This is a genomic window from Phocaeicola coprophilus DSM 18228 = JCM 13818, from assembly GCF_000157915.1.
Classification (GTDB): Bacteria; Bacteroidota; Bacteroidia; order Bacteroidales; family Bacteroidaceae; genus Phocaeicola; species Phocaeicola coprophilus.
In genome coordinates, this window is record NZ_EQ973648.1 from 1 (window position 1) to 49,365 (window position 49,365).

Sequence of the window (49,365 nt, forward strand, 5' to 3'; positions counted from 1 at the left end):
GTAATTGCAAGAATTTCAAAAAGTTATGAAAATAAAAAAAGAGGATTTTCCCGAAGGAAAATCCTCAAAAGTAAAATTGTGCGCCTGATAGGACTCGAACCTACACGTCAGAGACACCAGATCCTAAGTCTGGCGCGGCTACCAATTACGCCACAGGCGCTTTAAAGTATAATTAAGCTTTGAAAGCGATGCAAATGTAGTATATATTTTTGATATACTCAAATTTTATAGTGAATTTTTTAACAAATAGCAAGCTGTTTCAATAATGGTATCTTTTCCTCGTTGAATATCTTCACTACTCATATCTACTTTAAGATCCGGATCAATGCCGAATTCAAGTTGGTTCATTTGAGGGTCAAACATCGGGCTGGCAGAAAAGCGAATAGACCATCCATTCGGGATTTCAGAACTGAATGGAAGCCCGGATCCTCCTCCTGTCTTGTCTCCGATGATAGTAACTAAAGGAAGTTGCTTCATACAATTTACAAAATCATTGGTAGCACTGAAAGAACGCCGATTAGTTAGTACTATGACATTTTTTTGCCAGCGTATGCCATTGGATGGTTCTAAGTATATAGCTTCTGGAGTTGAAAAATCGTTGTGCCCAGGATCCGTTTTGTGTGACATATAGCCTACAAGTACTTTTTCATTAGTAAATCGTGCTGCAAGTTTCTGTGCAGTAGTTAAATTTCCCCCTCCATTATTGCGGACGTCAATGATCAGTCCGTCACATACAGCCAGTTGATTGAGGGTTTGATCCAGATTTCCGTCTCCGATACCATTAGAGAAGCTGGAGCAATAGATGTAGCCTATGTTGTTTTCCAGAATCTGATATGTTAATCCGGAAGAGTTAGTATAATCTTTTCCCAAATAGTTACTTTGTATACTGTCACTAAAGTTTCTAGGGTATGCGTCAAACCATTCTCTGTATTGAGAAGTTGCGAGCGAACTGCTTAAATTAACATGGCCATCCCGAAGTTCATTAACCATTTCTGAAAGTACTTCAAATAGTGCTTCTGATCCCATCTCTGGAGTAATTCGTTGAGCATATCGGTTGTGAATCTCGTTCCAGTCCAGTCCATATTCCTCTTGTTTATATGTAAGGAAACAATATTGTTCATCTATTATTTTCCATAAGGATTCGAAATTGTCTTTAGGACTATTTCCGGATACTTCTTCGCGTATACAGGAAGTACAGGTCCACACTAGAAGTAGGGTTGAGAGACAGGTGAATAAATGCGGAAGTTTCATATTTAATAGGGGGTGAAAGCGTTAGGCATACTGATTTTGTTTTTTCCTTTTAAGAGATAGAGGTTTTTTACAAATCCAATCATAAAGTCATGAGAGTAGATATGACTTTTGAGATTGTTGACATGAGCCTGCTGGATCTCACAGAGATAGCCAACCCGTAGTATGGTATTTCTGATGGGAAAATCCAATGTAATCATTTGTTTCAATGATGGATTGTTATGCAAGGAAGTAAACAAAATATTTTTTCCTCCGTGTTTCAGAGAGAAAATTTCATAATATGATTGTCCATATTCTGGTGAGAACATTATTCCCATTAAAGGCAGTGCAACTTGATAGCGTGCTGTTAGAGGATAATTCCCAATGTGGAATTTCCCAATAGCCATGCCTGAGGCACCGATATTTCCATAGGCTTTGGCCTGAGCAGGATTGTTGGAATTGCGTGGATTGTAGACAAAGCCTGCATTTAAGTCAAGTACCGGTCCGAACAGTATCTTCAGTCGTTCATTGATTTGGAATTGGTAATGCAGAGCATAACTCCAATTCAGCATTCCCGTATAAAAATAGGATGTACCGGAGGTATTCTTCGTATATGAGGTATATGCTTGTAGAATGTTCTGAGAAGAGACATTTCCGTCCATCAAGCGAGTCATGCGCATGCTTTCCCTAAGAATTCTGATTTCACAGCCTTTATATTCCAGGGGTGACAGGTATGTATCCAGTACATTGGTATATCCGGCACCGAACAGTATGGAACGCATAACATATCGGTTAGCCCGTAAACTGTCCTTTTGTGCCTGAACGAGCATGGCAGAGAACAGTACGAGCAAAAAGACTATCGTTTTTTTCATGTTCTTAGAAAAGTTTCATTTGTCCGTTCTCTTCTTCTTCCGGAACATTGGTATCGACAGAATCATTATCTTCTTCCAGTATTTCTGGTTCGGGCATGCGGGTTGGTTCGAGTTCCTTAATACGGTCGACTGAATAGGTCGTCAGGCGTTTTCCTTTTGCCTTAAAACTCTTGACTCCAACAAAGTCACTGGCCTCGATAATCTGTGCTTCTCGGAAACTGTCATGTCCGCCAAATATGACTTGTATGCGAGGATAAACCTGCTGAGAGAGAAGAATCTGTTGATTGTGTTTATTCTCTCCTAAATAATTCTGACGTTTGGATGAAGCTTCAAAGGTAAACCGTTTCAGATAGGGATAGTTCTGTTGATCCGCATCATAAAGTACAGCTGTCCATACTTTTTCTGCTTCGAATTTCTCAATGTATTGTATATCCGGATCGTAATGGTTGTTCAGATCGAAATCTGTTGTATAGAAGTCTCCGTTTTTATGAATTACCAGGATACAGTCACTGCTTTGGAATTCACCTAAATATTGTCCGCGTCCATCATAATTCAGACGTAACACATCGTGATCGAACCAAACCTTTCTTCCTCCCAGAGTTGATCCTCCACGTTGTTTCAGAGTAATCTTGTGTACTTCAAATTTAGTCAGCAGATTACCCATTGACTGGCGTCCTTTGATATTGATCTCACTGAAGTCTCTTTCAAAGATCAGTTTTTTTATTCTGGGATTAGGACGGAGCGTTACTTTGATGATTTCGGCTTCTCCGTTCGGATTTGCACTGAAATAGACGATCTTTGAACCCGGATTACCTTGAGTAACGTCATATTCACGGTCACGGATCATTGATGTAACGTTGAAACGCTTGATGTAGTGGTAGCCTTCTTTGCCGTCACGATAGATGACATTGTAGATAGTTCTCTTATCATTTTTCTTGAAGATGTTGACATACAAAATGTTCTTTCCGACAAACAACTTGTCTGAAATGCGTACGATTTTATACTTTCCGTCTTTATAGAAAATAATGACATCGTCAATGTCTGAGCAGTTACAGATGAACTCATCTTTTTTCAGGCCGGTACCGATAAAACCTTCTTCCCGGTTGATATATAGTTTTTCGTTGGCTTCTACTACTTTGGTTGCTACAATCGTATCGAAGTTTCTGATTTCAGTACGGCGTGGGAAATCTTTTCCGTATTTGTCTTTCAGATGACGGTACCATTCGATGGTATATTCTGTCAGATGGGCAAGATGGTTGTCTATTTCCTCAATTTCTGCTTTCAGACGGGCGATCAGTTCATCTGCTTTATCCTTATTGAATTTCAGGATACGTGCCATTTTGATTTCCATCAGGCGAAGAATATCTTCCTTAGTCACTTCACGTACGAATTGCGGGTAGAAAGGAGTCAGGCGTTCGTCAATGTGTTCGCAGGCGATGTCCATGTTTTCAGCTTGCTCAAACTGTTTGTCCTTATAGATACGCTCTTCGATGAATATCTTTTCCAGCGAAGCGAAATGCAGGGTTTCCAGTGTTTCGTTTTTCTGGATTTCCAGTTCTTTCCGGAGCAAGTCACGTGTATTATTGACGGATTTCCTCAGTACGTCACTGACTGTCAGGAAGTGAGGTTTCTTGTTGTCGATCACACAACAGTTGGGCGAAATATTCACTTCGCAGTCTGTAAAGGCATACAATGCGTCCAGGGTCTTGTCAGACGATACTCCCGGAGCAAGATGAATCAGAATTTCTACCTTGCGGGCCGTATTGTCGTCTACTTTGCGGATTTTGATTTTGCCTTTTTCAATGGCTTTCAGTATAGAGTCAATCAGTGAAGAGGTTGTTTTTCCATAAGGAATTTCACTGATGCATAAAGTCTTGTTGTCTAACTTGGAAATTTTAGCCCGGACACGTACTACACCACCTCTCTCCCCGTCATTGTAGCGGGAAACATCAATAGAGCCACCTGTCTGAAAGTCGGGATAAAGCTTAAATTCCTCTCCATGTAAGTATGCAATGGCTGCATCACACAATTCATTAAAATTATGTGGCAGGATTTTGGAGGAGAGACCTACGGCGATACCTTCTACTCCCTGAGCCAGGAGTAATGGGAATTTAACCGGAAGCGTTACCGGTTCTCGGTTTCTTCCGTCGTATGAGGCTTGCCATTCTGTTGTTTTAGGATTGAAGACAACATCAAGTGCGAATTTCGACAAGCGTGCTTCGATGTAACGTGGAGCAGCTGCGCTGTCACCTGTTAAGATATTTCCCCAGTTCCCCTGACAGTCTATGAGCAGTTCTTTCTGACCCAACTGAACGAGTGCGTCACCGATGGAAGCGTCGCCATGAGGATGGAATTGCATGGTATGCCCAACAATATTGGCTACTTTATTATATCTTCCGTCGTCCAAACGCTTCATGGAGTGAAGAATGCGTCGTTGTACAGGCTTCAGACCGTCATTGATGTGAGGGACGGCACGTTCCAGTATAACATAGGAAGCATAATCCAGAAACCAGTTCTGATACATGCCGCTAAGCTGGTGTTTGACTGCTTCGTCAGTTTGATCAACAGGCTTGTAGTCTGAGTGTCCCTCTTTTTCCGGGAGTTTGTCAGTATCTTTGTCAAATGTATCTTCGCTCATAAATCAAAATTAAACTATGGAGACAAAAATACAATTTTTTTCGGACATGCAGGGCGAAAAATCTTTTCATTTCCTTTATCTGGCAGATGAAACGTCCTGCCGGAACGATTTTAGTACAGGCACAGTCAACGGAATAGCCAGCAGGAAAGAACATAAGTCGGATACAGCCTGACACATTTCAACTCCTTGTAACCCCAGGAAATAGGGAAGGAGGAGGATAAATGGAATAAAGAATAATCCCTGACGGGCAGAAGACAACAAGACGGCGCGTACCGGCTTGCGGATCGTTTGCAGCAGCATGTTACAAAGAATAACCCAGGCTCCAAGCGGAAGAGTTATTAATTGCCAGCGTAAGGCACGTGCTCCGATTTCGATGACCAGTGGATCTTCTTTTCGGAACCACGCTACGATTTCGGGAGCATAGATGTAGCCTGCAATGGCACAAAAAGTCAGAAAAATGACTCCTGTCTTGACGGCAAACCAGAATCCTTCCCGAACCCGTCTGTATAGTCCTGCACCATAATTGAAACCGCATACTGGTTGAAAACCTTGTCCAAATCCGATGACAAAAGAATTGATGAACATGCAGATTCTTGTAACAATGGACATTCCGGCAATGGCTGCATCGCCATAGACCCCGGCTGCAACATTCAGCAGAATCGTGGAAATACTGGCCAGGCCCTGACGGCAAAGTGACGGACTTCCGCCGTAAATAATTTCTTTGAAAAAGGTAAGGCGTGGAGTGAAATTGCGGAAATGAATGCGGATATTTTCTCCTTTGCTGTCCATATAGAGCAGGATGAGAAAACTGGAGATTTGGCTGGTGAATGTGGCCCATGCTGCTCCGGCAATTCCCATATCGAAAACAAAAATCAGTAATGGGTCGAGTCCGATATTCAGGACGGCTCCGACAATGATTCCCACCATGGCGTATACAGCATTTCCCTGAAATCGCATTTGATTGTTAAGTACCAGCGAAGAAGCCATGAAAGGAGCTCCCAGCAGGATTATGCCCAGATATTGTTCAGCATAGGGGAGAATAGTGGGAGTTGAACCCAATGCCAGACAAATCGGACGTAGAAAAATCAGTCCCAATACCATGATTAATATACCGGCAAAAAAAGCATAGAAAAAACCGGTTGATGCCATTTTCTCAGCGCTCTTGTAGTCTTGTGCTCCCAGTTTACGGGAAATATAATTTCCTGAACCGTGTCCGAAGAAAAAACCGAAAGCCTGGATAATGGCCATGATGGAAAATGAAATACCTACGGCAGCAGTAGATTGAGTATTGATTTTTCCAACAAAATAGGTATCTGCCATGACATAAAAAGAAGTGATCAGCATACTGACTATGGTCGGGATGGCCAGCTTTCCGATCAGGCTGGGGATGGGGGCCGTAGTCATTTGGGTATATTTGTTCTGTGTGGCTTGTTTCATAAATTTTACTTTTAGGGGAATTCCTTCTGAAAGGCCAAAGTGTCACAATGAACATTTTTCTTGCCGTAAAGGCTTTCCTGATAGGGCCTATCCTGAAATGAACGGACAAAATTACAAAAAAATCTACTCTTCATGGTAAGAACGACCGCTAATCATCCTTAAATTCATAAGATAAATTAATATACCTATCGTGCTTTTTACTTATAAAATCCGTATCTTTGCGCCGTCTGAGTGAAGAAAATATATAAGAAAAATCAAATAAATTAGAGAAATGGCACAAGAAGACGTTTTTAAGAAACTGGTTTCACATTGTAAAGAGTATGGTTTTGTTTTCCCGTCAAGTGAAATTTATGACGGACTGGGAGCCGTATATGATTATGGACAAATGGGTGTGGAACTGAAAAACAATATCAAACAATATTGGTGGCAGAGCATGGTGCTGTTGCACGAAAATATCGTGGGCATTGATTCTGCTATATTTATGCACCCTACAATCTGGAAAGCTTCCGGACACGTGGATGCGTTTAATGATCCTTTGATTGACAACCGCGATTCTAAAAAACGTTATCGTGCTGATGTCTTGATTGAAGACCAGATTGCAAAATATGATGAAAAAATCAATAAGGAAGTAGCCAAGGCTGCTAAAAAGTATGGTGAAGCATTCAATGAAGCTGAATTCCGTAGCACCAATGCCCGTGTATTGGAACATCAGGCTAAACGTGATGCTTTGCATGAACGCTATGCACAGGCTATGAATGCCGGACCGGATTTGAATGAACTCCGTCAGATCATTCTGGATGAAGAAATTGTTTGCCCGATCTCCGGTACAAAGAACTGGACTGAAGTTCGTCAGTTCAACCTGATGTTTACTACAGAAATGGGATCTACTGCTGATGGCGCAATGAAAGTTTATCTTCGTCCGGAAACAGCCCAGGGTATTTTTGTAAACTATCTGAATGTACAGAAGACCGGCCGTATGAAGATTCCGTTCGGTATTGCACAGATCGGTAAGGCTTTCCGTAATGAAATTGTAGCCCGTCAGTTTATTTTCCGTATGCGTGAGTTTGAACAGATGGAAATGCAGTTCTTCGTAAAACCGGGTACTGAACTGGAGTGGTTCAAGAAATGGAAAGAAACTCGTCTGAAATGGCATAAGGCACTGGGCTTCGGTGATGATCACTATCGTTATCATGATCATGAAAAACTGGCTCACTATGCGAACGCTGCTACCGATATCGAATTCCTGATGCCGTTTGGATTCAAGGAAGTTGAAGGTATTCACAGCCGTACCAATTTTGACTTGAGCCAGCATGAAAAGTTCTCAGGCAAGAGCATTAAATATTTTGATCCGGAAATCAACGAATCATACACTCCGTATGTAATTGAAACTTCAATCGGTGTTGACCGTATGTTCCTTAGCATCATGAGCGCAGCTTATTGCGAAGAAACTCTGGAAAACGGTGAAACTCGTGTTGTCTTGAAATTGCCTGCAGCTTTGGCTCCGGTGAAACTGGCCGTTATGCCGCTGGTAAAGAAAGATGGTCTGCCTGAAAAGGCTCGTGAGATTATGAATGATCTGAAGTTCCACTTCCATTGCCAGTATGATGAAAAGGATTCAATCGGTAAGCGTTATCGTCGTCAGGATGCTATCGGTACTCCTTACTGTATTACGATTGACCATCAGACACTGGAAGATAATTGTGTTACTCTGCGTAACCGTGACACAATGAAACAGGAACGTGTGGCAATTTCTGAATTGAATAATATTATTGCAGACAAGGTAAGCATTACCAGCTTGCTGAAAACTTTGCAATAATAATCCAAGTTTGTGATTATGAATAAATTTGTAACTTGGTTAAATGCCTTGCTGCTCTTCTTTTCTTTGGGATTTGTATCTTGTGCCAAAGACACGGTTGTTGCAGATCCTTATGCGGATTGGCAGGTTCGTAACGAGCATTATATAGATTCAATTGCGGATGTGGCTCATGCCAATGTTACCGGTGATTGGGAAATCTATAAGAATTATAAACTGGATTTTGTAGAACCGGGAGTCGGTATTGTTAGTCCGGAACTGGGTGTCGCTGATTATGTCTATGTACAGTACATAGAGAAAGGATCAGGAACTGTTCCTCTTTACACTGATTCTGTTTCGGTTAATTATGAAGGAATGTTGATCGACGGTACAGTATTTGATACTTGTCTGGATGATAAGATTTATGATCCTATAACGTTTGCCTTGAATGATACTGGCTTGCGTGAAGGCTGGAAAGTTGCTTTCCAGCATATTCCTGCCGGTTCTCATTTCAAACTTTATATTCATCCGGATCTGGGATATGGAAATGCTGATTATGGAGACATTCCGGCATCATCCGTTTTGATCTTTGAAATAAAATTTCAGGAAGTAATTCATCCTGTGGGACCGGATGGGCGTGCTCTTCCGCTCCTGGAGGATGAAGAATCCTGATATATGTAGGCAGATGGTCTTTATCTGACCGTTTGTCGTCTGGCGGATCGCATGGTTGAACAGTTTTCTCCATGCGGTCCGCTTTTTGTGTAAAGAGGTAGTTTTTTACTTCATCCTCTCTTTTTTTTCGTTCACCTCCCGATTTGTCTGCTTCGCCGGATTCTTCTTTAGCTTCAGCAGGGTCCGGATTAATTTTGTAAGGTGTATAATTGATTTTATTAACTAACAGACAAATAAAATGTTTAGGGAGATTGTAAGCTTTTCTATCAGGAAGAAGATGTTTGTGGTGTTGACAACACTTCTTTTATTGGCGGGAGGTATTTATTCCATGTTGACCTTACCGATTGATGCTGTGCCGGACATTACGAATAATCAGGTACAGATTGTTACCGTATCGCCGACATTGGCTCCTCAGGAAGTGGAGCGGTTAATCACGTTCCCCATTGAGATTGCCATGAGCAATATTATGAATGTGGAGGAAATCCGTTCGGTTTCCCGTTTCGGACTTTCACTGGTAACCGTTGTTTTCAAGGAAGATGTCTCGGTGTTGGATGCCAGGCAGTTGATTAATGAGCAGATACAAACCGTATCAGGAGAGATTCCTGCAGAACTGGGGACTCCGGAGCTGATGCCTATTACGACCGGCTTGGGTGAGATTTATCAGTATGTGCTGAAAGTAGCCCCGGGCTATGAAAAGAAATACGATGCGATGGAACTGCGTACAATTCAGGACTGGATTGTGAAACGACAGCTTTCCGGTATACCCGGTATTGTTGAGATCAACAGTTTCGGAGGTTATCTGAAGCAGTATGAAGTAGCAGTTGATCCTGACGCTTTGTACTCCTTGAATATTACCATCGGAGATGTATTCTCAGCCTTGAGCCGGAACAATCAGAATACGGGAGGAAGTTATATTGAAAAGACTTCCAAGGCTTATTATATCCGTTCAGAAGGTATGATCGGTGATCAGAAAGACATTGAACGGATTGTGGTGACTAACCGGGGAGGAATTCCTGTGCATATCAGTGATATCGGTACGGTTCGTCTGGGAGCCCCGAAACGTTTCGGAGCGATGACCAAAGACGGCGAAGGAGAATGTGTCGGCGGCATTGCCATGATGTTGAAAGGAGCCAATGCCAATGTGGTTACTCAGGAATTGGAAAAACGGGTGGCTCAGGTTCAGAAGATGTTGCCGGAAGGTATCAGTGTTGAACCTTATTTGAATCGTTCAGAATTGGTTAACCGGAATATCTCGACAGTTATCCGGAACCTGATAGAGGGAGCAGTTATTGTCTTTCTGGTTTTGATTGTCTTCCTGGGAGATGTCCGTGCGGGAATGATTGTAGCTTCTGTCATTCCGCTGGCCATGCTGTTTGCCTTCATTATGATGCGGATCTTTGGAGTTTCAGCCAACTTGATGAGTTTGGGTGCCATAGATTTCGGTATTGTGGTCGATGGCTCCATCGTCATTCTGGAAGGAATTCTGGCCCATATTTATGGACGACAGATGGCAGACAGAAAGTTGACCCGGAAGGAAATGGATCAGGAAGTGGCGAAAGGAGCCGGAAATGTAGTCCGTAGTGCAACCTTTGCAGTATTGATTATCCTGATTGTCTTTTTCCCGATTCTGACTTTGAGCGGTATTGAAGGCAAGTATTTTACCCCGATGGCCAAGACGCTGGTATTTTGTATCATCGGTGCACTTTTGCTTTCGCTTACTTATGTACCCATGATGGCTTCTGTATTTCTGAAGCGGACTGTTTCCGTAAAGAGAACACTGGCCGACCGTTTCTTCGACTGGTTGAACAGAGGATACCGGCGGACTTTGGATTTCTGTCTGAAACATATTTGGGGAACAATTGTTTCTGCATTTGCCTTGTTGATCTTTTCTTTGTTCCTGTTTACCCGGTTGGGAGCGGAGTTTATTCCGACATTGGATGAAGGTGATTTTGCCATGCAGATGACTCTTCCGGCCGGAAGTTCCTTGAGCAAGAGTATTGAAATATCCTTGCAGGCTGAGAAACGCCTGAAAGAAGATTTCCCGGAAATCAAGCATGTTGTAGCCAAGATCGGTACGGCTGAGGTTCCGACTGACCCGATGGCCGTTGAAGATGCCGATGTAATGATTGTCATGAAACCGTTCAGTGAGTGGACTTCAGCTTCAAGCCGTGCTGAGATGGTCGAAAAGATGAAGAATTCACTTGAGTCCGTCAAAGGAGCAGAGTTTAATTTCAGTCAGCCTATCCAGCTGCGTTTCAATGAACTGATGACCGGAGCCAAGGCCGATATTGCCATTAAGCTTTACGGAGAAGATATGGACGAATTGTATAGTAAGGCCAAAGAGGCTGCTGAATATGTAGAACAGATTCCCGGTGCATCCGATGTATTGGTTGAACAGGCTATGGGATTACCTCAGTTGCTGATTCATTATGACCGGAGCAAAATTGCGCGGTATGGAATTGATATTGAGGAACTGAATACCATTATCCGTACAGCCTATGCAGGAGAGACTGCCGGAGTTGTTTTTGAAAATGAGCGGCGTTTTGATCTGGTAGTTCGCCTGGATCAGGAAAAAGTGCGTGATCTGAATCTGGATAAACTGTTTGTCCGTACCGTAGAAGGTATTCAGATTCCGGTGAGTGAGGTGGCAAGTATAGATCTGGTGAATGGCCCGTTGCAGATTAATCGTGATGCCACGAAGCGCCGTATTGTAATTGGAGTGAACGTGCGTGATGCCGATATCCAGCAAGTGGTTTCTGCCATTCGTGAGTCTTTGGACAAGAATGTCAAGCTGAAGCCGGGATACTATTTTGAGTATGGTGGCCAGTTTGAGAATCTCCAGAATGCCATTCGTACACTGACACTGGTCATCCCGATTGCTTTGGTATTGATTTTGTTGCTTCTTTTCTTTGCATTCAGAAGCGTAATCTATTCCCTTGTGGTCTTCTCTACGGTTCCGCTGTCTCTGATCGGAGGTATTCTGGCCTTGTGGGTACGCGGGTTGCCGTTCAGCATCTCGGCAGGTGTCGGATTCATCGCCTTGTTTGGTGTTGCGGTTCTGAATGGTATATTGATGATTAACCATTTTAATGATTTGCGGAAGGAGAAAGAATACACTATGTGTACAAATCGGATTATTCGGAAAGGGTGTCATCACCTGTTGCGTCCGGTCTTTTTGACAGGACTGGTTGCTTCTTTAGGTTTTGTTCCGATGGCTGTTGCCACATCAGCCGGAGCAGAAGTACAGCGGCCGCTGGCTACGGTGGTTATTGGAGGTCTGATTGTCTCTACCATCCTGACATTGATTGTGATTCCCGTATTCTATCGGCTGGTCAATGAAATTTCCCGTTTGTGGATGCGGAAACGTCGTCTTCCGGTTCGTAAAAGCGGACTGATGCTGGTTCTGTTGCTGGGTTGTTCCTTATCATCCTTTGCGGCAGACGGAGGCAAACCTGTTTCACTGGATGAGGCCATTCACATTGCGCTGGAGAACCATCCGCGTTTGAAGATGGCCACGGCAGAAATCAGTCGGGCACGGGCAACACGAGGAGAAATCTGGGACGGAGGAAGTACTTCGTTCAGTTATTCCTGGGGACAGTTGAACGGAGAATTCCGTAACGACCACGAGTTGTCTGTGGAACAGTCTTTGGGATCATTGCTGACTCCTTTTTATAAGAATGCACTGGTCAATACGCAGGTGGAAAAAGGAGAAGCCTACCGGAACATGGTCAAGAAAGAAATCGTGGCCGAAGTAAAGCGTGCCTGGGCTTATTATCAGTATGCCTACAATTTGTATCAGCTGTACAATGAACAGGAGAGTCTGGCAGGAACTTTGCGTTCCAGTGGAGAATTGCGTTACCAGCAGGGTGACATCGATTTGTCTGAACGGAATATGATAACGACAATGGCTTCCGACCTGCATACCCGGTGGTTGCAGGCAAAGGATGAAGTCCGGCTGGCCGCCCGCCGGTTTGCCTGGGCCTGTTATGCCGATTCAGCCATTGTACCTCAGGATACTTCATTGTCCGTTCTTCCTTTCGATGAACGTTCTGCCCGGGAACTTTCACAAGATCATTTGAGTTACTTTTCCATGCAGGTCAAGGAAAAGAAGGATCTGTTGCGCATCGAGCGCAGTAAGTTCTTTCCGGAGTTCTCGGTAGGATATGCACAGCAAAAGATATTTCCGCTTCGGAAACTGGATTCCTGGATGGTCGGTATTTCTTTCCCGCTGCTGTTTTTCCCTCAGCAGAGCCGGAGCAAGCAGGCAAAAATAGACTGGCAGATTGCCAGCTATGAGGCCGATCAGAACCGGACTCAGTTGCAGAATAAGGTCGCAGACCTGCAGGGACGTATCAGCCAGCAGCGCAAGAGTCTGGATTATTATTCGGAAGCCGCCCTTCGCGAGGCAGATGCCTTGCAGGAAAGTTCGATGCTGAAGTTCCGTGAAAGTGAGATCGGTATTTCGGAACTGGTGCAGAGCCTGAATACAGTGAGAGAGATTCGTAAAGGATATATCGAGAATGTTTATAACTACAATGTCTCGTTGTTGGAAATGGAATTATATACAGAATAAACGAAAAGATATGAAACAGATTTGGATCGCATTAGCATTGTTGTTTGTAGCCGTGTCGTGTGGAAAAAGTTCAGATACGGCAGATGTAAAAGAAGAAACAACGCAGGAACGTACAGATACATTGGACATGGAATCAGATTCCGTAGATGCCGTGACGTCGGCTACTGCCGTGGCCAATGCCCCGTCTTTCAACGGAGTGATTATGCTTCCGCCGGAAAAGCATGCAACGGTTACACTGATGATGGACGGAACGATTCAGGATATTCATTTGTTTCCCGGAGAGTATGTGAAGAAGGGAGAGGTTATCGCCACATTGAAAAATCCCGATTTTATCCGTCTTCAGCAGGAGTATCTGGATGCTTCGGCTCAGGTGGAATACCTTGAAAAGGAGTATGCCCGTCAGCAGAATCTGACTTCCCATGAAGCTGCCTCACAGAAGAAACTTCAGCAGAGCAAGGCTGAATATCTTTCCATGAAAGCACGTCTGGATGCCAGTGTCTCCCAGTTGGAAATTTTAGGGATATCTCCTTCCGGCTTGCAGAAAGAGGGTATGCATACCTATCTGGAGATTAAGGCTCCGGTCAGTGGTTATGTTACCAACATGCAGGTGAATGTCGGCAAATACTTCAATGTCGGTGAGCCGATCTGTGACGTGATAGACAAAAGTGCTCTGATGCTTCAGCTGACTGCCTATGAGAAAGATCTGGACAAACTGAAAGTGGGAGATACATTTGATTTTCATGTAAATGGAATGGGAGGAACTACTTTCAAGGCCACTTTGCTTTCCATCGACCAGATGGTGGACAATACGAACCGTTCTATCAAGATTTATGCGACGATCAATCATCCGGACGGTAATTTCCGCCCGGGAATGTATGTGTCGGCCCGAAAATCCGAAAAAAGTGAGTAATTTTGTTTCATGAAACTTTTCATGCCTAATAAATCTATATTGATCGTGAATGCCATCTCTGTCATGGTGGCATTCCTGATTCATTTGCCGGAAATGATTGCTTTGTCGGATATGATGCCCGATGAGGTGATCTTTCCGGGCATGCATTGGACGGATGTTTTCAATGAAGTGTTTTTCACCTATCTTTCCCTGCTGTTGCTGTTTTTCCTGAATGAACGTTTGTTCCGCTTCGGTGACACTCAGGTGAATATGGGATGGAAAAAACTGTTGTTGTCCTTTCTGGTCACCTGGATTGCCAGCAACCTGCTGGGAAAAGGCTTCGTGGCTCTTCATCAGCATTTTGATATTCCGGCCATTGATGCCCTGTTGCATCATTATCTGCATCCGTTGAGAGACTTTCTCATTTCTGTTGTGGTGACCGGAAGCTGCTATTTAATGTATCAGAACCGGAAAAGCAACATGGTACTGCTGGAGAATCAGCAATTACGGACCGAGAACATTGCCAATCAGTATGAGACTTTGAAGAACCAGCTGAATCCGCACATGCTGTTCAATTCGCTGAATACGCTGTCCACGCTGATCCGGGAATCTTCAGACAAGGCGCAGGATTATTTGCAGGAACTCTCCCGGGTTCTGCGCTATACCTTGCAGGATAATGATTCCCATTCCGTTACTCTGGCTGAGGAAATGGACTTTGTACATGCTTATTTGTATCTGCTGAAGATGCGTTATGAAGAGAATTTGAATTTTGACATTCGTATTTCCTCTGATGCATTGCAGAAGAAACTTCCTCCCATGGCCGTACAGATGCTTGTGGAGAATGCCGTCAAGCACAATGAAATCAGCCGGCGTCATCCGCTGACGGTTGCCATTTCAACTTCCGGAGACTGGATTACGGTAGAGAACCGGATTCAGTCCAAACTGACGGGAAATACGGGAACCCGGATCGGGCTGGACAATCTGGCCAAGCGTTACCGGCTGCTGTTTAAACAGGAAATTGTGGTGAAAGAGGAAAACAGTTGTTTCATTGTTAGACTACCGCTGATATGAAAACATTGATTATAGAAGACGAAAAGGCTGCCTTGCGTAATCTGAAGGCCGTTATTAACGAAGTTTCTGCCGGGCTGGAAATTATCGGGGAGACAGACAGCATTGTGGATACCATCGAATGGTTTCAGACCCATCCGATGCCGGAACTTGTGTTTATGGATATTCATCTGGCAGACGGTTCGGCTTTTGAAGTGTTTGAGCATGTGGAGGTGAAATGTCCGATCATCTTTACTACTGCCTACGATGAATATGCTTTGCGGGCTTTTCATGTCAACAGCATTGCGTATCTGTTGAAACCGATCAACCGGAATGATTTGCAGAATGCACTGGACAAACTGGAGACCTTGTGCGGTACTGCGGGCGGACAGACCCCGCCTTTCGATTTTATGAAAGTCATGCATGAATTGAAGAAAGAGGAGAGTTACAAGACCCATTTCCTGGTACCGGCCAAAGGAGACAAACTGATTCCCATATCTGTAAACGACATTCTGTTTTTCTATATCAGTGACGGAATTGTCAAGGCGGTTGACCGGCATGCAGATGCATATATCTTTTCGCAGTCGCTGGACGAGCTGGTGGAACTGCTTAATCCGCGTGATTTCTTCAGAGTAAACCGTCAGTATCTGATCGCAAAGAAAGCCATTACGGATGTCAGCCTGTGGTTCAACGGGCGGCTGGTCATCAATCTGAAAGTCCCGGTTCCGGAGAAGATCATTGTCAGCAAAGCGAAGGTTTCGGAGTTTAAGGACTGGTTTTAAGTCTTCTTATTTTCGGATTTACCTCATTTCCGGTCAGTTTTCTCATATTTTTATCTTATCTTTGCCCCGCTATCACAAAGATAAGAAGATAAATGGAACGGAAACTGAAATCATATTTTTTGCTTGTCGTCAGCATACTTATGCTGGTGGCCTCAGTTTTTCCGCACCATCATCACGATTTATACTTCTGTGTAGCCCATGATCTGGAGACTTGTCCGGCTTCAGTGGAATGTCCGGATCACCTGCATCATACGGGTGATGAAGACAATCATGCATGCACTTCTTCATGCGTGACTCACTTTGCTTTTTCCGCTCCTGACAGTCACGGAACGGATCTTTCGCCAGCTTACAGTTACAGTCTGCTGATCTATCCTTTTGTGCTTACCCTCGAACGTTTGTCTTCGTTCGAAAATGACTTGCCTTGTCCCTTTTCTGCTTATATAGAGCGTCTGCACGCCCGGCATTTCGTGGCGTCTTCGGGACTGCGTGCACCTCCCTGTTTTCTGTCCTGACATCTTTCCCGGCAAAGAATGTCCGGGAACTCTTTGCAACCTGCTTGCAAGGACAATCCTTTATTTTTGCAGTATAAATCTTCCGGAGGGCGGTCGTTCGGGGCTGTCGGTTCCGGAACAATGAAAAATTAATCTATGAAAAAATCTATCATTACAGGAGTATTAGCTGTTTTTTTATTGGGTTCCTGTGGAACTCATGAACACAACCATGCGGAAGAAGGCCATGACCACGAGGCTGAGGCAGCTCACGGTCATGACGAGCATGATCACGAGGCGGAAGAAGCTCACAAGGGAGCTTCCAATGAAATTGTACTGACACCGGAAAAGGCTGAAGCTGCCGGTGTGAAAGTTGAAACGGTGGAGCCCGGTACTTTCCGTCAGGTGATTCCGGTGAGCGGACAGGTGATGGCTGCCCAGGGAGAAGAAGCCGTGGTTGTAGCCAATATGTCCGGTGTCGTTTCTTTTTCCGGACCGGTCACCGAAGGTATGCAGGTTGCTCAGGGAAGCAGTCTGCTGACCTTGTCTTCCGAAACTCTTCAGGACGGAGACCCTCTGAAGCGGGCACGTATTGCGTATGAGGCTGCCCGGAAAGAATATGAGCGGGCCGGAAAACTGGTGGAAAGCCAGATTGTTTCTCAAAAAGACTTCAATGTCATCCGTGAGAATTATGAGAATGCACGGTTGGCCTATGAAGCTCTCTCTCCCAGCAGCAATGGAAAAGGTGTGGCTGTCAAGTCACCGATGAGCGGATATGTGAAGTCCTGTCTGGTGAAAGCCGGCGATTATGTAACGGTCGGTCAGCCGTTGATGACTGTAACCAAGACCAGACGGCTGCAGCTGAAGGCTGAAGTTTCCGAACGTTATTATCCGGCACTGCAGCAAGTGTCGTCTGCCAATTTCAAGACTCCTTATTCGGATCATGTTTACCGGCTTGATGACTTGCAGGGACGCCTGCTGGCTTACGGAAAGGCTTCTGCTGAGGCTTCTTTCTATGTGCCGGTAACGTTTGAGTTCGATAATCGCGGCGATGTTGTTCCCGGCTCGTTTGTAGAAGTGTGGTTGCTGGGACGCGAACGTCAGGGAGTGATCAGTCTTCCTGTTTCTGCACTTACAGAAGAACAGGGACTGACTTTCGTCTATCTTCAGCTGGATGCTGAATGCTATCAGAAACAGGAAGTCAGGACCGGTGCTACGGATGGTGACCGTGTAGAAATCCTTTCCGGACTGAAAGGCGGAGAGAAAGTCGTTACTCAGGGAGCCATTCATGTGAAACTGGCTTCGGCCTCCAATGCGATTCCGGGTCATACCCATAACCATTAATTCCTGAAACGATGCTGAACAAGATTATACATTTTTCGCTTCAGAACCGCCTGCTGGTTCTGGTGGCATCCATCTTGCTGCTGGTCGGCGGAACGTATATGGCGTTCCATACCGAAGTTGATGTCTTTCCGGATCTGAATGCTCCGACGGTAGTGGTCATGACCGAGGCCAATGGTATGGCAGCTGAGGAAGTAGAACAACTGGTTACTTTCCCGATTGAAACGGCTGTAAACGGTGCAACTGGTGTTCGCCGGGTGCGTTCGTCTTCGACTACCGGCTTCTCTGTCGTATGGGTTGAGTTCGACTGGGATACGGATATTTACCTGGCCCGCCAGATTGTTTCCGAGAAACTGGCGGCTGTAGACGACGCTCTGCCTGACAATGTAGGCAAGCCGACACTGGGTCCCCAGTCTTCCATTTTGGGAGAATTGCTGATTGTCGGACTGACGGCAGACAGCACGTCCATGCTCGATCTCCGTACGATGGCCGACTGGACGATCCGCCCGCGTCTGCTTTCCACCGGAGGTGTGGCACAGGTTGCCGTGCTGGGAGGAGATATCAAGGAATATCAGATCCTGATTCATCCCGAACGCATGAAGCATTATGGCGTGACGCTGGCTGAAGTGATGGACGTGACACGGAGCATGAACCAGAACACCAGCGGTGGAGTGATTTATGAATATGGCAATGAATACATTGTGCGCGGCGTACTGGCGACAACCGACATCGAGCGGATGGGGCGCGCCGTTATCAAGAATATCGGCGGAGCACCGGTCACGCTGAGTGATGTAGCCGACGTACGCATCGGTGCCCAGCAGCCGAAACTGGGTCTGGCTTCCGAAAAAGGAAAGCCCGCCGTTCTGATTACGGTGACTAAACAGCCCAATACCGGTACCATTGAACTGACTGAAAAGCTGGAAGCAGCCCTGAAGGACCTGCAGAAGAACCTGCCTGCCGATGTCCATATTTCGACCGACATTTTCCGTCAGTCACGTTTTATCGAAAGTTCAATCAGCAACGTACAGGAATCCTTGTATGAAGGTGCGATCTTTGTGGTAATCGTACTCTTCCTTTTCCTGGCAAATACCCGTACCACACTTATTTCACTGGTAACTCTGCCGTTGTCTCTGGTGGTAGCCATCCTGGTATTACACTACATGGGACTCAGCATCAATACCATGAGTCTGGGAGGTATGGCCATCGCTATCGGTTCGCTGGTGGACGATGCCATTGTTGACGTGGAAAACGTCTGGAAACATTTGCGTGAGAACCGCCTGTTGCCCGAAGGAGAACGGAGACCGGTTCGCGAAGTCGTATTCAATGCTTCGCGCGAAGTCCGTATGCCGATTCTGAACTCCACCCTTATCATTGTGGTCAGCTTCGTTCCCCTTTTCTTCCTGAGCGGTATGGAAGGCCGTATGCTGATCCCTCTGGGTATTGCCTTTATCGTTTCCCTCTTTGCTTCTACCATTGTAGCCTTGACGCTGACTCCGGTGTTGTGCAGCTATCTGCTGGGAACGGATCCGCGCAAGAAGGGCTTGCCCAAGGAGGCTTTTCTGGCCGTATGGCTGAAAAAATATTACGAACGCGGCCTGCTCTGGGCTTTGTCTCATAAGAAAGCTGTGCTGGGGGTGACTGTCGGACTGTTTGCTGTCGCTGTGGGATGTTTCTGTACGCTGGGAAGCAGTTTCCTTCCTCCGTTCAATGAAGGATCGTTCACCATCAATGTCAGCTCCATGCCGGGTATTTCTCTGGAAGAGTCAGACAAGATCGGACGTCAGGCCGAGGAACTGTTGCTGTCGATTCCGGAGATTCAGACCGTAGCGCGTAAGACCGGTCGTGCGGAACTGGACGAACATGCCCTGGGAGTCAACGTTTCCGAGATCGAAGCGCCCTTTGAACTGAAAGACCGTTCGCATGCCGAGGTGCTGGCCGATGTACGTCAGAAGCTGTCTGTGATTACGGGTGCCAACATTGAGATCGGACAACCGATCAGTCACCGTATTGATGCGATGTTGAGCGGTACGCAGGCCAGCATTGCGATCAAGCTGTTCGGTGACGATCTGAACCGCATGTTTACGATCGGTAATCAGATCAAGGATGCAGTTTCGGATGTGGAAGGTGTGGCCGACCTGAATGTGGAGCAGCAGATCGAACGCCCGGAACTGAAAATCATTCCCCGTCGGGAGATGCTGGCCAAGTATGGCATTTCTCTGCCCCGTTTCAATGAATTTGTAACGGTAAACATGGCGGGAGAAGTCGTATCGCAGGTCTATGAACAGGGCAAGGCCTTCAACCTGGTGGTACGTGCAGATGAAGATAACCGCGGTTCGATGGAGCGTATCAAGGACCTGATGATCGATGACGGACAGGGCCGCAAGATTCCGCTCTCGTACGTGGCAGATGTCGTTTCGGCCATGGGACCCAATACGATCAACCGTGAGAATGTGAAGCGTAAGATCGTGATCTCTGCCAACACCAGCGGACGTGACCTGCGCAGCGTGGTGAACGATATTCAGGAACGTGTCAACGAAAAAATCCAGTTGCCCGAAGGATATCACATTGAATATGGCGGACAGTTTGAAAGCGAACAGGCAGCCAGCCGTACCTTGCTGCTGACTTCTCTGATGAGTATTGTCGTGATCTTCCTGCTGCTTTACATGCAGTTCCACAATGCAGCCCAGAGCGGAGTGATTCTGCTGAATCTTCCGCTGGCCCTGATCGGAGGTGTGTTTGCCCTGATGCTGACGACCGGAGAAATGAGTATTCCGGCCATCATCGGCTTTATTTCACTCTTCGGTATTGCTACCCGTAACGGAATGTTGCTGATCAGTCACTATAATACCTTGCGCGAAGAACAGGGAATGGGACTGCGTGAAAGCATTGTCCATGGCTCTTTGGATCGTCTGAATCCGATTCTGATGACCGCCTTGTCGTCGGCACTTGCCCTGATCCCTCTGGCCTTGCGCGGAGGACTGCCCGGTAACGAAATCCAAAGCCCGATGGCCAAGGTTATTCTGGGAGGTCTGCTGACATCTACGTTCCTGAACGCCTTCATCATTCCTATTGTCTATGAATTGATGAACCGCCGGAAGGCCGGTAACTGACCGGATATCAGTCAATCTTGTTTAAATTGCTAAATTATGAACATCAAGAAAATATATTGGATACTGGCATTGGGAGGCGTTCTGACGGGAGCGCCCCTGCATGCCCAGACGATCGAAGCGGTGCTTCGTTCCGTGGAACAGAACAACAAGGAACTGCAGGCCGGACAATATGCGGCCGAGGCCGGTAAAATGGAAGTGCAGACGCAGAACAACCTGGAAGATCCGAGTGTGGAATACAGCCCGTTCTATGCCGACGGTGTGACCGGAATGGCCAGTTCCGAACTGGTGGTCAAGCAGGGATTTGAGTTCCCGACCCGTTATGTGGCACGCCGCAGTTCGGGCAAGTTGCAGCAGGAAGTCATTGACCGCCAGCACCGGCTTTTGCGGCAGGATGTCCTGCTGCGGGCCAAGAATCTCTGTCTGGATCTGATCGGACTGAATCAGGAACGCCTTTTGCTGGAGGAACGCCGGAAGAATGCTGACGAGCTGCTGGTACTTTTTGAGAAGCGGCTGAGTGAGGGCGATGCCAGTGCGCTTGAAGTCAACAAGATCAAGATGGAGCGCATGAATGTGCAGACCGAAGCCGCACAGAACGCGGCTGCCCACCGGACTGCTTTGCAGCAGTTGCTGGCCATGAACGGGAACCAGCCTCTGGAGTTTGACGAAACTTCCTATCCGAATGTGCCTCCTGTTGCAGACTATAATACGCTGTATGACGAGGTGATCGCCTCGGATGTTGCTTTGCAGACAGCCGATGCCCAGGTGCGTGCGGCCGAAAAAGAAGTGAGTGTCAACAAACAGAACTGGCTTCCCAGCATCGAAGTCGGTTACCGTCGCAATACGTCTATGGGCGAGAAAAGCAACGGTTTCCTGATCGGAGGAAGCCTTCCTCTGTTCTCGAACCGCAAGAAACTGAAAATTGCGCGCGCCCAGGCCAGCAGTGCCCGGATGCAGCTGGATAATACCCGCCTGCAGGTGGAAGCCCAGGTACAGGGAAAATTCAACGAGATGACCCAACTGCATGAGGCTATGCAGGCCTATGACATCCGTCTGATGCATCAGACTCTCCGCATGCTTCGGGATGCAGTGGAAGCCGGACAGCTTTCCATTATCGAATTTTATGTGGAAGCCGAGAATGTATATCAGAACCTTCAGGCTTATAACAAACTGGAAAACCAGTATCAGAAACTGATGGCGGAAATCTACAAGAACCGCCTGTAAACAACAACCGGCAGCGGTCTGTCAGGAACTTCCGGATCATCCGGTTTTCCTGCGGTTCCGCTGCCGGTTGTCCTATATGAAAGGTTGACCGTACAATCCGGCCGCAACGACCGGTCAATGCAAAAAATCGACCGCACGATGAGCCCGCAACGACCGCACGATGAGGCTCAATCGACCGCACGATTCAGCCCCAACGACCGCATAATTCCAGCTCTTTCTTCAGAAGGCTTTTTCTGCTTCTTTATTCCTTCCTTTAGCCTCTTCCATACGTCGCAGTTTCCTTTGAAAAAAGCCGGAGACGTTTTTTAAAAAGCCCGAAGTCTTTTCCTTTAAACGCCGAAATGTTTTCTTTCATTCGCCGAAACGTTTTTTCAAAAGCCCGGCACAGCTTCCTGAAAGCCGGAAGAACATGGGGAAGCAGACGTCGCAGCCGGTTCATAAAATGACTTTTTCCGCAAATTAATCTTCTTTCCGCACCTTTTTCCTCCTGTATTTTTCGTATTTTTGCCTGCTGATTAAAAGATTAATACATTTAGAGACATGCCGTTAAATTTACCAGACAGGCTTCCTGCCATTGATTTGCTGAAGGAAGAAAATATATTTGTGATTGATAATTCACGGGCCAGCACTCAGGATATCCGTCCGCTGAAGATTGTCGTGCTGAATCTGATGCCCATTAAAATAACCACGGAGACCGACCTGATCCGTCTGCTCTCCAATTCTCCCTTGCAGATTGAGGTCAGTTTCATGAAACTGAAGAGTCATACTTCCAAGAATACTCCCATTGAGCACATGAAAGCATTTTACCGTGATTTCGAACTGATGCGCGATGAAAAGTTTGACGGTATGATTATTACCGGTGCTCCCGTGGAACATCTGGAGTTTGAGGAGGTCAACTACTGGGAAGAGATCTCGGAAATATTCCGCTGGACCCGTTCGCATGTCACTTCTACATTCTATATCTGTTGGGCAGCACAGGCCGGACTGTACTACCATTACGGAGTGCCCAAGCATCCGCTGGACCGGAAGATGTTCGGTATCTTTGAACATCACATTTGCGACGGTTTCCAGAAACTGCCGATCTTCCGCGGATTTGATGATGTTTTCCATGTTCCTCACAGCCGTCACACCGAGGTGCGCCGCGAGGACATAGAGCGCTGTCCTGCCCTTCAGATCATTTCCGAGTCGGCTGATTCGGGGGTACACATGGTGATGGCCCGCGGAGGACGTGAATTCTTCGTGACCGGACATTCCGAATATTCTCCTTATACGCTGGACGGAGAATACCGGCGTGACCTGGCGAAAGGCCTGCCCATTGACATGCCGAAAAACTATTACCGGAATGATGATCCCGAACAGGGACCGCTGGTACGCTGGAGAAGCACGGCCAACCTGCTGTTCTCCAACTGGCTGAATTATTATGTATATCAGGAAACTCCTTACGATATTAACGAAATCAACGAATGATCAGACAACGTCCTATCGAACTGCTGGCTCCAGCCAGGAACCTGGAGTGTGGCATGGAAGCCATTAATCATGGAGCGGATGCCGTTTACATCGGTGCTCCCCGTTTCGGTGCCCGCGCGGCAGCTGGAAATTCTCTGGAAGATATTGCTGCCCTGGTGCGCTATGCACATCTTTACAATGCGCGTATTTATGTTACCGTCAATACGATTCTGAAAGACGACGAACTTCAGGACACGGAAGCCATGATCTGGGATCTGTACCGTGCCGGTGTGGATGCACTGATCGTGCAGGATATGGGGATTACCCGCCTGAAGTTTCCTCCCATTCCGCTGCATGCCAGTACGCAGATGGATAACCGTACGTCGCAGAAAGTGAAGTTTCTGGCTGAGGCCGGTTTCCGTCAGGTGGTGCTTGCACGCGAACTGACGCTGGAAGAGATTGCGGCGATTCACCGGGATTGTCCCGACACGCCTCTCGAAGTATTTGTTCATGGAGCCTTGTGTGTGAGCTACAGCGGTCAGTGTTACGCCAGTCAGGCCTGTTACGGCCGCAGTGCAAACCGTGGAGAGTGTGCCCAGTTCTGCCGGTTGGGATTCGATCTGGTGGATGCCGACGGGAAAGTGATTGTCCGCAACAAGCATCTGCTTTCGCTGAAAGATATGAATCAGAGCGAGAATCTGGAAGCCCTGCTGGATGCAGGAGCTTCGTCGCTGAAGATCGAAGGCCGCCTGAAGGATGTATCGTATGTCAAGAATGTGACGGCTTATTACCGTCAGCGTCTGGACGCGATTCTGAAGCGTCGCAAGGAATATTGCCGGGCTTCTTCCGGAAGTGTCCGGCTGGATTTCCGTCCGCAGCTGGACAAAAGTTTCAGCCGCGGCTTTACGGATTATTTTGTACGCGGACGCAATGCCGGCATTTTCTCGTTTGATACCCCCAAGTCTTTGGGTGAGGAGATGGGAACCGTCAAGGAAATCCGCGGTAATTACCTGACAGTGGCAGGTGTGAAACCCTTTAGCAACGGCGACGGCATATGCTTTCTGGATGAGCAGGGCCGTCTGCAGGGATTCCGTGTAAACCGGGTGGAAAACAACAAGCTCTTCCCGCAGGAGATGCCGCGTGTGAAGCCTAAAACCGTGCTGTACCGGAACTTCGACCAGGAGTTTGAGAAGCAGATGCAGAAGAAGTCTGCCGAACGGAAGATTGCCGTATCCATGACACTGGCTGAAAACAATTTCGGCTTTACGCTGAGTCTGGAGGACGAAGACGACAACCGCATCAGTGTAGTCCTGCCGCGTGTGAAAGAACTGGCCCGCACTCCGCAGGCAGACAACCTGCGCAACCAGCTGGGCAAACTGGGAAATACTCCCTTTGAATGTACACGTCTGGATCTGGTCCTGACGGATAACTGGTTCATTCCTTCTTCGGAAATCGCTGACCTGCGCCGCCGGGCTGTGGAAAAAATGCTGGAAGCGCGCCGCATCAATTATCCGGCAGAACTAGCCGTACTTCCCGTTACTCATCATGCTTTCCCTGAAAAGGAACTGACTTATCTGGGCAATGTGATGAACAAGGAAGCTTTCGGTTTCTATCATCAGCATGGGGTGAAACGGATTGCTCCCGCCTTTGAACAGGAAGCTCCCCGTGAAGCAGTCCTGATGTTCTGCAAACATTGCATCCGTTACAGCATGGGATGGTGTCCGCAGCACCAGAAAGTCCGTTCGCCTTATCGGGAGCCATTTTATCTGGTGAGCGGAGACGGGCGCCGTTTCCGGCTCCAGTTTGACTGTAAGGCGTGTCAGATGAAAGTGATGGCTGAAGAATAAACGATGAAGAGATGAGGGGAAAACTGTTTTTGATCGGATGTCTGCTGCTGACGGTTATTCTGGCAGCCTGTCATTATCGGATTGCGGAGACCGTCGTCCCGGCTGAGGGAAGGGAAGGAGCGGACTCTCTGGTGACCGACAGCTGTCTGTATTCGCTGAATGCGAACTTTCAGGTGACGGCAGACACTTTGTGGCTGCACCAGCTGCCGCTCACCGATTCAATTCCGGTTTGCCGGGATGATGAACTGGTGGTGGCTGAAATATCCGTTCACAGCGAAGACACGATCGGCCAACGGTGGGTAAAAGTGGCCCGCGATCAGTCCACGATCGGCTGGGTACGCGAAAAGGACTTGCTGAAAGAGGTTGTTCCGGTCGATCCGATTTCCCAGTGCATCCATTGGTTCAGCAGTTCTCACGCCTTGCCTTTCTTCATCATACTGGGTGTGTTTTTTCTGGCTTACGCTTATCGGGCGGTTCACCGGAAACAGATCCGTCTGATCTGGCTGAACGACATTGACAGTGTTTTCTCGATCACGCTTTCCTGGCTCATGGCTGCTGCTGCGACGCTATATAACAGTCTGCAGCATTTTGTGCCTGAGACCTGGGAGCGTTATTACTATAATCCGACACTGAATCCTTTTGAACTGCCGTTTATTTTGTCGTTGTTCATCATCAGCGTGGCGCTGATCCTGCTGGTATCAGTGGCATTGCTCGACGATCTTTTCCATCAGACTTCGCTGGAGGTTGCCTTCTTTTATCTGGTCGGTCTGGCAGCCTGCTGCATTTTCCTTTATATCTTTTTCACGATGGTCTGGATCTGGCTGGCTTATCTTTGCTTTGTGGCCTACACAGCCTGGTGTGTGTCCCGTCTTCGGAAATCGGGAGCCTATCCTTATGCCTGCGGAGCCTGTGGCGCGAAAATGCGGACAAAAGGAGTCTGTCCGCATTGTGGTGCCATCAATGAATAGTGTCTTCTTCCGTTCCGTTGAAAGGAGCCGTCAGTTCGTCAATTAGTCTGGTATATCTGCTTCCGCATTGCTGGAGCCGCAGCCGGGCAGTCTGTGCGGTATGGAGGTAGCGTGTAATCGTTTTCTCCTCAACCGGCATGCCGCAGCGGAGAGCATTCTGGAGTCCGTCGCTTTGTGCATAGAGAATCCGTACCAGCTCTTCATCACAGGCCAGCAGCCGTTCCGGTGACAGGGTGAGATACCAGTCTGCATATTGGGTCCGGTCGGTATACCAGTCCATCCAATGCCTGATTCCCATGGAAGTTTCTCCCAGCAGCTGGTAAAGTATGCCGATCCGGTCGGAGTAACCATATTTGTCGGTCTGTACGGCGGGATTCCGGATCTCCTGGCAACAGCGGTCGAGCAGGCGGCGGGCCCGCAGGGTATCTCCTTGCTGATAAAGACATTCGGCAGTTTCCGTCATGATGCGTCGCAGGGAAAGTACCATCCGGATATTGGTTTCGTCCAGATACAGATCCGGGTCGTCCAGTCCTCCGTACCGGAATTTCTCCATCAGGTTCCGGTAAGTTTTGTCCGTATTGATGGCAGCTCCGGCAGCCACAGCATCGTAAGGTACGATGCGTTGTGCCAGTCCTTCCTGTACCAGATTGCGGCTGATGTCCAGATATTCCTCGATTCTCATCGTGGAGGCGACGTAGAGCGGGCGTTCCCAGTTGCACGAACTGATCAGATCAATCAGCATCAGGCTGGAGCGGGTCAGGTAGCCTCGTCCTTTCAGACGGATGATCATGGTATCGGGGATTTCTGTGCCTTCGGGAATCAGCATCCCTGAACGGCATACTGCCTCTTTGTCTACCGGGATATGGATTTCGTCCGTCGGAATACAGCGTAAGTCGGCTTTGTCGCTTGTAAGCCAGTGGCGGACAATGTTCTTCCATTCCCAGGGATCTTCCCCGAAAGGATTTTCATCAGGATGCTCCCGATAGAAAGTTTCAATTTGTTCTTTCAGGCGGATAGCAGTTCCGTTTTCATCCTGCCCGACAACAGGATTTACGCTGACCGCATCATTCACTCCGTCCCGGTAATAAGCCCGCGGAATGGAGAAGGGAAGTCCGGGCGAGCTGTAGGCCGGACGTTTCATCTGGTCTGCATACCAGCCTCCGCTCAGATACATCAGGTTGCAGACACGTGTATCGGTGCGTATGTTTTCCACTTCAGTGCTATACCACAATGGGAAGGTTTCGTTGTCACCGTTGACAAACAGAACGGGGTTTCCTTTCTCCTGCAATGTGTACAGGTAATTCTGTCCCATGTCATGGCAGACCATTCTTCCGCTGCGGTCGTGGTCATCCCATGTCTGGCTTGCCATTTGCAGGGGAATCAGGATTCCCACTATTCCGGCCAGAAGAACGGCAGCCGCCGGTTTCAGTTTCCGTTTCAGCAGAGCAGCAATGCCGGCAACTCCCATTCCGGTCCAGATGGCAAAGGCATAAAATGAACCGGCGTATGCATAGTCCCGTTCACGCGGCTGGGTGGGGGCCTGGTTCAGGTAAAGAATGATGGCCAGTCCGGTCATGAGAAACAATAGCAGGACGATGTTGAACTGCTGATTTCCTTTCTGTCCTTTTCGCAGCTGCCAGCAGATACCCAGTAAGCCCAGCAGCAAAGGAAGTCCGTAATATACGTTGCGTCCCTTGTTGTGTTTCTGCGAGTCGGGTAAAGCCTCCGGGGCACCGGTGAGATGCCGGTCGATGAAGGAAAAGCCGGTGATCCAGTTGCCGTGATCCGGTAGTCCGTTTCCCTGTACATCGTCCTGTCGGCCTACAAAGTTCCACAGGAAATAGCGGATATACATAAAGTTGACCTGATAAGTCAGGAAATAACGGAGATTATCCCAGGCCGAGGGAATCTCTATGGAAGTCATTTCTCCGGAAGCCTTGTCATAATAGGTTACGGTTTTTCCCTGCATGGTTCCCAGCCAGCTCTTATAAGCATCGGCATACTGGTCGTTATACATACGGGGAAACCATACGCAGGTTTCCGGCTGATATAGCGGTTTGAGTTTGTGTCCGGTTACTACATATTCGTGCCGGGTATTGTCAGCAGTCCAGTCTTTCCGCCGGTATTGCGGTTTTGTTTCCTGATAGTCGTAGCTGAGGTATCCGTCTTTTTCCTTGAGAGCCCGTGGAGAAGCGAAGGTCGGTCCGTACAGAAGCGGGGTGTCACCGTACTGTTCACGCCCCAGATAGTCTTTGAGCGTGAAAGGGTCTTCGGGCGATTGCTGGTCCATCGGCGTATTGGCGGCCGACCGGATCAGAATGACGGCATACGACGAATAACCGACGGTCATCATCAGCAGACTGAAGCTTAGTACATGAAGTATGCGCCATGCAGCTCCTTCCGGATGTTGCCTGAGATAACGCCGGAGCAAAAAGAGACATCCGAAGGCAAGGATGGCTGAAAGCAGCACGGTAAAAAGAGTACTTCCCTGCATGGTGATGCCCAGCAGCAGGAGACTGAGCAGGAAAGTGAGGCTCATGCGCATCGGATGACTGGAACGGATACTTTCGGCACAGCTCCAGATCAGGACTCCCATCAACAGCAGCACATAGAGCAGCATACCGGAGTTGTAGGCTGCATGAAGGCCGTTGACCAGAGCCAGTTCGAATTGTCCGGCCACTTTCATCACACCCGGAACAATACCATAAAGCACGAAGGCTACCAGCAGACAGGAAAGGAACAGGGCCAGTAAGGTACCTTTCAGGGTAGGCTGTTTCCATTTCCGGTAATAGAAGAGCAGTCCGGCAGCCGGAATGCAGAGTAGATTGAGCAGATGAACCCCGATGGACAGACCGATGAGATAGGCCAGCAGGATCAGCCAGCGGTCGCTTCGGGGAGAGTCGGCTTCTTCTTCCCAGCGCAACATCAGCCAGAATGCTACGGCCGTGAAGAAGGAAGAGAAGGCATAGACTTCACCTTCCACCGCGGAGAACCAGAAGGTATCACTGAACGTATAGACCAGCGCACCGGCAAATCCGCATCCCATGACCAGAAAGATCTGTTCGGGCCGCAGGTTTTCTCCGTCTCCGTTACCGGCAATCAGCTGCCGGGTGAGATGAGTGATGGTCCAGAACAGAAACAGGATGCAGCCGGCACTCAGCAGGGCATTCATGATATTAATAAGAAGAGCAATTTGTGCAGGATCTCCGGCCAGTTGGGAAATGACATTACCGGTCAGCATGAAGAACGGAGCACCGGGCGGATGACCGACTTCCAGTTTGGCTGCCGAAAGGATGAATTCCGGACAATCCCAGAAGCTGGCAGAAGGTTCTACTGTCAGCGTATAGGCGGTGGCGGCCAGGATAAAAGATATCCATCCGCACACACGGTTGATGGTTCGATAGGATCGCATAATCAATCAGTTTGGTTTATGCGACAAAGTTACTCCGGATTGAAGAGACACTCAAGCAAGGGATGCGGACATTTAATGAGTCCGTTATCTTTTTCTACTTATTGATAATCAATAGGTAATGTCTGAACTGTCAAGGACGGGCATGCGGACATTTGTCCGTTTCCCTATCCGCAGGAGGCTGCTTCTCTGCAGGATGCTGATGGTAATTCAGCTTCCATTTTCTTCTGGATTCGGAACTTGGCCTTCGTGACAGATCCCGGTGAGATTCCGTAGAATATGGCCATTTGTCCGGTTGTGAATCCCAGGCGCATGAGGTAACAAAGTTTCCGGTCACGTCCGGTCAGTCCTTTTATTTTCCGGATCGTCTGAGAATATCCGTCATAGAGAATATCCATGAAACCAATCAGAACCTGCCAGTCCTCCTCGCTGGAGACAGGCATGAAAGCCGGTTTGTTTTTCATCCGGTTCAACAGCTCCACGGCTTTCAGACTGTTTTCGGAAAGCAGTAACTGTTCCCGGTTACGGAGAGACTGCTCCTTTTCCCGCATCTGCTGTTCCTGTTGCAGGTAGTACGCCAGTTCTTCGTGGAGCAGGCGGTTTTCTTCGAGCGAAGCGTGGCTTTCTTCCAGCGTCCGTTGCAGTTCCCGGATATGTGTATGGCTGTTGAAAAGTTCGGTCTGGTAGTTTTCGATTTTCTTCCGGTTTTCGTCCAGCAGACTTTTGAACCACTGGATTTCTTTTTCCCGGCGTTGTTCTTCGTGCTTTTTGCGGCGGTAGGTGATGAACAGCAGGGTGAGCAGAAGCAAGATGATTCCCAGTCCGACAGACAGATGAGTCAGTCTTTCATTCCGGATCCGTTCAGCCTGCAGCTGAGCCTTTTGCTGTTTGTAGCGTGCCTCCCAGTTCAGCAATTGCTCACGCTCGTACAGTGAACAGATGGAATCTTTCTGTTCGGCAAGGATTGATGAAGTCAGCCGGGTGCTTTCGGAAAGAAGGCGGGAAAGGTTGTTTTTGCTTGCAATCTGCTGGCTGAGTTCCTTAAAATAGCGGGCGGTGTCTCCCTGATTCAATAAAGTATAGTCGAGGCTGAGCCGGCTGGTCGTTTCGTACAGAAGCCGATGATCTTCCGTACGTTGCGCAAGGTTGTAGCCTTTCCGATGGTTTTCAACAGCCTTCTCATAAAGGCCGTACCGGAAAAGCAGATCGCCTAACTGATTGTATGTATTGGCTTTTAACACTGTATCCCGTTCTTCTCCCAGCAGATCCAGGGCATCCCAGTAGCAGATCAGTGCCTGTTTGACCTTGTTTTCCTGTTCAAACCGTTTGCCGTCCTGCAGTAGCTGATGTACCTGGGTGGCAGTATTTTTACCGGAAGAACTTTCCTGCGGCGCACAGGAAGTAATTGTGATTGTCCATAACAGGAAAAACAAGTAAGGAAGGATTTTCATGGTAATTGTTTTAATTCCGAACAAAATTAGAAAAAAATCGGAATATCCGGACTTTAAATCAGTTGGAATCTGTTGTTAAAGTTCAGGCGAAGATCCCCCTGTAACAACGGGACATCTTCGCCTGGGCATCATGGAAAGATTTATTCAAAATCACTTTGCTGCTTCTCCACCTCTTTCAGTTTCAGACGGTTCAGCTCCTGCTGTAGCTGGTGGATCCGCTTTTCACAGTCGGATGTGCCAACGGACGTACTGGCAGAATTGCGTACATCTTTTGTTTCAGCTTCCCTGACTTCTTCCGGATTGGCAATGAGCGGATGAGCCGCCTTACGGGTCGGAATGATCAGTTCAGCCGATACGGGGGTATGTTTCCCTTGCCATACCACGGACGCACGCACTTTGATCTCTCCGGGAGTAGTCGTTGTGCGAACCAGTACAGGAGCTGTTCCCCACAAAACAGGACGCGGATTGGTAAAGGTTTCTTCATTGGCAATTAACTGGCCCGGACCTTCGATTTCAAACTGAATTTCATAATTGTTCAGGCGTTTGATATTTCCGTTATCGTCGCTGACTGCTGCGATTACCGTTACGATATCGGAACCATCGGCTGTGGCCTGTGCCTGTTCATCGTCTGCCCATAACAGGAGTTTGGAAGGACGGCGTGAAGGCATAACCTTATGAGTAGCCACTACCTTTCCGTCGATCAGCCCTTCTGCAAGCAGATAAGAATCGGCATGCTTCCGGTCGCGTGCCAACTGTTTGTCATGCATCACATCGAATACATCCTTGAACGCAATAATGGGTGAGGGCATTCCTTCCTTGGTCTGCGGCTTGTGGTAAGTTTGTGTCTGGCCATCTTTGCAGAAAGTCAGGCGGACTTCTTCGCAATTGCTGTAGACTGTGACATCTTTGGGCGAGAAAGGAGTCATCGCATTGGCAATGTACACCATCGGTCCGTTGTCGGCAATCAGTTCCGGATTTTTTTTGAGCCGGTCTTTGAGAGCAGAACATATAATAGGAAAGTTTAGGCTGGCGGAAAGCATCCATGATTCCTCCGTAGAACGGATCGGGATGATATCCCCGCTGATGGTCGAAAGAATGCCAGAGACATCCGCCGACATGCTGTCTCGGATTGCGGTAAAGAACATCGTAGCATGTGTATGGATAATCTGTTTTGGCATATCCTTGTGCCTGGACGAGCATCGGTACTTCTCCCCATCCCCGGTTGACACGGCTGGGAGAGTTATGGGAGTTCCAGTCGTCTACATTGTCTCCCCATTCCCGGGTGAAATAACTGATATTGGGATCGAGTTTATCTGTATTGAATGCCCCTCCCATGCCGTTTAGCGGGTGAGTAAACTGAACCGGGAAGTATTCGTGTCCCAAAGCCGTGACATCACATCCGGCATAACAATATGGATAAGGGTATTCTTCTTTGAGGATATTGACTACATTCTTGGCGAATTCTGCCGGATACCAGGTTTCATTCAGAATCGGTTCCCACATCCATACCGAAGGATGGTTGCGGTCACGGCGAACCATGTTCCGGATGTCGCTGTATACCCGTTCGGCAAAAATCGGAGCTTCGTTCCAGAACTGCCATCCCGGAGTATTGACGATGACGAAAAGTCCCAGTTCGTCACAAGCATCCATGAAGGCCGGATCCTGCGGATAATGGGCATTCCGGATGACACGTAAACCGGCGTCACGCAATTTCTTGGCATCTCGCCAGTGAAGACTGTTGGACAAGGCATTGCCGATTATGGCAAAGTCCTGGTGACGGTTTGCTCCGATCAGAGGTTCCGGATAAGGTTTTCCGTTTAACCAGAATCCGTCTTTTCCTTTGAATTCAATGCTTCGGATACCGATACGGCGACTGTATCCGTCTGTCACATGACCGTTCTTGTCTTTTACATAGACACGCAGCGAGTAAAGGTACGGAGAGTCGGGTGACCACAGGTGAGGATTTTCTACCTGAGTCTGGACAGAAAACTGACGTGCCTTTCCTTTGCCGACGGACAAGCTTTTTTCCTGCGTAAATATCTGTTTCCCTTCCCGGTCCCATAATTCATAGACCAGTTTTCCGTTGAAGGACTTTCCGGATTCGTTACGGATGTGTGCATCCATTCTGATTTTTGCAGACTGGTCAGATACCTGGTCGTAAGAAACGAAAAGTCCTCCTCCTGCTGTTTCATTTTCATAGTTGGGATCAGTGATGTACACATCATTGTGTGCAATCATCCAGCAATCCCGGTAAATACCGCCGAAGTAAGCAAAATCGAGCATGTCCTGAGTCTTTCCCGGCGGATAAGACGGGTCGTCACTATTGTCGGCCCATACGGTGATAATATTGTCTTCACCATATTTCAAAGCTGAGGTAACATCTACGATTACCGGCAGAAATCCTCCAAAATGTTCTTTGAGGAGTTTTCCATTCACCCAGACTTTTGATTTGCCCATGATGGCTTCGAAGTGAAGGAAAAGCTTTTTTCCTTTCCAGGATGTTTCGGGAGTAAAGTGTTTCCGGTACCAGACTTCTCCTTGATAGTTGATGCATCCGCTGGCTTCGGCAGGCAGGTATTCTATTCCGTCGGGCAGTGATACAACGTTCCATTCCCGGTCGTTGTAGTCTGTTTGTTCAGCTCCTTCTGCTGCTCCTTTGTGAAAGCGCCATCCGGGATTCATGCTATAAACGGTTCGTCCGGTATTCGGCAGCTCATAGAAACCCGCAGTAGAATAAGTTGGCTGATAGTCAGCTCGGGCTGTCAGGGTAAGGAAAGCCCATAAACAGACTGTCAGTAATTTCCATGAAACAAAATGTGATTTCATAAGCAATAGGGGTTAATAAGAGAATGTTTTTTATTTTCAAAAGTAATAGATTAATATGAATATATTCGCGTTTTTAGTTTTTTTATAGTTCAGGCGGTAAGTTACTTATTAAAAAAGTAGCTTACCGCCTGAACTATAGTTGAATTAGGATAAAAGCAGATTAGAATCTGCAGCGGATATCGACACCTACCTGTACGGGGCGTCCTTTCTGTGCAAATCCGCGGCTCATTGTTTCAAAGTAGAAAGCCTGATAGTCCTTGTTGAGTGCATTGTTGACCCAGAAAGCCACCTGACCGTTTCCTTTGTTGAAGCTGACACGTCCGTTCAGTGTTCCGTAAAGAGCCTGGCTGACATCGTTCTTTTCTGTCCAATAAATGCGTCCCGCTGCCCGATAAGCTGCATTGACTGTAATGTTGTCCAGAAAACTGTTTTTCTTCAGGGCAAAAATATATTCTCCCCCTACGGTAAAGGTATGTTTCGGAACGAAAGGTACATAATGTCCGTTGTAGCTCACTTCCTGTTTTTGTCCGTTGATCCGTTCTTCGGTTACATAGTCGGTAAAGGTTGCATAGGTATAACCGTAGTTACCGTTGAGGCTGAACGCATCTGTGATTTGTGCCCGTAAGGCAACTTCACCTCCCAGGCTTCTGCTCTTTCCGGCATTGACCGTGATACGTCCAAGTCCGCTTTCTGCGAAACGGGACAATTGCTGGTCGCGTGTGCTCATATAGAACAGAGCAAGATCAGTTTGCAGCTTGCCGTTGAACAGCGTCAGATGAGAACCGATTTCATAGTTCCATGAATATTCCGGCTTGTAGAGTGTCGTTGCCTGAATATCGGTCTCTCCACTGGCAGACATTCCTTCCAGAATACCGATGACTTTCTGCTTGATGTCATCTCCGATCATGGGGACGTTGTTGATAACAGGAATTGTAACATCAGCAACGTCTTTCATCATACTGCTTTGCATGTCATTCTGCAACAGGTCTGAAAACATCTGGATGTTGTATCCACCGGAACGGTATCCCTTTGTGGCACTGACATAGATGTTGTTTCCTTTATCGAAGTTGTATTGCAAGGCTATTTTAGGGAGCAACTGTACATAGTCATGGCTGAGTTTTCCCTGATAGTTGTTCCGGCTTTCAAAAGACTGTTCCGGTATCATGGAAATTTCTTTGTTCAGCGGTTGTAGAACTCCACTTAATGAATAGGTATGTGTGAATTCACATCCGGTATCGTATTTCAGACGCAGACTTTCATAGTCAAGCCGTAAACCGGCTGTCAGAGAAAGTCCTTCCAGTCCGAATAAATCATTGAAAGTGGACTGATGAAATACGGCTCCGTTGAGGATCGGAGTATCGAAACGTCCGTTAATCGGGAGTTGGGATCCGTTGATTTGATCGCTGAATTGGAACTTCATGCTCATGGGACCCATCTGGATTTGCGGCATGTAGCGGTTGGCGTTGGTGTTGATCGTCTGGTTCAGCCAATTGACTCCGTCAGCCTGGAAAGTTACGGGGGCATTAGTACCCAGCCACTGATAAAAGCCGCTGATACCGGTAGTCCACTGCCAACGTCTTCCTGGTTTTGATTTCAGGACAATTTCCTCAGACAATGTCTTGGAGTTCTGTTTCTGCATCATGGTATACAGGTCTTGTTCGGTGAAGTCCTGATCCAGATTCATCTGGTCATATAAATACTGGAAGCCGGTAACACTGCTCAGGATAAAGTTCTCAGCTTGATGTTCCAGATTCAGTCCGGTATTCAGCAGGTTCCGTTTGTATCCACATTCATTATTATAAGCAATTTTTCCAATATACTCTGCCCGGTCTTCTTCTCCTTCTACTTTACCGGTGTATTCATAGGGATATCCTCCCTGGTTGGTATATTCATAATTGACGGTAAAATCCAGTTTCAGATTTTCTTTCGGAAGCCAGATTGCACGGATTCTTCCTCCGAATTCGTCGTCCGTATCAATCCGTTTGCCAGTCAGGCTGTTTTTGAAGAAACCTCCGTTGTGCTGATAAAACAATCCTACAGAAAAAGCAAAATGAGGAGAAATCCGGTGATAGTGTGTCAGTGATGCCTTGTAGTCATTGTAGGTAGCTCCGCTTAACCGAAGATCTGTTCCCTGATAGGTAAAAGGTGATTTGGTAAATACTCGGATCAGACCGCCCATAGTGTTACGGCCATATAAGGTTCCTTGCGGACCTCGCATGACGTCGATACGTTCAATATCCGAATAATTGAAATCGAAAGCTGATTTATCAATAAACGGAATGTTATCAACATACAATCCTACAGCCGGGGTGTTGATACGTGAACCTATACCACGGACATATACGGAGGTAGTCAGTTTGGAACCATAGTCAGGGATAAAGAGATTAGGTACCAGACCGGACAACGATTTAACAGAGGTTACGGCATTTCCCCGCATTTCATTCTGCGAGAAAGAGGTAGCCGAAAGAGGCTGTTGTCTCAGGCGGCTGTTTTCTTTAGGGGTTGCAATGACTACTATTTCTTCGATGTCGAAAACTTTTGTAGTGTCTTTGGGGAGTAACTCGTCTGTAGGGGAGCTGAAAGCCACTTGTGTGCTTATGCCAGCCAGCAGGGCAAGGGTAATACGTCTTTTCATTCTGTCTCAATCAGTCGTTTAGTAATTCGGCTGCAAAGTAACGGCTATTTGATGTGTTATGCAATCCTCATTTATTAGGATTCCTTTATGCATAAGCTATATGAATATCCGGCATTCGGCACTGTTTATTGAAAAAGCAGAGACTGAATTTATTCCGTCTGAACTGATAAAAAGGATCTTTATTGTTGCTATCGTTTTCTGGAAATTGTTTTAAATGCTGTCGGCTTCGATATAACCACGCATAACTGCATAGATAGCCAGTCCGGAAACCGATTTTATGCCTAACTTTTCGGTAATATTTTTCCGATGAGAAATAACGGTTGTCAGACTGATGTTGAGTTTATCTGCAATTTCTTTATTGATCAATCCTTTGGTGATCAGCACCAGAACTTCGATTTCCCGGGGAGAAAGTTCATGCTCAGTATCCTGTTGTTGGGTGGAAGGATGCGGATGCATGCTATGTCCATATTTGCGGAGCTGCATGATAGCCTGTACCAGCTGATCCTGTGGCAGACAGATATTCAGTGTAGGAACTCCGTTCAGAGCAGGTTGTTCTCCTACGGCAAGAACGATAGCCCGGGGACGACGATTCAGAAAGAAGCTGGTGTGGGCAAAATAAATTTGAGCTGACACGAAATAGTGTGCATACATGTCGGGGGTGTCATCGATCAGGGCTTCAAAAGTTGAGAAGGAACGGATGACAGCATTGGGAATCAGTTCTTCGAGAATGATTCTCAGTCCGATACTTGTAAGAGTATTGGGTTCTATGATTGCAATTTCCGGAGTATGTAGCATGGCATAAGTCTTTAATAAATAATGTATCCCAGAATACCGCAGATAACGATAAGCAGGATCGGATTAACTTTGTAACGAAACGATGCAATGAAAGCACCGATAAAAAGCAGAATGCTGACTATTACCTGCCAGGAATCATTCCCGAAGTTTTCTCCATTCATCAGTACCAGTGCGGCAGCTGCCAGCAGACCTACTACTCCCGGACGAAGCCCATTGAATACGGCAGCTACGGAAGGATGCTTCTGGTATTTCAAGAAGAACCGGCTGATGAGAAGCATCAGGATAAAGGAAGGGAAAATAACGGCCAGGGTTGCAATTATGGATCCTGCGATACCGACCAGATGTGAATAGCCGGCATTAACAACGGCTGTATAGCCTACATAAGTAGCAGAATTGATACCGATAGGTCCGGGTGTCATCTGGCTGATTGCGATGATATCGGTAAATTCCGGAGAAGAAAGCCATTCATGCCGGGTTACAACTTCTCCTTGAATCATGGAGAGCATCGCATATCCGCCACCAAATCCAAAAAGTCCGATTTTAAAGAATGTATAGAAGAGCTGTAAGAAAATCATTGTTCCATTTCTCCTTTCTGTTGATTGTTATGTTGGGCTTGCCAACGTCCGTAAATAAATCCTCCCAGTCCGCTGAGAATAATGACATAGACAGGTGAGAAGTCCAGTAACCAGATTAGTCCTGCAGAAACAACAGGTATCCAGATGTTATAACGGTTGATACGTGCTGTTTTGGCCATTTTGAAAGTCGGTGCTGCAATCAGGGCAACCACAGCCGGGCGAATTCCTTTAAATATACTTTCTACAGCCGGATAACTTTTAAATTGTTGAAAGAACAAAGCAATAGCCAGAATGATAAGGAAAGAGGGCAGGATTGTACCTAAAGCCATAGCTAAGGCTCCTCTTAATTTGCGTAACTTATAACCAATAAAGATAGCTATATTTACAGCAAAAATACCGGGTACAGTTTGAGCTAAAGCCATCAGATCCAGAAAATCTTCTTTACTGATCCATTTACGTTTGTCTACCACTTCTGCTTCAATAAGTGGAACCATGGCATATCCTCCTCCGATGGTGAAAAGTCCGATACGGCTGAAGATCAGGAATGCTTTAATGTAAAAATTCATACGTTTTTATTGATTGTTATCCTGTTTCATGTACACACTTGGGGGCATTCCGTAGAATTTCTTGAATGTATCCGTGAAGTATTTCGGATCGGCAAATCCCATGCGATCTGCTACCTCGGCAACGGTATAGCGTTTACTTCTGAGCAATAAGGCAGCTTCCTGCATACGGATGTTACGGATGAAATCTGCAGGAGCGATTCCCGTAAGTGCTTTTATTTTATTATAAAAACTGGTTCGGCTCATGTTCATGGCAGCACATAGAGTATCAACTGTCAGGTCCTTGTCCAGTTTCTCTTTGACAATGGCTGTAACCTCTTGCATAAACTCTTCATCCAATGGGGATAAAGTAGGCTCTGCAGCAGGAACTTCTTCTTCAGGAAGCTGAGTGACATGTTGTTGATAACGGCGGCGGATCAGTTCCCGGTTTTCCAGTACATTACTGATATTGGCCAATAAAACAGTCAGGTCAAAAGGTTTGACTATATACAAATCTGCTTTATTTCCCAATCCTTTTAATATGTATTCTTTGTCTCCCAGTGCTGTCAATAGAATGATCGGAATATGGCTGGTTTCAATATTGCTCTTTAAGTTTTTACATAATTCCTGACCGTCCATAATAGGCATCATGACATCTGAAAGCACTAAATCCGGTTGTTGGTTTTGTATAAGTTCCAAGGCTTCCTGACCGTTCCCGGCACCTTCTACCCGATAAGTCTCAGACAGACTTTGCATAAGAAAGGCCCGAAGAGAAATATTGTCTTCTACAATCAGAATGAGCGGAGCATCCGGATGGGATTCTTTGCCGGCAATAACTCCAGTCTGAGTAGAAGGAGTATTGTCTTGTAACAACACAGAGAAAGTGGTGTTGCTGACAGATTCTTCTGATTTATAAACGTACCGGTTACTTTTGATCGGGAAGCAGAGTTGGAAACTGGTACCTACATTTTCCGTACTCTGGAAGCTGATTTTCCCTTCATGATTCTTGATAAGGCGGTAAGTAAGCAACATACCAATGCCACAACCTGTAATCATTTGATTGGTTGCATTAGCTCCTCGGAACAGATATTTGAAGAGACGCTTCTGGTCATTTCGGGAGATACCTATACCTGTATCTGTTATATTCAGACTCCATGTATTTTTATTATGCGTAGCTTTCAGGGATACTTTTCCTCCTTGAGGAGTGTATTTTAAAGCGTTCGTGATTAAATTCCGTAAAATGGAATCCATTTTATTCTTATCAATCCAGACATCTAAACTTTCAAAATCGCTTTGATAAGTCAAGGTTATGGCATTCTGGATCGCATAATTTTCAAACTGAAGCAGATATGAACGTAAATATTGATTCAGTTCGTATTGAGATACAGTTACCTTGGAACTGTATAATTCTTCTTTCTGAAAGTTGATAAGGTTATTGGCCAGTTCTGATAAGTTATCAGTATTTTGAATAGCCAGATTTATATTGGAAATCCCTTGTTCACTCAGTTGTTCATTCTTTAAGATTTCTCCTAAAGGTGCTTTGATCAGAGTCAAAGGTGTTCTGATATCATGGGCGGTATTGATGAAAAAGTTGATTTTATCTCGTGATGAACGCCGTTCTCGTTTGATCGCCTGATATCGTATTAATGCATAGAATGTTCCAATAATGATTAAGGCATAAATGAGAAATGCCCAGAAGGTAAGCCAAAATGGACGGCCGACAAAAATCTGGATCTCACGTTCTTCCAGTACCTGATGATTGTCAAACAAGATAGCTCTTACCTTTAAGGTATAGTTACCAGGCGAGAGGTTTGTATAACGGATCAGGTTGTTACTTGAAGGAGGAGACCATAAGTCATAAAATCCATCCAGTTTCCAACTGTATAGAATGTTCGAAGGATTATCAAAATTGATAGAGGAAACATTCATAGAGAAGGTATTCTGATTGTACTTCAGTTCAATGTTAGTGGTCTCATTCAATGGTTTGCATAAGGGAGATCCGGGTTCTTGTGGATGTACAGTTTTATACATGATATTCAGATCAGTAAATACCATGTGGCTGGAGAATGTACGGGGAAGCTCAATGCTGTCAGGAATGACGATGGCTCCTTTGCTACTTCCGAATATCAGATTCCCATTTCTGGCATTAATGCCTGCGCCTTGATTAAAGTTTGACGGAACTAAACCTTGTTCTTTGCTCCAGTTGATAAAGATTTGTTCTTTAATATTGAACTGGGACAATCCTTTTTCAGTCCCTAACAAAATATTCCCGTATTTGTCAGGTGCAATGCAATAAATGTTATCTGTTACAAGCCCACTGTTTTTTTCGTTGTAGTGGGTTATTGCATGTGTTTTGTTATTGATGATAAATAATCCATTTCCGTAAGTACCGAAGTAGGTCAGACTTCTGTCGGGCGTTTGATAAATCATGTTGATACAGCCTATTTCTGTGTCTGTATCATAAGGTGTCATACATTTCTTTTGCTTGTCAAAAATGTAAATACCATTGATCGTTCCTACCCAAAGAGTGTTTTCATCCTTGGCAAGTAGCTGTGTAATGGGGTAGACCGTATCATAACGGTAGCGTTTACCATTACTGGGATTGAACATACGTAAACAATAAAATCCGCCAGTCCAGATATTACCGTCGTTGTCACGTAGAATGCTTCGGATGTATTTATCAGGAAGGGGTTCCTCTTCATTGGATAATTGAGAAATGTATCTTACTTGTTGGGTATTTTTATATATCAAATAGATACCGGACATGTATCCTCCAGCCATAACGACTCCTGGTCTGAGTTCGCAGAGTGATATAAAGACGTGATTGTCATTGTGAGCATTCTGATCAAACGATGACAAGTAGTTGCGCCATTTTTTGCTAGTCGGATTATAACAGCTGATGCCATTATTCGTTGCAAACCATGTATCTCCTTCCGAATCCTGCATGATGCCGTTGATTCGGTTATCTACCAAGGAGTTTGTATTGTTACGTGAGTGAGTAATCCATTCGTAGGCAGGGTATTGTTCTGAATATACAGTTAATCCAGTGGGGTAAATAACATTCCAGATTCGATGAGCCGTATCAATATAAATGTCTTTAATGATACTTCCATTCATTTTGTTGGGCAGTTGATAATTCTCTTGCAGGAAGCGTGTACAGTGGTGACTTTTCATATCTAACCAGTATACACCATCTCCGTCGGTGGCTATCAGCACATCATTCGGTGATTTGTAATAAGGTATTATACGATTGATACGAATGTCTTTTAACAGATCCCCCATCAAATCTGCTTTCTGTGACTGAGGATCATATATTAAAAGTCCATTAGCCAGCGTGTTAACGATGAGCTGATGGCTATAAGAATGATAATAGATGTAATTAATAACAGAGATGTTTTTAATTTGAATATCTGTTATTTTCTTTAATGCCTTTTTTTCTAACCGGGTTGCATATATCTTGTTTTGACTGGCCAGATAATATATTCCCTGCTCCTCATTTTCGGTAATAGAGATGATTTCTTCGTTGATAGAGCTTGAAAGCGAGTAACTTTTTTGATTTTGTGTATCGTATATATAGAGTTTTCCTTTGCTGCAGAACCAGATTCTTTTAAAGCTGTCGAAGTAAACAGCTGTAATCGGTTGTTTCTTTTGTAGCGGAAACTGCTTACGCAAATCGAATACTAATTGGAATGTATCCTGTAGTTCATTGAAACGAAAGACATATCCATCTTTACCATATTCCCAAAGAGTTCGGTCAATATCTACATTGATGGTATTTAAGTCAGGATAGAAATTTAAAGGGGTACCCTCTTTCAGAAGTGTATAATGATCAAATTGTTTTCCGTTATATCGGTCAATACCTTTATGGGTTAGTATCCAGATATAGTCTTGTGCACCCTGGCTGATAGATAAAACGCGCTGGCTGCTTAATCCATCTTCCATTCCGATATATTTAAATGTCTGTCCAAAGGATTGAAGTATGGATGAAAGAGCTATAAATAATATGAATACAAATCGATACATAGAGAACTCCGTATGAAGATTGTTGCAAATGTCGGAAAAATAGATGGGTTCTCAAAATGAAAAGCTGATAAATTAGCAATAAAGGAAGTTGGAATAAACAACAAATGCACAAGACTTCATGGTTTTGTATCATGAAGCTTGTGCATTTTATCATTATAGAAGCTATTAGGCTTATGCTTTCTTATGTGCTTCAACCCACTTGCGGGCATTTACGAAAGCTTCCATCCACGGAGTGATCTGGTCTTCGTCTTTGCGGTCAAGCGGATAATATGCGTTTTCCCATGGGAAGCAAGCACGTTCCAGGTGAGGCATCATGGCCAGATGACGGCCGTCCTGGCTGGCGATACCGGCTACGCTGTAGTCTGAACCGTTCGGGTTGCCTGGATATTCATCGTATGAATACTTCAGGACTACATTGTAGTGGTCTTCCGGATAAGGCAATGAGAACTTACCTTCTCCGTGAGCTACCCAGATACCCAGTTTCGAGCCGCTCAGTGAGCCGAACATCACACTTCGGTTCATCGGTACGGTTACACCCAGGAAGTTAGATTCAAATTTATGTGAGTCGTTATGCAGCATCTTGCCTTTCTTCTTGTCTTCCGGAGTGATCAGTCCCAGTTCCATCATCAGCTGGCAACCGTTGCAGACACCCAGTGACAATGTATCTTCACGAGCGTAGAAGTTATCGAGGGCAGCTTTAGCTTTCGGATTGAACAGGAAGCTTCCGGCCCATCCTTTAGCAGAACCCAATACGTCGGAGTTAGAGAATCCACCACAGTATACTACCATATTGATGTCTTCCAGTGTTTCGCGTCCGCTGATCAGGTCAGTCATTGTTACGTCTTTCACGTCGAAGCCTGCCAGATACAGCATGTAAGCCATTTCACGTTCACCATTGGTTCCTTTTTCACGGATGATGGCAGCCTTGATGCCACTCGGTGTACGGCGGTTCGGATCAAGACCGAACTGTGACAGTTTACCGGTGAATGATTTGTCGAATACAAATTCCAGCGGTTGCTGTTTGTAGTTCTCGAAACGTTTCTTGGCACAGCCGTTCATGCTCTGCTTGCGGTCGAGCAGGTAAGAAGTCGAATACCATACATCACGCAGGTAGTCGATACCGAACTGGTAAGTTGCATCGTGCAGAGTCGCCAGAATGTGACGTTCTTCAGTCGGAACACCAATCTTCACATAACCAACACCTGCATCTTCCAGGATCTTCTTGACTTCTGCTTTGTGTTTGTCTGCTACCTGAATCACTACACCCGGATTTTCGGCAAACAGAATCTTCACGATATCGTCGCACTTGATCTTGTCAAGGTTGATTTCCATACCGCCTTCTGTATTGGCGAAACACATTTCCAGCAGGGTAGTGATCAGACCACCGGCAGAAATATCGTGTCCGGCCAGAATCAGGCCTTTGTTCACCAGTTCCTGAACTGCAAGGAATGCATCGCGGAAGTATTCCGGATTCTGTACAGTCGGCACGTCGTCGCCCACCTTGTTGAGTGACTGTGCAAAGGCTGAACCACCCAGACGAAGCTGATCGAAGCTGAAGTCAATATGATAGAAGGTAGACTTTGCTTTGTTGACCATTACCGGAGAAACGACTTTCTTGATGTCAGATACTTCACCACCGGCAGAAACGATAACGGTTCCCGGGCTGATAATCTTTTCACCGTTCGGGTATTTCTGTGTCATAGACAGAGAGTCCTTACCGGTCGGTACGTTGATCTGCAGTTCGCAGCAGAAATCTGACAATGCTTTTACGGCTTTATATAGACGTGCATCTTCACCTTCCTGTGAACGGCAAGGCCACATCCAGTTAGCTGACAAAGAAATGCTGTCCATACCTTCTGCCAGCGGAGCCCATACCAGGTTGGTCAGAGCTTCGGATACTGCCAGTACAGAACCAGCTTCCGGGTTAGCCAAAGCAGCCTGCGGAGCGTGTCCAAGTGCAGTAGCAATACCCTTTTCACCGCGATAGTCGAGAGCAACCACACCACAGTCACTCAAAGGTAACTGCAGCTCACCCTGACATTGCTGACGGGCAATCTTACCTGTTACTGAACGGTCTACCTTATTGGTCAACCAGTCCTTGCAGGCTACAGCTTCCAGTTGCAGCACGCGGTTCAAATATTCATTCAGTTTGGTAACATCGTAAGAAACGTTTTCATAGTGGCGTTCTACAGTCTTGTCCACCATGTAAGTTTTCGGAGAAGAACCGAACATCTGGTCTACGGCCAGATCGAACGGACGTACGCCGTCAGCCTGTTCAAAGGCGAAGCGATGATCGCCGGTTGTTTCACCTACCACGTACATCGGAGCGCGTTCGCGTTCTGCAATCTTGTGTACATGTTCGATAGCTTTTTCGTCAATCAGCAAGCCCATACGTTCCTGAGACTCGTTGGCGATGATTTCCTTGGCTGACAGTGTTTCGTCGCCGATAGGCAGCTTGTCCATATGAATCAGACCACCGCAGTCTTCCACTAGCTCAGACAGACAGTTCACGTGTCCGGCAGAACCATGGTCGTGGATAGATACGATCGGGTTTTCGTCTTCTTCACACAGGGCGCGTACCACATTGTAAGCACGTTTCTGCATTTCTGCATTGGCACGCTGGATAGCGTTCAGCTCAATGCCTGAAGAGTAACGTCCTGTTTCTACAGAAGAAACGGAACCACCGCCCAGACCGATACGATAGTTGTCACCACCCATCACTACAACCTTGTTTCCTGCTTCTGGGCTGCCTTTCAGACAGTCACGTTGTGTGCCGTAGCCCACACCTCCAGCCAGCATGATAACCTTGTCGTAAGCATATTTTTCGTTGTTTTCTTCGTGTTCGAAGGTCAGTACAGAACCGCAGATCAGCGGCTGTCCGAACTTGTTACCGAAGTCAGAAGCACCGTTTGATGCTTTGATCAGAATCTGTTCGGGAGTCTGATACAACCATTTGCGGACAGGAAGAATGTTTTCCCATTCACGTCCTTCTTCTGTACGCGGATAAGAAGTCATGTATACAGCGGTTCCGGCAATCGGCCATGAACCCTTACCACCACCCATACGGTCGCGGATTTCACCACCTGTACCGGTAGAAGCACCGTTGAACGGTTCTACGGTAGTCGGGAAGTTGTGAGTTTCCGCTTTCAGTGAGATGACGGTTTTGATATCTTTGATGATGAAATAATCTGATGTTGAGTGGTCAGCCGGAGCAAACTGTTCTACTACCGGACCTTCGGCAAAGGCAACGTTGTCTTTGTAAGCTGAGATAATCTTATTCGGTATTTTCCTGAGTGGTCTTTTTGATCATCTGGAACAGAGAAGACTCCATTTCCTGTCCGTCGATGATGAAGGTTCCGCCGAAGATTTTGTGGCGGCAGTGTTCTGAGTTGATCTGTGCGAAACCGAATACTTCAGAGTCGGTCAGCTTGCGTCCCAGGTCTTTTTCTACCTTCATCAGGTAATCCATTTCTTCGCGTGAGAGCGCCAGACCTTCCTTTTCGTTATATTCTTCCAGATTTTCAATATATATGATTGGCTGCGGCTTGATGTCCACAGTGAAAATGTCCTGATTCAGCCCGTGATACATACGTTGCAGCATCGGGTCATATTCGGCATTTTCATCTTTGACAGGAAAATATTCTTCGATACGACGAATACCGGTCAATCCCATGTTTTGAGTGATTTCTACCGCATTGGTACTCCAGGGAGTTATCATTTCACGACGCGGACCAATGAAATAACCTTTCAGATTATCTTCCTTTTCTACGGTCGCATTATCGTAGAGCCAGCACAATTTTTTGATGTCTTCAGCGTTGAACTCATTGTTACACGCTGTAGCAATCACACTGTTTGTCGGGGTTCTGAAAAATAGAATCATAGCACTTTAATGTTATTTAAATGATATTTTTATGCTGCTTAAATTGTGTTGCAAAGTTACATAAAAGCCTGTTTGTACGAAAGAAAAAGAGAACGAAATATAGGTACTTTCGTAAAAAAGTATCATATTTGCAGTATGAATTGGATAGAGCAGGTTACAATACTGGATTTATTGGTGAAAGGGTTTATCGTGGGAGTTGTGGTCTCGGCTCCGTTAGGACCTGTGGGTGTGCTTTGTATTCAGCGTACGTTGAACAAAGGACGCTGGTTTGGTTTTGTAACAGGACTGGGAGCTGCTTTAAGTGATATCTGTTATGCTTTACTGACCGGCTACGGAATGAGTTTTATGGACGAACTGATTCTTAAGCATCAGTTGTTTTTGCAGGTAGTTGGCAGTTTGATGCTGCTGGTATTTGGTATCTATACATTCCGGAGTAATCCGGTGAAATCACTTCGTCCTACGTCTGCCAACCGGGGATCTTATCTGCATAATTTTGTAACGGCGTTTTTCGTAACTCTGTCCAATCCGCTGATCATATTTTTGTTTATAGGTCTTTTTGCTCGTTTTTCCTTTGTTATGCCAGGTAGTCCCGTCGGATTTCAGCTGGTTGGTTATTTGGCTATTATTCTGGGAGCATTAACCTGGTGGTTTAGTATCACTTATTTTGTGAATAAGGTTCGGACCCGGTTTAATGTACGAGGTATCTGGGTCTTGAATCGTATTATAGGTATTGTAGTCATGGTTGCTTCGGTTATAGGAATCGTATTAGCATTGACTGGAAAATCATTCTCTTAATCATGTATATTTCTCAACAATTAAAAAAACAAAACATTGCGGAATATCTGCTTTATATGTGGCAGGTAGAAGATCTGATTCGTGCCAACAATTTTGATATGGAGAAGATACGCGAGACCATCGTTAATTCTTATCCTGTGGATGAGGAACATAAAAAAGCGCTGGCACAATGGTATGAAGACCTGATTGCCATGATGCATGATGAAGGGGTTATGGAGAAAGGACATATTCAGATTAACCGGAATGTCATTATTTGGTTGACTGATCTGCATTTACGCTTACTGCGTTCTCCTAAGTTCCCTTATTACAGTGCGGCTTATTACAAAGCACTTCCGTTTATTGTTGAATTGCGTGCAAAGGGGGCAGATAAGGATGCTCCTGAAATAGAGACCTGTTTTGATGCCATGTATGGTGTTCTGATGCTGAAACTTCAAAAGAAGGAAATAAGTGAAGATACTCAAAAGGCCATTAAGGTGATAAGTGATTTGTTGGCTATGCTGTCCGGTTATTATGCAAAGGACAAAGCAGGTGAACTGGATCTTGATTAGTAGAAATTTTTGATGAATATGAAAAATGTATTGATAACAGGTGCAAACGGACAGCTGGGTAATGAGATGCGTTTGCTTGCCGAAAAAAATACAGGTTATCATTATTATTTCACAGATGTTGCGGAACTGGATATATGCGATGAAAAGGCTGTTGCTGCATATATAGAGGAACATCTGATTGATATTGTTGTAAATTGTGCTGCTTATACGGCGGTGGATAAAGCCGAAGACAATGTTGAATTGTGTGATCGTCTGAATCATCTGGCGCCGGGCTATTTGGCTAAGGCCATACAATCCCGTGGAGGAGCCTTGATACAGGTTTCAACGGACTATGTATTCGACGGATCTGCGCATGTCCCTTACGGTGAAGGACAGCCCACTTGTCCGGATTCGGTGTATGGTTCGACAAAGCTGGCCGGAGAACAGGAAGCTTTGAAATATTGTTCTTCCACCGTGATTATCCGGACTGCATGGTTATATTCTGCTTTCGGCAATAATTTTGTGAAGACCATGCTTCGTCTGGGAAAGGAAAGAGAATCCTTGGGAGTCGTGTTTGACCAGGTAGGAACTCCAACCTATGCACGTGATCTGGCTGCTGCAATTTTCACTATTCTGGATAAAGGTATCGTACCCGGTGTTTATCATTTCAGTAATGAAGGAGTTTGTTCCTGGTATGATTTTACAAAGATGATTTTCCGGTTGGCTGGAATTACGTCCTGCCAGGTAAAGCCGTTGCACACTTGTGAATATCCGGCAAAGGCCAATCGTCCGCATTATTCAGTGTTGGATAAAACGCTGATCAAGGAAACGTATGGTGTGGAAATACCTTATTGGGTAGACAGCCTTCAGGAATGTGTGCAGAAGTTATTGACAGATTAATAAAACAGATAGAATAAATAATAGAATGAACGCAGAAATAGAAAGAAGACGAACCTTTGCGATTATTGCGCATCCGGATGCCGGTAAGACTTCATTGACAGAAAAGTTGCTGCTTTTTGGAGGACAGATCCAGGTGGCCGGAGCTGTAAAATCGAATAAGATCAAGAAAACTGCGACATCCGACTGGATGGATATCGAAAAGCAGCGTGGTATCTCTGTAACAACCTCTGTTATGGAATTTGATTACCATGACTACAAAGTGAATATTCTGGATACTCCGGGACACCAGGATTTTGCCGAAGATACTTATCGGACATTGACTGCTGTGGATAGTGTTATCATTGTGGTGGACGGAGCAAAAGGTGTGGAAACGCAGACACGTAAGCTGATGGAAGTTTGCCGTATGCGAAATACACCTGTGATCATCTTCGTCAATAAGATGGACCGTGAGGCTAAAGATCCGTTTGACTTGTTGGATGAACTGGAAGAAGAACTGGTTATCAATGTACGTCCGTTGACCTGGCCGATCGAGAGCGGACCTCGCTTCAAGGGCGTTTATAATATTTATGAACAGAAGCTGAACCTTTTCCAGCCTTCTAAACAGGTGGTTACGGAAAAGGTGGAAGTTGACATTCACACCGAGGAACTCGATCAGCA

The 49,365-nt window shown here is 46.2% G+C and carries 29 protein-coding genes, 1 tRNA gene and 2 pseudogenes; 18 read left to right on the top strand and 14 right to left on the bottom strand.

The window, feature by feature from the left end; all coding sequences use genetic code 11:
* Window positions 1–79: 79 nt before the first annotated feature.
* From BACCOPRO_RS14160 to BACCOPRO_RS14180, 5 genes are all read right to left on the bottom strand, one after another.
* Window positions 80–160: transfer RNA gene (locus BACCOPRO_RS14160), tRNA-Leu, on the bottom strand.
* 65 nt (window positions 161–225) lie between these two features.
* A complete protein-coding gene (locus BACCOPRO_RS14165; protein WP_008144655.1) occupies window positions 226–1,251 on the bottom strand; it encodes a S41 family peptidase in 1,026 nt (341 codons plus the stop codon).
* Between the two features lie 2 nt (window positions 1,252–1,253).
* Window positions 1,254–2,099: a DUF3316 domain-containing protein gene (locus tag BACCOPRO_RS14170; RefSeq protein ID WP_008144657.1), complete on the bottom strand. Its 846-nt coding sequence runs from the start codon at window positions 2,097–2,099 to the stop codon at window positions 1,254–1,256.
* A gap of 4 nt (window positions 2,100–2,103) precedes the next feature.
* Window positions 2,104–4,737, bottom strand: coding sequence for a DNA gyrase/topoisomerase IV subunit A (locus tag BACCOPRO_RS14175; protein ID WP_008144659.1), 2,634 nt, complete (start codon window positions 4,735–4,737; stop codon window positions 2,104–2,106).
* 75 nt (window positions 4,738–4,812) lie between these two features.
* A complete protein-coding gene (locus tag BACCOPRO_RS14180) occupies window positions 4,813–6,174 on the bottom strand; it encodes an MATE family efflux transporter (protein ID WP_008144662.1) in 1,362 nt (453 codons plus the stop codon).
* Window positions 6,175–6,445: 271 nt separating this feature from the next.
* Between BACCOPRO_RS14180 and BACCOPRO_RS14185 the strand changes: the two genes are divergently transcribed.
* The 14 genes from BACCOPRO_RS14185 to BACCOPRO_RS14250 all read left to right on the top strand — a co-directional run bounded on the left by BACCOPRO_RS14185 (window position 6,446) and on the right by BACCOPRO_RS14250 (window position 26,350).
* Window positions 6,446–7,990, top strand: a complete 1,545-nt coding sequence (locus tag BACCOPRO_RS14185; protein ID WP_008144664.1) for a glycine--tRNA ligase — start codon at window positions 6,446–6,448, stop codon at window positions 7,988–7,990.
* A gap of 18 nt (window positions 7,991–8,008) precedes the next feature.
* Entirely contained in the window at window positions 8,009–8,638 is a 630-nt protein-coding gene (bamJ, locus tag BACCOPRO_RS14190; RefSeq protein WP_008144668.1) for a BamJ family beta-barrel-assembly machinery protein, read from the top strand.
* A 238-nt stretch (window positions 8,639–8,876) separates the two neighbouring features.
* Window positions 8,877–13,211 (top strand): CusA/CzcA family heavy metal efflux RND transporter, encoded by a 4,335-nt coding sequence (locus tag BACCOPRO_RS14195; protein WP_008144669.1) that lies wholly within the window; start codon window positions 8,877–8,879, stop codon window positions 13,209–13,211.
* A gap of 10 nt (window positions 13,212–13,221) precedes the next feature.
* The gene (locus BACCOPRO_RS14200; protein WP_040311562.1) at window positions 13,222–14,121 is read left to right on the top strand and encodes an efflux RND transporter periplasmic adaptor subunit; all 900 of its coding nucleotides are present in this window, start codon (window positions 13,222–13,224) and stop codon (window positions 14,119–14,121) included.
* Between the two features lie 21 nt (window positions 14,122–14,142).
* Window positions 14,143–15,171 carry a sensor histidine kinase gene (locus BACCOPRO_RS14205; protein ID WP_258460931.1) on the top strand — a complete coding sequence of 343 codons (1,029 nt, stop codon included), beginning with the start codon at window positions 14,143–14,145 and terminating at the stop codon, window positions 15,169–15,171.
* Complete coding sequence (locus BACCOPRO_RS14210) at window positions 15,168–15,929, top strand: LytR/AlgR family response regulator transcription factor (RefSeq protein ID WP_008144672.1); 762 nt, start codon at window positions 15,168–15,170, stop codon at window positions 15,927–15,929. Before BACCOPRO_RS14205 ends, BACCOPRO_RS14210 begins: the two co-directional genes overlap by 4 nt.
* A gap of 92 nt (window positions 15,930–16,021) precedes the next feature.
* The gene (locus BACCOPRO_RS14215; protein WP_008144673.1) at window positions 16,022–16,441 is read left to right on the top strand and encodes a DUF6769 family protein; all 420 of its coding nucleotides are present in this window, start codon (window positions 16,022–16,024) and stop codon (window positions 16,439–16,441) included.
* Between the two features lie 135 nt (window positions 16,442–16,576).
* Window positions 16,577–17,761, top strand: coding sequence for an efflux RND transporter periplasmic adaptor subunit (locus BACCOPRO_RS14220; protein WP_008144674.1), 1,185 nt, complete (start codon window positions 16,577–16,579; stop codon window positions 17,759–17,761).
* 11 nt (window positions 17,762–17,772) lie between these two features.
* On the top strand, window positions 17,773–20,868 hold the full coding sequence (locus tag BACCOPRO_RS14225; protein WP_008144675.1) for an efflux RND transporter permease subunit: 3,096 nt from the start codon (window positions 17,773–17,775) through the stop codon (window positions 20,866–20,868).
* 42 nt (window positions 20,869–20,910) lie between these two features.
* Complete coding sequence (locus BACCOPRO_RS14230; RefSeq protein ID WP_040311564.1) at window positions 20,911–22,089, top strand: TolC family protein; 1,179 nt, start codon at window positions 20,911–20,913, stop codon at window positions 22,087–22,089.
* 117 nt (window positions 22,090–22,206) lie between these two features.
* Window positions 22,207–22,398 (top strand): hypothetical protein, encoded by a 192-nt coding sequence (locus BACCOPRO_RS17885; RefSeq protein ID WP_155819210.1) that lies wholly within the window; start codon window positions 22,207–22,209, stop codon window positions 22,396–22,398.
* 231 nt (window positions 22,399–22,629) lie between these two features.
* Window positions 22,630–23,556, top strand: coding sequence for a homoserine O-acetyltransferase MetA (gene metA, locus BACCOPRO_RS14240; RefSeq protein WP_008144680.1), 927 nt, complete (start codon window positions 22,630–22,632; stop codon window positions 23,554–23,556).
* Window positions 23,553–25,382, top strand: coding sequence for a peptidase U32 family protein (locus tag BACCOPRO_RS14245; RefSeq protein ID WP_008144682.1), 1,830 nt, complete (start codon window positions 23,553–23,555; stop codon window positions 25,380–25,382). The genes metA and BACCOPRO_RS14245 overlap by 4 nt, the downstream gene beginning before the upstream one ends.
* A gap of 11 nt (window positions 25,383–25,393) precedes the next feature.
* Window positions 25,394–26,350 (top strand): hypothetical protein, encoded by a 957-nt coding sequence (locus BACCOPRO_RS14250; protein ID WP_008144684.1) that lies wholly within the window; start codon window positions 25,394–25,396, stop codon window positions 26,348–26,350.
* On the opposite strand, the gene BACCOPRO_RS14255 is transcribed toward BACCOPRO_RS14250, so the two are convergent.
* The 9 genes and pseudogenes from BACCOPRO_RS14255 to purL form a co-directional block, all read right to left on the bottom strand.
* Window positions 26,340–29,762: a glycosyltransferase family 117 protein gene (locus BACCOPRO_RS14255; RefSeq protein ID WP_008144685.1), complete on the bottom strand. Its 3,423-nt coding sequence runs from the start codon at window positions 29,760–29,762 to the stop codon at window positions 26,340–26,342. The two genes, BACCOPRO_RS14250 and BACCOPRO_RS14255, sit on opposite strands and share 11 nt — an antisense overlap.
* Before the next feature lie 164 nt (window positions 29,763–29,926).
* Entirely contained in the window at window positions 29,927–31,210 is a 1,284-nt protein-coding gene (locus BACCOPRO_RS14260) for a tetratricopeptide repeat protein (RefSeq protein ID WP_008144687.1), read from the bottom strand.
* Window positions 31,211–31,350: 140 nt separating this feature from the next.
* Window positions 31,351–34,036 (bottom strand): annotated as a pseudogene (locus tag BACCOPRO_RS14265) (glycoside hydrolase family 2 protein).
* Between the two features lie 160 nt (window positions 34,037–34,196).
* The gene (locus BACCOPRO_RS14270) at window positions 34,197–36,671 is read right to left on the bottom strand and encodes a TonB-dependent receptor (RefSeq protein ID WP_008144693.1); all 2,475 of its coding nucleotides are present in this window, start codon (window positions 36,669–36,671) and stop codon (window positions 34,197–34,199) included.
* Between the two features lie 210 nt (window positions 36,672–36,881).
* Window positions 36,882–37,466, bottom strand: a complete 585-nt coding sequence (locus BACCOPRO_RS14275; RefSeq protein WP_008144695.1) for a helix-turn-helix transcriptional regulator — start codon at window positions 37,464–37,466, stop codon at window positions 36,882–36,884.
* A gap of 11 nt (window positions 37,467–37,477) precedes the next feature.
* Window positions 37,478–38,041, bottom strand: a complete 564-nt coding sequence (locus BACCOPRO_RS14280) for a chromate transporter (RefSeq protein ID WP_008144697.1) — start codon at window positions 38,039–38,041, stop codon at window positions 37,478–37,480.
* Window positions 38,038–38,607, bottom strand: a complete 570-nt coding sequence (locus tag BACCOPRO_RS14285; RefSeq protein WP_008144699.1) for a chromate transporter — start codon at window positions 38,605–38,607, stop codon at window positions 38,038–38,040. The genes BACCOPRO_RS14280 and BACCOPRO_RS14285 overlap by 4 nt, the downstream gene beginning before the upstream one ends.
* A gap of 6 nt (window positions 38,608–38,613) precedes the next feature.
* The gene (locus BACCOPRO_RS14290; RefSeq protein WP_008144701.1) at window positions 38,614–42,606 is read right to left on the bottom strand and encodes a hybrid sensor histidine kinase/response regulator transcription factor; all 3,993 of its coding nucleotides are present in this window, start codon (window positions 42,604–42,606) and stop codon (window positions 38,614–38,616) included.
* 171 nt (window positions 42,607–42,777) lie between these two features.
* Window positions 42,778–46,486 (bottom strand): annotated as a pseudogene (gene purL, locus BACCOPRO_RS14295) (phosphoribosylformylglycinamidine synthase).
* A 135-nt stretch (window positions 46,487–46,621) separates the two neighbouring features.
* On the opposite strand from purL, the gene BACCOPRO_RS14300 reads away from it, so the two are divergent.
* The 4 genes from BACCOPRO_RS14300 to BACCOPRO_RS14315 form a co-directional block, all read left to right on the top strand.
* Window positions 46,622–47,281: a LysE family translocator gene (locus BACCOPRO_RS14300; RefSeq protein ID WP_008144707.1), complete on the top strand. Its 660-nt coding sequence runs from the start codon at window positions 46,622–46,624 to the stop codon at window positions 47,279–47,281.
* 2 nt (window positions 47,282–47,283) lie between these two features.
* A complete protein-coding gene (locus tag BACCOPRO_RS14305; protein ID WP_008144709.1) occupies window positions 47,284–47,829 on the top strand; it encodes a DUF4924 family protein in 546 nt (181 codons plus the stop codon).
* Window positions 47,830–47,847: 18 nt separating this feature from the next.
* Window positions 47,848–48,708, top strand: a complete 861-nt coding sequence (gene rfbD, locus BACCOPRO_RS14310) for a dTDP-4-dehydrorhamnose reductase (protein ID WP_040311566.1) — start codon at window positions 47,848–47,850, stop codon at window positions 48,706–48,708.
* A gap of 25 nt (window positions 48,709–48,733) precedes the next feature.
* On the top strand, window positions 48,734–49,365 hold a 632-nt coding region (locus tag BACCOPRO_RS14315; RefSeq protein ID WP_008144713.1), incomplete at its 3' end, for a GTP-binding protein.

Coding starts and splice junctions, on each gene's coding strand:
- BACCOPRO_RS14250 (WP_008144684.1), top strand. CDS start 25,394: ATGAGGGGAAAACTGTTTTTGATCGGATGTCTGCTGCTGACGGTTATT.
- BACCOPRO_RS14175 (WP_008144659.1), bottom strand. CDS start 4,737: ATGAGCGAAGATACATTTGACAAAGATACTGACAAACTCCCGGAAAAA.
- BACCOPRO_RS14215 (WP_008144673.1), top strand. CDS start 16,022: ATGGAACGGAAACTGAAATCATATTTTTTGCTTGTCGTCAGCATACTT.
- BACCOPRO_RS14260 (WP_008144687.1), bottom strand. CDS start 31,210: ATGAAAATCCTTCCTTACTTGTTTTTCCTGTTATGGACAATCACAATT.
- rfbD (WP_040311566.1), top strand. CDS start 47,848: ATGAAAAATGTATTGATAACAGGTGCAAACGGACAGCTGGGTAATGAG.
- metA (WP_008144680.1), top strand. CDS start 22,630: ATGCCGTTAAATTTACCAGACAGGCTTCCTGCCATTGATTTGCTGAAG.
- BACCOPRO_RS14225 (WP_008144675.1), top strand. CDS start 17,773: ATGCTGAACAAGATTATACATTTTTCGCTTCAGAACCGCCTGCTGGTT.
- bamJ (WP_008144668.1), top strand. CDS start 8,009: ATGAATAAATTTGTAACTTGGTTAAATGCCTTGCTGCTCTTCTTTTCT.
- BACCOPRO_RS14290 (WP_008144701.1), bottom strand. CDS start 42,606: ATGTATCGATTTGTATTCATATTATTTATAGCTCTTTCATCCATACTT.
- BACCOPRO_RS14300 (WP_008144707.1), top strand. CDS start 46,622: ATGAATTGGATAGAGCAGGTTACAATACTGGATTTATTGGTGAAAGGG.
- BACCOPRO_RS14195 (WP_008144669.1), top strand. CDS start 8,877: ATGTTTAGGGAGATTGTAAGCTTTTCTATCAGGAAGAAGATGTTTGTG.
- BACCOPRO_RS14210 (WP_008144672.1), top strand. CDS start 15,168: ATGAAAACATTGATTATAGAAGACGAAAAGGCTGCCTTGCGTAATCTG.
- BACCOPRO_RS14205 (WP_258460931.1), top strand. CDS start 14,143: ATGCCTAATAAATCTATATTGATCGTGAATGCCATCTCTGTCATGGTG.
- BACCOPRO_RS14185 (WP_008144664.1), top strand. CDS start 6,446: ATGGCACAAGAAGACGTTTTTAAGAAACTGGTTTCACATTGTAAAGAG.
- BACCOPRO_RS14165 (WP_008144655.1), bottom strand. CDS start 1,251: ATGAAACTTCCGCATTTATTCACCTGTCTCTCAACCCTACTTCTAGTG.
- BACCOPRO_RS14245 (WP_008144682.1), top strand. CDS start 23,553: ATGATCAGACAACGTCCTATCGAACTGCTGGCTCCAGCCAGGAACCTG.
- BACCOPRO_RS14220 (WP_008144674.1), top strand. CDS start 16,577: ATGAAAAAATCTATCATTACAGGAGTATTAGCTGTTTTTTTATTGGGT.
- BACCOPRO_RS14305 (WP_008144709.1), top strand. CDS start 47,284: ATGTATATTTCTCAACAATTAAAAAAACAAAACATTGCGGAATATCTG.
- BACCOPRO_RS17885 (WP_155819210.1), top strand. CDS start 22,207: ATGCAAAAAATCGACCGCACGATGAGCCCGCAACGACCGCACGATGAG.
- BACCOPRO_RS14270 (WP_008144693.1), bottom strand. CDS start 36,671: ATGAAAAGACGTATTACCCTTGCCCTGCTGGCTGGCATAAGCACACAA.
- BACCOPRO_RS14275 (WP_008144695.1), bottom strand. CDS start 37,466: ATGCTACATACTCCGGAAATTGCAATCATAGAACCCAATACTCTTACA.
- BACCOPRO_RS14280 (WP_008144697.1), bottom strand. CDS start 38,041: ATGATTTTCTTACAGCTCTTCTATACATTCTTTAAAATCGGACTTTTT.
- BACCOPRO_RS14285 (WP_008144699.1), bottom strand. CDS start 38,607: ATGAATTTTTACATTAAAGCATTCCTGATCTTCAGCCGTATCGGACTT.
- BACCOPRO_RS14200 (WP_040311562.1), top strand. CDS start 13,222: ATGAAACAGATTTGGATCGCATTAGCATTGTTGTTTGTAGCCGTGTCG.
- BACCOPRO_RS14255 (WP_008144685.1), bottom strand. CDS start 29,762: ATGCGATCCTATCGAACCATCAACCGTGTGTGCGGATGGATATCTTTT.
- BACCOPRO_RS14180 (WP_008144662.1), bottom strand. CDS start 6,174: ATGAAACAAGCCACACAGAACAAATATACCCAAATGACTACGGCCCCC.
- BACCOPRO_RS14170 (WP_008144657.1), bottom strand. CDS start 2,099: ATGAAAAAAACGATAGTCTTTTTGCTCGTACTGTTCTCTGCCATGCTC.